Origin of the sequence: Streptomyces sp. S465, assembly GCF_026898115.1 — a bacterium.
In the GTDB taxonomy this organism is placed as follows: Bacteria; Actinomycetota; Actinomycetes; order Streptomycetales; family Streptomycetaceae; genus Streptomyces; species Streptomyces luomodiensis.
On sequence record NZ_CP114036.1, the window covers coordinates 1,426,056 to 1,483,726 of the forward strand.

Below are 57,671 nucleotides of genomic sequence, written 5' to 3' on the forward strand. Positions count from 1 at the left end.
GTGCTGGCGGGGCGGGCGCGCACCCGGCTGCCCCGGCGCCCCGCCGTCTCGATCACGCCCCGTTCGCGCAGCACGCGGTAGGCGGCCGCGACCGTATTGGGATTCACGCCCAGCCGTTCGGCCACCTCCCGCAGGGGCGGCAGCGGTTGGCCCGGCGACAGCTCACCGACGCCGACCGCGCGCTCCACACTGGCCGCGATATCGGCTGCGCGACGACCTGCGATCGGATAATCTCCTAGCACAAACGCTATTTTGCACTAGTGCAATGGAGGACGCAAATGCCCGCCCCGGATGCCACCGCCGCGACCACCGCGCCCGACAACGCCTACACCCCGACCGACCGGACCGTGCCGACCCGCGCCCGCGAACGCGCCTCGTACGACCGGGAGCTGGTGCACGCGATCCTCGACGAGGGCTACGTCTGCCACCTGGGCTTCCTACGTGATGGCGCCCCCGTCGTCCTGCCGACCCTCTACGGCCGGGTCGGGGAGCGGTTGTACGTCCACGGCTCGACGGGGGCGCGCCCGCTGCGCATGGCGAACGGGGCGGGCGCCGAGGAGCCGGGGCTGCCGGTGTGCCTGACCGTCACCCATGTCGACGGACTGGTCCTGGCCCGCTCGGCGTTCCACCACTCCCTCAACTACCGCTCGGTGGTGGTGCACGGCACCGCCCGCCCGGTGACCGACCCGGCCGAGCGCGGCACCGCGCTGGACGCCCTGGTGGACCAGGTGGTGCCGGGCCGGGCCGCCGACTCCCGCCCCGCCAACGCCAAGGAGCTGGCCGCCACCGCCGTGCTGCGCCTGGACCTCGAGGAGGTCTCCGCGAAGATCCGCACCGGCGGGCCCAACGACGACGCCGAGGATCTGGGGCTCCCCCACTGGAGCGGCGTGGTGCCCGTCGCCCGCGGCTACGGCGCGCCGGTCCCCGCCGACGACCTGGCGCCCGACACGCCGGTGCCCGCCTACCTCACCCGGCTCTGACCGGCGCCCCGCCGCCCTCCGTACACGATCCGGAGGGCGGCGGGGCAGCGGGGGACGGCGGGGCGGCGCGAGGCCCGTGGGGCGGCGGGGCGGCGCGAGGCCCGTGGGGCGGTCATCCTCCCGCCGAGACCTCCCGTTCCGCCGGAACCGAGCCCGCCACCGGCTCGGCCGCGGCGGCCTTCGGGGTGGAGGTCTGGGCGATCAGGGCGCCGGCCAGCACCACCACACCGCCGACGAGCTGCGCCACGCCCAGGTGTTCAGCCAGCAGGACCCACGCCAGAACGGTCGCGACGACCGCCTCCAGACAGGCGACCACCCCGGCCACCTGCGGGGAGAGCCGGCGCACCGACAGCACCCCGGTGAGATACGCGACCACCGTCGCCGCCAGCACGATCCAGCCGAGCAGCAGCACGGCGGGAACGCGGGCGTCCGCCAGGTCGGCGCGGCCGGTGAGGACCGACCAGTCCATGCGCCAGGGGCGGCCGACCACGGTCAGCGCCACGGCTCCGATCAGCAGCCCGTACGCGATGACGCCGAGCGGGTCCGCCGCGTCCTGGCCGTCGCTGCCGTGGTCGGAGAGGACGAAGTAGCCGGTCTGGCAGAAGGCCGCGCCGAAGGCCAGCAGCAGTCCGAGGGGGTCGAAGCCCAGTCCGGACCACACCTCCACCACACAGGCGAGCCCGCCGACGGCCAGCACGACACCGGCCGCCGCGGCCCGGCTCACCGGCCGGCGCTGGACGAACCGCACCCACCCCAGCACCAGCGCGGGCGCGAGGTATTCGACGAGCAGGGCGACGCCGACAGGAATCCGGGAGAGCGCCGCGAAATAGCACGCCTGCACCCCCGCGACGGCCAGCAGCCCGAACCCCACCAGCAGTCCGGGGCGGCGGGTGAGCAGCCGGCGGTGGCGCCAGGCCAGGGGCAGCAGGACCAGGGCCGCTCCCGTCACCCGCAGCCAGGTGACCTCGAGCGGCGCCAGCCCCGCCTCGATCAGTGGTTTGGCGGCGACACCCGATCCGCCGAACGCGAGCGCCGACAGCAGGGCGAGTCCCAGGCCGGCGTTCCTTTGCTGTGGGTGGGCTCCGGATACGTGCACCGGGCCATCATGTCAGCTCACGTCACGGACGGGCACGGCAGAGCTGACGGACCGTCAGCATTGCATGTTCGAGTCCCCGGGGCTACGGTGCCCGGCACCGCCGCACCACACACCGCCCAGGACGCGCGGAAGGGACTCCCCCATGGCCGAGGTCAGCGCGCAGACACACATCGAGGCACCGGCCGAGAAGGTCTGGGCCCGGCTGACGGACTTCACCACGTACGGCGAGTGGAACGCCACCCACACCAGCTTTCCGCAGGGCGGCCCGGCCACCTTGGACGTGGCGGCGACCTATCAGGAGAACATGAAACTGATGGGCTTTCCGGCCGAGGTGACCTGGACCGTCGAGGAGTGCGAACCCGCCCGGCTGCTCGTCACCCGGGGCAAGGGCCCGATGGGCGTGAACCTCGCCATGCGCTACTCGCTCACACCGGACGACGGCGGCACGACGGTGCGCGTCGACGGGGAGTTCACGGGGGCGGCGATCTCGCTGATGGCCGGAAAGCTGAAGGACTCGGCGACCAGCGCGCTGGGCGAGTCGCTGCGCAAGCTCGGCACCCTGGTCGATTAGGACCCGCTCGCCGCCGAGATCCGCCAGAAGCGCGCCGCGCACCGCCCCCGCGCGGCCGTACCCCCGTCCGCTCGGGCTCAGCTCTCGCCGCCCCGCTCGGTGCCGCCCTTCTCCTCGTCCTGTTCGGCGAGGATGAGATACAGCCGCTTGCGCGACTCATTGATGACGGAGACGGCCTTCCGCCGCTGCTCCGCGCTGCCGGTGCGCCAGACCTGGGAGAACGCCTCCATCAGCCCGAAGCCCGCCTGGCGGACCTCCTGCATGGCCTCCCAGTCGACACCGCGCCCGGCCTCCTCCCACGGGGCCGCGGGCCCCGCCTCGGCCTCGGCGCGGCCGGGGTCGGTGAGCGCGAACAGCTTCTTGCCACCCTCGCTCTCGCTGCTGATCAGCCCCTCGTCCTCGAGCAGCTGAAGCGTGGGATACACCGAGCCGGGGCTGGGCCGCCAGGCCCCTCCGCTGCGCTCGGCGATCTCCTGGATCATCTCGTAGCCGTGCATCGGGCGGTCCTTCAGCAGGGCCAGGATCGACGCGCGCACATCGCCGCGCCGCGCCCGCCCGCGCACCCCCCGGCCGCCGGGCCCGCCGGGGCCACGCCCACCGGGACCCCGGCCGCCGAACGGGGGCCCACCGAAGGGCGGCCCGCCGAAACCGGGGCCGAACGGGCCGAAGGCCGCTCGCCGCCGCTCACCGTCACCACCCCGGCCATGGTGACCGGGTCCGACATGCTCATGTCCGTGTCCATGGGAACGCATCGTGACGCTCCTTTCTTCTTCGATCCATCACGACAACTCAACGATATATCGGAACCGATCGAAGAACAACCCCAACGACAACCTCAACGACAACCCCTTCGACAACCACGCCGACGATCCCGGTGAGAGCCACGTGCGGGCGATTGGCCATGGCTCCCCCGCCACCCGCCGCCTACGGTCGCGCTATGCGGATACGAATCGTCGACGCCTTCACCGAGCGCCCCTTCGCCGGCAACCCGGCCGGGGTCGTCCTCCTCGACACCGACGCCTTCCCGGACGACGACTGGCTCCAGCGGGTCGCCGCCGAGGTCAATCTCGCCGAAACGGCTTTCGCCCACCCGCTCCCGGAGATCGCGGAGGCCGACTGGGCACTGCGCTGGTTCACCCCGGCCACCGAGGTGGCCCTGTGCGGCCACGCCACGCTGGCCACCGCCCATGTCCTGCGGACGACCACCGGAGCCGCGACCGGCACGGTCCGCTTCGCCACCCTCAGCGGGGTGCTGTCGGCGACGATCGGCGACGACGGCGCGATCACTTTGGACTTCCCCACGGCCGCACTGACCGAGTCGGCCGTGCCCCGGAAAACGGCCGAGGTCGCCACAGCACTCGGCGCCGAGATCGTCTCCGCGTACGAGGCCGGTCCGTACGTCGACGACCTGTTGCTCGAGCTGGCCGACGAGAAGACCGTGCGCGCCCTGACCCCGGACCTCGCCGCGCTGAAGCGGCTCGGCCACCGGGGTGTCATCGTGACCGCGGCCGCCGAGGACCCGGCAGGTGGCTACGACTTCGTCTCGCGGATGTTCGCCCCGGCCGTCGGCATCGACGAGGACCCGGTCACCGGCAGCGCGCACACCGTGCTCGCGCCCTACTGGTCGGCCCGGTTCGGCCGCGACGAGCTGACCGGACTACAGGTGTCCGCGCGCACCGGCCTGGTCCGCACCGCGCTGCGCGGCGACCGTACGCTGCTGACGGGGAGCGCCGTCACCGTGATCGACGGCGAACTGCTGGCCTGAGACCCGCGGGCCGGGCGGACGGCGGGTCAGGCCGTGGGCAGCCAGTCCACCCGGCCCGCCAGCAGGGCGTAGCCGACGAAGGCCACGATGTCGATCAGCGAGTGGGCGGCGACCAGCGGCCCGACCCGCCCCCAGCGGCGGTAGAGCAGCACGAAGATCACGCCCATCGCCAGATTGCCGAAGAAGCCGCCGATCCCCTGGTAGAGGTGGTACGAGCCGCGCAGCACCGAGCTGGCCAGCAGCGCGGCCATCGGGGTCCAGCCCAACTGCCCGAGCCTGCGCAGCAGATAGCCGACCACGATCACCTCCTCCAGCACCGCGTTCTGCACGGCGGAGGCGATCAGCACGGGGATCTTCCACCACACGTCGGGCAGCGACTCGGGCACCACCGTGAGGTTGCCCCCGGCCGCCCGCGCCCCCAGGTACAGCAGCAGCCCGGTGCCGCCTATCCCGGCCGCGATCGCGGCGCCCCACGCCAGGTCGAAGCGCGGCCGGGCGCGGTCGAAGCCGATCACCCGCAGCCCGGCGCCCTCGCGCAGCAGCAGATGGGCGACGAGCGCGACCGGCACCAGCGCGGTCGCGATCCCGAACAGCTGCCAGGCCAGGTCCAGCCAGGGCCGTCCCGGCGCCGCCGAGGAGTTGAGCGTGGCCGCCTGGTCCTTCAGCCCGCCCGGTCTGGTCACCGAGCCGATGAAGCTGATCAGCGCGGAGAGCGCGTTCGCGCCCAGGGACAGCGCCAGCACGAGCAGCGTCTCATTGCGCAGCGTCCGCCGCGAGAGCCCGTCCTCGACCAGGGCGTCCGCGCCCCGCGCCTGTGACCGCACTCCTGTCCCCACTTCCGTTGGTCCGCCTCATCGGTGCACCCGCCCCGCTCACCGGACAATACGGGGTCGTGCTCCGGGATGCGGCGGTCACCCGGAGAGATCGGTGGGCCAGGTGTGCACCGGTGCGTCGGTGCGCATCAGGGCGCAGTAGCGGCGGGTCATGGCCGCGAGCGCGGCGTCCCGGTCGAGCCCGCCGTCCAGCGCCCGGTGGTAGGCGGCCGCCTGCCAGGACGCGCCGTTGACCCGCAGCTTGCAGCGCTCCTCGATCACCCCGAGGTAGCGGTCGCGGTCGGCCGGCTCCACACCCCACCCGTCGAGCCCGGAGGCGGCCAGCGGCAGCAGCTCCTCGCGGACCAGCCGTACGGCCGAGGTTCGCGCCAGCGAGGCCGACCGGCCGGATTTGGGCCATTGCAGGACCGCGTCGATGCCGTGCCGGCAGGCGGCGTCGAAGTTGGCGGCGGCGGCCGCGAACGGCAGCCGGCTCCACACCGGGCGGGGCTCCTCGGCCAGCGCCCTGACCAGTCCGTAGTAGAAGGCGGCGTTGGCGATGACATCGGTGACGGTGGGTCCGGCCGGCAGCACGCGGTTCTCCACGCGCAGATGCGGCACGCCGTCCACCACGTCGTAGACGGGCCGGTTCCAGCGGTAGATGGTGCCGTTGTGCAGCGCCAGTTCCTGGAGTTCGGGCACTCCGCCGGCGTCCAGCACCCGCAGCGGGTCCTCGTCCTGGCCGCCGGAGAGCAGGGGCGGGAAGTAGCGCAGATTCTCCTCGAACAGCTCGTAGGCGGACCCGATCCAGCGCTCGCCGAACCAGGTGCGCGGCCGCACCCCCTGGGCGGCGATCTCCGGCGGGCGCACATCGGTGGCCTGGAGGAACAGCGGCGGCCGGGATTCCCGCCACACCTCATGGCCGAAGACGAAGGGAGAGTTGGCGCCGACCGCGATCTGCACGGCGGCCACCGCCTGCGCCGCGTTCCACGCGTCCGCGAAGCGTCCCGGGGTGACCTGGAGATGGAGCTGGACGGAGGTGCAGGCCGCCTCGGGGGCGATGGAGGCGCTGGCGTAGCCGAATCGCTCCCGGCCCTCGATGTCGATGAGGAAATCCTCGCCGCGGGCGGCCAGCATCTGCTCGTTGAGGAGTTTGTAACGGTCGTCATAGGAGAGGTTCGCGGATCCCAGGTCGCTCGCGGTGAGGGTGGGAAGAATTCCGATCATCACGATCTCGGCGGACACTTCCCGCGCCTTGCGATCGGCATATGACAAAGCGGTTCGGAGCTCTTCCGACAGCTGGTCGAGAACGCTTCCGCGCAAACGGTGGGGCACGATGTTTACTTCAAGATTGCACTGCCCGAGTTCGGTCTGGAAATCATGACTCCCGATGCGCTCCAGAACCTCCGCGTTCATCATCCTCGGCAGCCCGTCGGGCCCGGCCAGATTCAGCTCGATCTCCAGCCCCATCAGATTCTGCGGGCGGTCGAAGCGCTTGTCGGCCAGGAGTCGGCCCAGCCCGTCGAGGCACTGCCGCAACCGGACGCGCTGCCGCCGCCGCCCGGACGGGTCGAACTCACCGGCTATGAGCTTCTCCCCCATCGAAGCGTCCCTCCTCGAGTGGATCATCGGTGCCAGCCGCGTGTACACCACGCACGATGATGCCCACCAATGTGATCGATAACGCCCCGCGATCCCCACCCAGCCGGTAGGCTCTCAGGAACTGTGCATTGCGCCGGAGAAATGGACCAGCGAGATCCAGCCTACCGCGCGGGCCACAAAATGCCAGGTCATATCAGTTCATCTGGCACAGAATCGGGGAAAATCCCCGCCCTTCCGGGGTCCGGATAACCTCTTGTCGGGAATATCGGCCACAGCTAGATGAAACACAACGGGAACACTTGTCGTATAAACTCGGCTAACGAGGCAGAGAGATAACGCCCGAACGGTTTGTTCCGGCTCCCCTCTGACCCGTGTTCCACCGACAGCGCCGCCCAAACCCGGCCCGCTATCGCTTCACCGTGTCTCCCAAGCGAGAGGCAGACCCACCATGCCGCTGCATGTTCCCCAGGCCCCCGCGGCCGCCCTGCGCAGCGTCCTCACGGCCCTTGACTCCCCCACCGCCGTCCGCGAGGCCCGCACCCCCGCACTCTCCACGCTCACCGGCCCCTTCGAACCCGAACTCCCGCTCCCCGTCCACGTCCTGGACGACATCACCACCCCCGACGGCCCGCCACGCACCCGGCTCACCGGCTGGCGCTTCCTGATCCGCGACGGCGACCGCACAGTGGCCGCCGCCGAGGCGATGCTCACCGCCGACGGCTGGGCCTTCTCCCACTTCTCCGAGGGCCCCTACGTCCGCTCGGCCGAACTCGCCCTGCACCAGGCCGAGTCACTGCCCTCGGCGTACCAGCCCCGGCTGCTGTCCATCCCCGAGCTCTACATGGTCACGCTCTGGCTGCACGGCGACCTGACGGCGGACGGCGCCGAAGGCGGCCTGGGCGCCGGGGACCTGCTGGTGCCCCTCGCCCCGGCCCCACCCGGCATCGCGCCCCACCGGGCGCATCGCGCGACCGACCTGCTGCCTGTCCTCACCCACCGGCTGACCCCGGCCCCCTTGCTTGGCTCACCCGCCTGACCTGCGCCGTGAACAGGGCAGGAGCGCCCCGTGACCGCCGGGTCACGGGGCGCTCCGACGCATCCTCGTAACAGTCCGGCAGCGGTGAACCGTCCACGCGGCTGATGCGTCATTATCGAGCGAGACCGGTACCGCGAAATCCCTGCGGAATCCAGCCCGCGGGGCAACACTGGAGCAATCGACCGACTCAACCACGGGGGGCGGCCATGAACGCCGCGACGAGCCGCAGGACATTCACCACTCCGCAGCGAAAGAACCCTGCCATGTGCCAGCACCAACCACCCTGCCCATCAGCCGACTCCGCCGACCGGGAGGCCGCGCATCTGGTGGCGCACCACCCGGAGCAGGGATGGAGCCTGCTGTGCAACGGTGTCCTGCTCTTCGAGGACACCGGTGAGCTGTTGCCGGACGGGCGCGTCATCGCACCGTGCCGACCGCTGGGTTCCGAGCACGTCGTCACCGCGGCCTGACGGCCGTCTCGACGGCACGTACGCACACCAGGGGCCGGCCCGGCGCATCGCCGAACCGGCCCCACTGACGCACGCGTCATCGCCCCGCCGGGGGATGCCCCTCAGCCCTCGTAGGACTCCAGGGGCGGGCAGGAGCAGACGAGGTTGCGGTCCCCGTAGGCCCCGTCGATCCGCCGCACCGGCGGCCAGTACTTGCCGGCCGCCGACACCCCGGCCGGGAAGACCGCTTCCTCCCGGGAGTAGGGGTGGTTCCACTCCCCGGTCAGCGACGCCGCCGTATGCGGGGCGTTCCGGAGCGGATTGTCCTCCTTGGTCCACTCGCCCGAGGCGACCTTCTCGATCTCGGCCCGGATGGCGATCATCGCCTGGCAGAACCGGTCCAGCTCCGCCAGGTCCTCGCTCTCCGTCGGCTCGATCATCAGCGTCCCGGCGACCGGGAACGACATGGTCGGGGCGTGGAAGCCGTAGTCGATCAGGCGCTTGGCCACATCGTCGACGGTCACCCCGGTGGCCTTCGTCAGCGGGCGCAGATCCACGATGCACTCATGCGCCACCAGCCCGCCGGGACCGGTGTAGAGCACCGGGTAGTGCGGTTCGAGCCGCTTGGCGATGTAGTTGGCGCCGAGCACCGCGACCTGGGTCGCGTGCCGCAGCCCCTCGGCGCCCATCAGCCGGATGTACGCCCAGGAGATCGGCAGGATGCCCGCCGAGCCCCACGGCGCGGCCGAGACGGGGCCGACGCCGGTGGCCGGGCCGGCGGCGGGCTGTAGCGGATGGTTGGGGAGGTAGGGCGCCAGGTGCTCGCGCACCGCGACCGGTCCGACGCCGGGGCCGCCCCCGCCGTGCGGGATGCAGAAGGTCTTGTGCAGGTTCAGATGCGAGACATCGCCGCCGAACCGGCCCGGCTCGGCGAGCCCGACCAGCGCGTTGAGGTTGGCGCCGTCCACGTAGACCTGGCCGCCCGCGTCGTGCACGGCGGCGCAGATCTCGGTGATGTGCTCCTCGAACACCCCGTGGGTGGACGGGTAGGTGACCATCAGCACGGCCAGTTCCGCACCGTGCTTCTCGATCTTGGCCCGCAGATCGTCGGCGTCGATCTCGCCGTCCTCGCCGGTTTTCACCACGACGACCTTCATCCCGGCCATCACGGCGCTGGCGGCGTTGGTGCCGTGCGCTGAGGACGGGATCAGGCAGATGGTGCGCTGGGTGTCCCCATTGGCCCGGTGGTAGGCGCGCACCGCCAGCAGTCCGGCCAGCTCGCCCTGCGATCCGGCGTTCGGCTGGAGGGAGACCTTGTCGTATCCGGTGACCTCGGCCAGCCGCTCCTCCAGCTCACGGACCAGGGTCAGATAGCCCCGGGCCTGCTCGGCCGGTGCGAAGGGGTGCAGCGCGCCGAACTCGGGCCAGGTGATCGGCTCCATCTCGGTGGTGGCGTTGAGCTTCATGGTGCAGGAGCCGAGCGGGATCATGCCCCGGTCCAGGGCGTAGTCCCGGTCGGCCAGGCCCCGCAGATAGCGCAGCATCGCGGTTTCGGAGCGGTGCTGGTGGAAGACCGGATGGGTCAGATAGCCGTCCCGGCGCAGCAGGGCCGCGGGCAGCGCGTCGGACGCCGAGGCGTCCAGTTCGTCGATGTCGGGGAGCCCCGGGGCGTCGTCGCCTCCGCCGTCCGTCCCGAAGGCGCACCATACGGCGGACAGCTGCGCCCGCCCGGTGGTCTCGTCACAGGCGATGCCGACGTGGTCGGCGTCGGTCAGCCGCAGATTGACCCCGGCCTCACGGGCCGCGGCCACGACCTCGGCGGCCCGGCCCGGCACCCGTGCGGTGAGGGTGTCGAAGAACGCCTCGTGCACCACCTCGACCCCGCGGGCCCGCAGCCCCTCGGCGAGCACGGAGGCGTAGCGGTGGGTGCGACGGGCGATCGCCGCGAGCCCCTCCGGGCCGTGGTAGACGGCGTACATCCCGGCCATCACGGCCAGCAGCACCTGCGCGGTGCAGATGTTGCTGGTGGCCTTCTCCCGGCGGATGTGCTGCTCCCGGGTCTGCAGCGCCAGCCGGTACGCCTTGTCGCCGTCGGCGTCCACGGAGACCCCGACCAGGCGGCCGGGAAGGTTACGGGCGTAGGTGTCGCGCACCGCCATGAAGCCGGCGTGCGGTCCGCCGAAGCCCATCGGGACGCCGAACCGCTGGCTGCTGCCGACCGCGATGTCCGCGCCCAGCTCGCCGGGCGAGGTGAGCAGGGTGAGCGCGAGCAGATCGGCGGCGACGGTGACGACGGCGCCGAGCTCATGGGCGCGCTCGATGACCGGGCGCGGATCGCGCACCGCGCCGGAGGCACCCGGGTACTGCACCAGCACGCCGAAGACCCCGCGCTCGGCGATCTCGTCCGGGATGCCCTCGGCCAGGTCGGCGACGACCACCTCGACACCGGTCGGCTCGGCGCGGGTCCGGATGACCGCGATGGTCTGCGGCAGACAGTCGGCGTCGACCAGGAACACACCCTCCTTGCCCTTGCCGACGCGCCGTGACAGCGCCATGGCCTCGGCGGCCGCGGTGGCCTCGTCCAGCAGCGAGGCACCGGCGGTGGGCAGCCCGGTCAGATCGGCGACGACGGTCTGGAAGTTGAGCAGGGCCTCCAGCCGGCCCTGGGAGATCTCCGGCTGGTAGGGCGTGTACGCGGTGTACCAGGCGGGGTTCTCCAGCACATTGCGCAGGATCACCGGCGGGGTGAAGGTGCCGTAGTAGCCGAGGCCGATCATCGACGGCAGCACCTGGTTGCGGTCGGCGAGTCCACGCAGCTCGGCGAGGACCTCCGGCTCGCTGCGGGCCGGGGGCAGGGCACCCAGCGCCTCGGCGCTCTTTATCACGTCCGGTACGGCGGCCTCGGTGAGCTCGTCCAACGAGCCGAAACCGACCTGGGCGAGCATCTTGGCCTGCGCCTCGCCGTCGGGGCCGATATGGCGCTGCTCGAACGGAGTACCGCGTTCCAGGTCGGAGAGAGCGATGCGATTGGCGGTCATCTGCGGGGGCCTCCTGGTCTGTGACGACCGGCGAGGGGCACCACGGCGTAGGTGCCCGGACGGCCTCCCCCTCTGTCATCTCAACCTGAGAGCTTCACCGGCCCACATACCGCCTGACCGGTTTTCACCGTCGGTGAGGAGGGGTTCCGGAGCTCTGCTCGCCCGTGGCCCACCCTGCTTTCCAGAGTGACCTCACCCGCACGGTACGTGTGCCTGAGAGATTCCGGGGAGGGTTTGCTCCTTCGGCGCCTCCGACAGCGTCGGCGGAGGACTCTCCCGCACGGGGTCTGCAGCCACAGTCAGCGTACCAGCGGTTCTGCCACGGGCGCGGGTCACGGGCGTTCGAGTGGCCGAGTGCGACGATGTGTCCTTTGGTAGGTAGCAACGGCCACTTGCCACCTGTGGGAGAGAGCGTGCAGACCGATATCGACCCGCGGACCCTGATCGGCCGCAAGGCATTCGACCGCGAGGGCGCCAAGATCGGCACCGTGGACGAGGTCTATCTCGACGACGCGACCGGCGAGCCCGAATGGGCGGCGGTACGCACCGGACTGTTCAGCCGGGACGTCTTCGTGCCGCTCGAACCGAGCGAGGTCGTCGGCGAAACCCTGCGGGTGCCGTACGACCGGGCGCTGATCAAGGACGCCCCGGACTTCGGCGTCGGCCGTCATCTCTCCCCCGAGCAGGAGCTACAGCTCTACCACCACTACGGCCTGGACGTCACCGGCTGACCCCACCCTCGCCGGCGCCCGCCACGGGGCCCGGACCCGCCGAGCCGGCCCCACCATGCCCCAGACCGGAGACGCCCCCACCCCGGCCCGCGACCTCGTCCGGGCCCACGGACCCGGCCGGACCACCGGCCCCAGACCCGGCAGTCTCGTCCCGGCCCGCAGCCTTCCCAGGGTCTGCGGGCTTTCCCCGGCCCACGACCTCCGCCGGACCCAAGGTCCCGCCCCGGCCCCAGCCCGCCACCTCGTCCGGACCTACAGACCCGACCGGACCGCTGCCCCCAGGACCGACGCCCCTGCCCCGGCCCGCAGCCTCCCCCAGTTCAGCGGATCCGACCGGGCCCATGCCCTGGTCCAGACCGCCGCTCCCAAAACCGACAGCCTCCTCCCGGCCCGCGACCTCCGCCGCATCCACGGACCCGCCCCGATCCGGGACCTCCTCCCGGCCCGCAGCGTCCGCCGCCTCCCCGACCCCGTCTCGGCCCGCGACCTCCGCCGGCCCCAAGGTCCCGCCCCGGCCCACGCCCTCCGCCGCATCCACGGACCCGCCCCGGCCCGCGATCTCGTCCGGGCCCACGGCGGCCTCGGCCGGGTGTTGGAGTGGCAGTGGGTCGGCCGGCTCCAGCGCCGGGTCGTCCACGGCGAACGTCCGTACCCGCCCCGGCCGCGACCACGGCTCCTCGAAGCGCACGGTCACCCGGCCCACTCCGCTCCCCTGCACCCAGCCCGCGCCGTACTCGGCGTGCCGCACATCGGAGCCCGGTAGCCAGCGCCGTGGCTTCCCGGCGCCCTCATGGGCCTCTCCCGCGCCCGCTTCCACGGGCTCCGGTATCTCGGGACCCGGTCCGCGCCGCGCGTCCTCCAGCGCCTCGTGAGCGGCCTGGGCAGCTTGCGCGGCCTGCGCGAAGAGGTCCTCCTGGGTGTAGTCCGCCAGACCGCTGACCCCCACCCCCAGCAGCCGCACCCCCGCCGTGGTGTCCACCCCGTCGATCAGCCGCGCCGCGGCCTCCCGCACCACGCCCGGATCGTCGGTCGGCCCGCGCAGGGTCTCCGAACGGGTCAGCGTGGAGAAGTCGTACCGCCGTACCTTGATCACGACCGTCCGGCCCGAGCGGCCCGCCTCGCGCAGCCGCCGCACACAGCGGTCGGCGAGCCGGGCGATCTCCAGCTGCACCCGGGTGCGGTCGGTGAGGTCGACGTCGAAGGTGTCCTCCACCGAGATGGACTTGGCGTCCCGCTCGGCGACGACGGGCCGCTCGTCCCGGCCGTTGGCCATCAGGAACAGCGATGCGCCGTGGGCCCGGCCCAGCAGCCGCACCAGCTCGGCCTCGCCCGCCTCCCGCGTCTCGGCCACGGTGTGGATCCCGGCCCGGCGCAGCGCCTCGGCCGTGGCGGGGCCAACGCCCGGAAGCGTCCGCACCGACATGGGGCCGAGCAGATCGCGCTCCGTCCCCGGCTCGATGACCGTCAGACCATCGGGCTTGGCCTGCTCCGAAGCGATCTTGGCGAGCATCTTCGATCCGGCGAGCCCCACCGACCCGGTCAGCCCGGTGACCGCCCTGATGTCGGTCCGCAGCCGCTCCCCCACAGCGCGCGCCGCCTTCGCGGTGGGCTCGGTGCCGCCCGCCTCCAGGTCCACGAACGCCTCGTCCAGGCTCAGCGGCTCCACCAGCGGCGAGAGAGTGTGCAGCAGGGCCATGACCTGATCGCTCACCTGCCGGTAGAGGGTGAAGCGGGGGGTGAGGAACGCCGCGTTCGGACACAGGCGGCGGGCCTGGGCCATCGCCATGGCCGAGTGCACCCCGAACACCCGGGCCTCGTAGGAGGCCGTGGCCACCACGCCACGCGGCCCGAGGCCGCCCACGACCACCGGCTTACCGCGCAGGCTGGGTTTGGCCGCCTGCTCCGCCGAGGCGTAGAAGGCGTCCATGTCCAGATGGAGAATCGTCGGCGTACCCCTCACATCTACCGATGCTGCCGCACACCACTGACAATGGGCGCCCGGGACACCTCCCAGGGGTAGCTGAGGGAGAACCGAACCTCGAAAAAACCGGGCCTCGAAAGGAGAAGCTCAGCCGACCCGGTTGCGGCGCGCCGCGAGCTCGTCGGCGGGGTTGGGCCGGATCAGCGTCTCGCCGGTGTCCACCCGCTCGCCGTGCAGCTGGGACAGCGCGCTCTCCACATCCCGCCAGACGACGCCCACGGCGATCCCGAAGACGCCCTGGCCGCCTTGGAGGAGGTCCACGACCTCGTCCGGGGAGGTGCACTCATAGACGGTCGCGCCGTCACTCATCAGCGTCATCTGGGCCAGGTCGTCGAGCTCCCGGGCGCGCAGGTGCGCCACCGCCGCCCGGATGTTCTGCAGCGACACGCCGGTGTCCAGCAGACGCTTCACGATCTTGAGGACGACCACGTCCCGGAAGCTGTAGAGCCGCTGGCTGCCCGAGCCATAGGCGGGGCGCACGCTCGGCTCGACCAGCCCGGTGCGGGCCCAGTAGTCCAGCTGGCGGTACGTGATGCCCGCGGCCGCGCATGCGGTGGGGCCGCGGTATCCGATCCGCTCCGTCCCCCCCGCGGCGGGCTCACGCGGCGGTGCGGCCTGTGCCGCGACCCGAGCCTTCAGTGCCGGATCGGCCGATGCGCTCCCCTGGAGCGCGTACGGACCTCCGGCCGCCGTGCCGTCGCCGGTGCTTCTCACGCCGACCTCCGTCCTCGACCTGCCATCTTGAAGGTAGGCAGTCACCCGGGGTGCGTCAACGATCGCCACACTCGGCACGCCGAGTGATAATCACCCTAAGGGTGGTTTCCCGTGTCCCTCGTCCGGGAAAGGCTACTCGAATGCGCGAGCGAGGACCGGCAGACCGCTCACTGGCTGCTGGTTCCGAAGTCCTCGGGCGAGATCTGGTCGAGGAACTCGCGGAACTTCTCCACCTCGTCCTCCTGCTCGTCCGGGATCGCGATACCCGCATCGTCCAGCACGCCGTCGCTGCCGTAGATCGGCGTTCCGGTGCGCAGCGCGAGCGCTATGGCGTCGGACGGCCGGGCGCTGACCTCCACGCCGCTGGCGAACACCAGCTCCGCGTAGAAGACGCCCTCCCGCAGATCCGTGATGCGAACCTCCGTGAGCTGCTGTCCGACTGCTTCGAGTACGTCTTTGAAAAGGTCATGGGTCAGCGGGCGCGCCGGAGCCATGCCCTGCTGAGCGAAGGCGATCGCGGTCGCCTCACCTGGTCCGATCCAGATGGGGAGGTAGCGGTCGCCTCCCACTTCACGCAGGAGCACGATCGGTTGGTTGGAGGGCATTTCCACCCGGACACCCACGACGTCGAGCTCGTTCACACAGCAACCCTAGGACGTGCCCGGCCGGTTTGGATAGTCGGGGCCCGGTCGGTCATCGCTCCTGGGCCCCCAAAGCCGACCGCACCAGGGCCTCGTGCAGCCGTACGGAGAGCGTGGCGAGCTCTCGCGCACTGGCCTCCGCATGCGCTCTGGTCTGCGGGTTTCTATGCAACCGCAGCGGGGCGACCACCTGCTCGACCATTCCGGCCTCGCGCTCGGCGGAAGCTTTCATGATTCTCAGGTGACGTGGTTCCAGGCCGAAACGACCGAGCTCGGCGATGAGCCGGGCGACAGTCACCGCCTCGATGTCGTACCCGCCGTCCGCGGTCGCCACGAGCAGCCCGTACGACTCCCATTCGGCCAGCTCCGCCTCGCTGACCTGGGCCGTTGCCAGCAGCTCGGCACGGCCCACCCGGGCGGCCGTGGGGCCGTCCGGAGCGGTCCCGGCGCCGCTGTCGAGCGGTCCGGGTTGCCGCGCCCCCTGCGAAACGGCAGGAAGCTGCAACGGTTCACCCCGCTCCAGGGCGTCCAGATGCTCCCGGATGACCTTGAGCGGCAGGTAGTGGTCACGCTGCATCCGGAGGATATGGCCGAGCCGCGCCACGTCCTGGCGGCTGAACTTGCGGTAGCCGGACGGCGTGCGCCGCGGCTCCACCAGACCCTCCGACTCCAAGAAGCGGATCTTGGAGATGGTGACCTCGGGGAACTCGTCCCGCAACAGATTCAGCACGGTGCCGATGCTCATCGACCGGCTGCCCGTGGTGGCGGTGCCGGTCCCGGCACCGCCCGACGGTGTCTGAAGCATGGACCTCCCCTGTACGGGTCAGATGCCGACGCCCCGCTGGCTCGGGTAGAAGACCAGCCGGTACTTACCGATCTGCACCTCGTCGCCGCTGGCCAGGACCACCGGCGCGTCGATCTGCTCCCGGTTGAGGTACGTGCCGTTGAGGCTGCCGACGTCCGCGACGGTGAAGCCGCCGTCCTGGCCGCGCCGGAACTCCACATGGCGGCGGGAGACCGTCACATCGTCCAGGAAGATGTCGCTCTGCGGGTGGCGGCCCGCCGTGGTGACATCACTGTCCAGCAGGAAGCGGCTGCCCGAGTTCGGTCCGCGGCGGACCACCAGCAGCGCCGATCCCATCGGCAGCGCCTCGACGGCGGCCTGCGCCTCCGGACTGAGCGACGGCAGCGGCGTCTGCCCGGTCACCTCGGAGTCGTACGCCTCGAGACCCGAGATCGAAATGGTGGAGGTGGTCTCCGAGGCACGCTCGGAGGCCGCGCCGCCCCGCAGCGGGGCACCGCAGTTGGAACAGAACCGGCTGGCCTCCGCGTTCCGGTGGCCGCACCGCTGACATACCGGCAAGCCGAACCCTCCACCACTGTGAGCGGCCGATGGCTCCTGGAAACCTATGGGGCCGGCCGCGGAGGGGTCAACGGACGGCGCGCCCTGCGCGCCGACCTGGTCCCGGAACAGCGGGCGCTCCTCGGTTCCCCCTCCACTCTCCTCCGCGGCACGCGAGGCGCGGTGGCGAGCGGTGCTGCTGCCGCCGTCCTGGCGGGCACTCTTGCCGAACAACTTCCCGAACAACTTCACGGGCGATTCCCCTTGACTGAAACAGACCCGCCCGTGGGGCAGGACAAACCCTCGATGCACACACCAGACGGCCCGGACATCCTCACAACGTCCGTGACCACCAGACAGTTTCCACCACGCGCGGATCTTCTGGTGCGTTGACCCCCCGCGTCCACATGGTCTCCCCGAGAGACCCTCATTTCGAACCGCCTCACCGTGATGACGACCGAGCGTAGTCAGGCCGCTTCGCCGATCGCAAGGCATCCACAACGATCTTCTTCTCCCGCTGCACGGACACAGTGGCCTGCTCCTTCTCCAGGCTCTGCACCACCCCACCGGGAATGTTCAGCGCCGGCTCCAGATCTTCCGGCTTGCCGATCACCTTCACAACGTACGGTTGCGTCACTTTCCGTCCATCGACCCGCACCGCACCTCCGCTGTCAGAGAAGTAGGTGCCGGCGACCACTCGCACATCGCCGATCTGGATCGCCTCGGCGCCGGCCGCGCGCAGTTCCTGGACCGTATCGAGCAGCATGTCCGACTCCACGGAGCCCGAGGGGTCGTCGATGGTGATCGTGATGCCGGGACCCTGTGCGGCCACCGTACCGGCGAGCACGCCCAGCTGCTGTTCCTTCTGGAGCGTCTGCTTGCGGGCCTCCTCGGCCTGGTCCGAGCTGTTCTCCAGCTCGGTCCGCTGGTTCTCCAGACGGCGCTTCTCGTCCTGGAGCCGCTGGGTGCGGGAGTCCAGCTCGTCGAGGATGCGGACCAGGTCCTCCTGGCGGGCGCCGCGCAGCACGCTGTTCTCGTTGGTCGAGCGCACCTGGATGGCGAGGCCCAGGCCGAGGCCGAAGAGCAGCAGGGCGACGATCAGCTGCGCGCGGGTCAGCCGCGGCGGCCACACGCCCTTCATCAGCCGCTGGCGGCCGGTGAGGGCCTCCTGTGGCCCCTGGTCGGCCTCGGGACCGGGAGCGGCCCCCGCGGGCTCTCCGGGCCCCCTCCTGGGCTCCTCGGCGGACCCGGCGCCCGCCCCCCGGGGGCCCTGCGGCCCGGTGGCCGCGGGCGCGCCCGCTGTGATGCGCCGGCCCTGGGCCTGGGGCGGCAGGGCCTCGGGCAGCACGGCCTTGGGCAGGGGCGTCCTGAGGGCGAGGTCCTTGAGGCCGCCGGGGCCGGGGGCGGCGGGCCTGCCGGGTTTCCGCGGTGCGCCGCGCCCGGACGTCTCCGGCCGTCGCGGCTGTCCGGACGTCCGCTGGGACTCCCCGGCCTCTCCGGCCTTTTCGGCGTGTCCCGGCTTTTCGGTCTTTTCGGCCTTCTCGGCCCGTCGCGGCGGTTCGGCCGGCTGCCGCGGCCTCTCGGCCCGCGGTCGATTTTCGGCCGACCGCGGCTTCCCAGCCCGCACCGTCTCGACCTGTGCCGTCTCGACCTGTGCCGTCTCGGCCCGCGCCGTCTCGGCCCGCGGTTTCTCGGTCTGCGGTCTCTCGGCCTGCGGCTTCCCTGCCTGCGGTTCCTCGGGACGTCCGGGCTTCTCCGGGGTGTCGTCGGTCGTCATCGGCCTCACGCCCGGAACACATGGCGGCGGATCGCGGCCGCGTTGGAGAAGATCCGGATACCGAGCACGACCACGACTCCCGTCGACAGCTGGGCACCGACGCCGAGCTTGTCACCGAGGAAGACGATCAGTGCGGCCACCACCACATTGGACAGGAACGATACGACGAAGACCTTGTCGTCGAAGATTCCGTCCAGCATCGCCCGGAAGCCGCCGAAGACCGCGTCGAGTGCCGCCACGACGGCGATCGGCAGATAGGGCTCGACCACCGTCGGCACCACGGGTCGGACCACAAGTCCCACCACGACTCCCACGACGAGCCCCAATACGGCGATCACGATGTGCCCTTCCCTGTGTCGGCGTCACCCTTGCCGGAGCCACCGGCTATCGGTTCCGCGGTACGTACGATCAGACTCGGCGCGGCCGGAAGCCGGAGCGAGTCCTGGGCGGAGATGCTCGTGCGGATGTCATAGTTCTGCTGCAACACATGCAGGTACTGTCCGTCCGCACTGTCCTGGAAAGCGGTGCTCAGCCGCTGCCCGTCCCCCACCGCGAGCACCGTATACGGCGGTGCCAGCGGCTTGTTGTCGACCAGTATGGCGTCTCCCGCGGCCCTGATCGCCGAGAGCGCCGTCAGCCGCTGCCCGTTGATCGAGATGGCCTCCGCGCCCGACTCCCACAGACCGTTGACGACGCGCTGCATATCGTGGTCGCGCACCCGCCCGGTGTCGGAGAAGTCGGCGCTCCCCCGTGGTCCCCCGCCGCTGCTGGTCGCCTCCTTGGCGTCGTTGACCACCAACTTCACCCCGGGCCCCGTCACCTCGTCGGCCCCCGAGAGCAGTGCCACCAGATCGGCCTTGGCCCCGCCGTCCTTCTCCAGTGCCTGCCGCTGCTTCTCCCCGACCTCGCCGCGGAGCTTGTCCACGCTCTTGGCGAGCTTGTCCGCGTTCGAGTTCCCCGTCTCGATGCGGTCGATCAGTTCTTCCCGCTCCTTGGCCAGCGTCGGCGCCGATATCCGGGCCTCGGCGGCGCCGATGGTGATGACGACCGCGACCAGGACGAGACCGAGCGCCAGCCCCAGTTTGGCCCGCACGGTGCGCGGCAGCCCCGAGCGCCCGGTCTCCCCGCGCCGCGCGGCGGCCTCCGCGTAACCGTCGTCGAGGCTGTGGTCCATCACATTGGTCAGCAGCGACATGGACGCGTCCAGACGCGGGCGCGGGCGCGGCGAGGCTGTGCTCCGAACGGGGGGCTGCTGCGACATGCCGCACATCGTCGCACGTCGGGGCCGCCGCCACCCAATGGCCCCTCCGGCGTGCCGAATCCGGGGGCGGGGGACGGCGCCCCGACGCGCTCAGACGTGCGCGAACGCCCGCGGCGTCAGCGCCCCGCGCTGTCCACGACGGTCGACCATTCGTCCAGCAGAGCCTGCGCGGACGCGTCGTCCGGGCCCTCCGCCCACAGGTGGGTGACGGCCTCGGCCGGGTCGGGCAGCACCATGACCCACCGCCCGTCGGTCTCCACGACCCGCACCCCGTCGGTGGTGTCCACGTCGCGGTCGCCCGCGGCCTCCACCACATGCCGCATGACCAGACCCTTGACCGCCCACGGGGTGGCCAGATCGCGTCGCTGGACATGCGCCCGCGGAATGCGCGCATCGATCTGACTCAGCGTCAGCTGAGTGCGCGCCACCAGCCCGATCAGCCGGACGAAGGCGGCCGTACCGTCGAAGACACTGCTGAACTCGGGGATGATGAACCCGCCGCGCCCGTCACCGCCGAAGACGGTGGACTCCGACCGGGCGACCCGGGTCAGATCGTCCGCCGCGGTGGTCGTCCACTCCACCTGTGTGCCGTGGTACGCCGCGACCTGCTCGGCGATACGGGTGGTGGTCACCGGTAGCGCCACCCGCCCGCTGCGCCGCTCCGCGGCCACCAGGTCGAGCATTACCAGCAGCGCCCGGTCGTCCTCCACGATGCGGCCCCGCTCGTCGACGAGCGAGAACCGCTCACCGACCGGGTCGAACCGCACCCCGAAGGCCGCACGCGCCGAGGCGACGATCTCGCCGAGCCGGGCCAGCCCCGACCGCCGGGCGTCGGCGGTCTCGGTCGGCCGCGATTCGTCCAGTCCGGGGTTGATCGTCAGCGCGTCCACCCCGAGCCGGCCCAGCAGGCTCGGGAGCACCAGCCCGGCGCTTCCGTTGGCGGCGTCCACGACGACCTTGAGGCCCGACTCGGCGATACCGCTGATATCCACGGCGCGCAGCAGCGAGCCCGTGTACGAGTCGAAGACGCTCGACGGGAAGCTGAGGTCACCGATCTCGCCCGGGAAGGCCCGCCGGTACTCCTGGCGCGCGTACACCCGGTCCAGCTTCCGCTGGCGGGCCGCGGACAGATCGGCGCCCCGCTCGTCGAAGAACATGATGTCCACCGAGTCGGGCACCCCGGGCGAGGTCCGGATCATGAAGCCGCCGGCGCTGCCGCGCGCGGTCTGCTGCCGGGCCACCGGCAGCGGTACGTTCTCCAGATCCCGTACGTCGATGGCGCTGGTCTGGAGGGCGGAGATCATGGCCCGTTTGAGCGCCCGCGCGCCCCTGGAGTGGTCACGCGCCGTGGTGACCGTGGAACCCTTCTTGAGGGTCGTCGCATACGCCCCCGCGAGCCGCACCGCGAGCTCCGGGGTGATCTCGACGTTGAGGATGCCGGAGACACCGCGGGCGCCGAACAGATGCGCCTGCCCCCGGGACTCCCAGATCACCGAGGTATTGACGAACGCGCCCGCCTCGATGGTCTTGAACGGATAGACCCGGACATTGCCCTGGACGATCGATTCCTCACCGATCAGACACTCATCGCCGATGACCGCACCGTCCTCGATCCGGGCGGCGCGCATGATGTCGGTGTTCTTGCCGATGACGCAGCCGCGCAGATTGCTCTGCTGGCCGACGTACACGTTGTCGTGCACGACCGCCTTGTGCAGGAAGGCTCCGCTCTTCACGACGACATTGGAGCCGACGACGGTGTGCTCACGGATTTCAGCACCGGCCTCGACCTTGGCGTAGTCGCCGATGTAGAGCGGACCGCGGAGCACGGCCTCCGAGTGCACGTCCGCCCCTTCGGCAACCCATACGCCGGGCGAGATCTCGAAGCCGTCGAGTTCGACGTCGACCTTGCCCTCAAGGACGTCCGCCTGGGCCTTCACATAGCTCTCATGCGTGCCGACGTCCTCCCAGTAGCCCTCGGCGACATAACCGAAGATGGGCTTGCCTTCCTTCATCAGCTGGGGGAAGACATCTCCGGACCAGTCGACCGGAACATCGGCCTCGACATAGTCGAACACCTCCGGCTCCATGACGTAGATGCCGGTGTTGACCGTATCGGAGAAGACCTGGCCCCAGGTGGGCTTCTCCAGGAAGCGCTCGACCTTTCCGGCCTCGTCGACGATGGTGATACCGAACTCGAGGGGATTGGGGACGCGCGTCAGACAGACGGTGACAAGGGCACCCTTTTCCTTATGGAAATTGATCAGATCCGTGAGGTCGAAATCCGTCAGGGCATCGCCCGAGATCACCAGGAAAGTGTCGTCCTTGAGTGCCTCTTCCGCGTTCTTGACGCTGCCGGCGGTGCCGAGTGGCTTCTCCTCGTTGGCGTACGTGAGCTCCATGCCGAGCTCCTCGCCGTCACCGAAGTAGTTCTTGACCAGGGACGCGAGGAACTGAACAGTCACCACGGTCTCACTGAGACCATGCCGCTTCAGCAGCCGCAGCACATGCTCCATGATCGGCCGGTTGGCCACGGGCAGCAGCGGTTTGGGCATGGTCGAGGTCATCGGGCGCAGACGAGTTCCCTCGCCCCCTGCCATCACGACGGCCTTCATGTCGGAAGCGTCCTCCTTGAAGAGACGACGGTCATGCCGACCGCGCACGCCCGATGGCCCTTACAGCTACCGCGCTACGGGCCCCGGCCTCTATAACGCCGCTTCGGCGAGCTCAGTCGGCCGCGGTGTCCGCCCTGACAAGTCGGCGGACCTGAACCACGTAGAGGACTCCTGCCCACCAATAGAGTGTTGTACCCCATCCGGCGAACGCCCATCCGAAAATCGCGGCGGTCGTGTGAAGCAGGCCACTTCCCTCACTCAGAAGGAGCAAGGGGAAGGCGTACATCAGGTTGAAGGTGGCCGCCTTGCCGAGGAAGTTCACCTGGGGCGGTGGATAGCCGTGCCGCCGGAGGATGCCCACCATCACAAGCAGCACCAGCTCGCGCGCGAGAAGGACCGCGGTCAGCCAGAGGGGCAGGATCTCGCGCCAGGTGAGACCGACGAGAGTCGACAAAATGTAGAGGCGGTCGGCCGCCGGGTCCAGAAGCCGGCCAAGACTGCTGATCTGGTTCCAGCGCCGGGCCAGCTTCCCGTCGAGATAGTCGCTGACCCCGCTGAGCGCCAGTACCAGCAGCGCCCAGCCGTCGCTGTTGGGCCCGCCGAACTCGGGCCGAAGGATCAGCCATAGGAAAAGCGGCACACCGACGAGGCGCGCAGCGCTGAGGATGTTCGGGATGGTGAGCACACGATCCGTCTGGACCCGTGTCTCCTGTACCTCCACCCGGGAGCCTCCCGTGAGAAACAGGCCGATGATGCCCCATGACTCTACCGGTAGGGCCACATGGGCCCCGCACCGGGGCGTACCGGGCAGGACACGAAAAAGACCCCGATGGGAAATCAACTTCCCATCGGGGTCTTTTCAAGAATTGTTCGGCGGCGTCCTACTCTCCCACAGGGTCCCCCCTGCAGTACCATCGGCGCTGAAAGGCTTAGCTTCCGGGTTCGGAATGTAACCGGGCGTTTCCCTAACGCTATGACCACCGAAACACTATGAAGATAAAACCGGAAACAACACGGTTCATTACTTCAGAACCAACACAGTGGACGCGAGCAACTGAGGACAAGCCCTCGGCCTATTAGTACCAGTCAACTCCACCGGTCACCCGGCTTCCATATCTGGCCTATCAACCCAGTCGTCTACTGGGAGCCTTAACCCCTCAAGGAGGTGGGAGCCCTCATCTCGAAGCAGGCTTCCCGCTTAGATGCTTTCAGCGGTTATCCCTCCCGAACGTAGCCAACCAGCCATGCCCTTGGCAGAACAACTGGCACACCAGAGGTTCGTCCGTCCCGGTCCTCTCGTACTAGGGACAGCCCTTCTCAAGACTCCTACGCGCACAGCGGATAGGGACCGAACTGTCTCACGACGTTCTAAACCCAGCTCGCGTACCGCTTTAATGGGCGAACAGCCCAACCCTTGGGACCGACTCCAGCCCCAGGATGCGACGAGCCGACATCGAGGTGCCAAACCATCCCGTCGATATGGACTCTTGGGGAAGATCAGCCTGTTATCCCCGGGGTACCTTTTATCCGTTGAGCGACGGCGCTTCCACAAGCCACCGCCGGATCACTAGTCCCGACTTTCGTCCCTGCTCGACCCGTCGGTCTCACAGTCAAGCTCCCTTGTGCACTTACACTCAACACCTGATTGCCAACCAGGCTGAGGGAACCTTTGGGCGCCTCCGTTACCCTTTAGGAGGCAACCGCCCCAGTTAAACTACCCACCAGACACTGTCCCTGATCCGGATCACGGACCCAGGTTAGACATCCAGCACGACCAGAGTGGTATTTCAACAACGACTCCACCACAACTGGCGTTGCGGCTTCACAGTCTCCCACCTATCCTACACAAGCCGAACCGAACACCAATATCAAGCTGTAGTAAAGGTCCCGGGGTCTTTCCGTCCTGCTGCGCGAAACGAGCATCTTTACTCGTAGTGCAATTTCACCGGGCCTATGGTTGAGACAGTCGAGAAGTCGTTACGCCATTCGTGCAGGTCGGAACTTACCCGACAAGGAATTTCGCTACCTTAGGATGGTTATAGTTACCACCGCCGTTTACTGGCGCTTAAGTTCTCAGCTTCGCGGAGTCGAAACCCCACTAACCGGTCCCCTTAACGTTCCAGCACCGGGCAGGCGTCAGTCCGTATACATCGCCTTACGGCTTCGCACGGACCTGTGTTTTTAGTAAACAGTCGCTTCTCGCTGGTCTCTGCGGCCACCACCAGCTCCGAGTGCAAAACCCATCACCAGCAATGGCCCCCCTTCTCCCGAAGTTACGGGGGCATTTTGCCGAGTTCCTTAACCATAGTTCACCCGAACGCCTCGGTATTCTCTACCTGACCACCTGAGTCGGTTTAGGGTACGGGCCGCCATGAAACTCGCTAGAGGCTTTTCTCGACAGCATAGGATCATCCACTTCACCACAATCGGCTCGGCATCAGGTCTCAGACATAAGCAAGACGGATTTACCTACCTTGCGTCCTACACCCTTACCCCGGGACAACCACCGCCCGGGCTGGACTACCTTCCTGCGTCACCCCATCACTCACCTACTACAGGTCTGGACCGTCGGCTCCACCACTCCCCTTCACCCGAAGGATCCAGGGCGGCTTCACGGACTTAGCATCGCCTGGTTCAGCGTTGGCGCTTCAAAGCGGGTACCGGAATATCAACCGGTTGTCCATCGACTACGCCTGTCGGCCTCGCCTTAGGTCCCGACTTACCCTGGGCAGATCAGCTTGACCCAGGAACCCTTAGTCAATCGGCGCACACGTTTCCCACGTGTGAATCGCTACTCATGCCTGCATTCTCACTCGTGAACCATCCACAACTCGCTTACACGGCTGCTTCACCCGGCACACGACGCTCCCCTACCCATCACAGCCCCCGTTAGGGGTACATACTGCAATGACACGACTTCGGCGGTACGCTTGAGCCCCGCTACATTGTCGGCGCGGAATCACTTGACCAGTGAGCTATTACGCACTCTTTCAAGGATGGCTGCTTCTAAGCCAACCTCCTGGTTGTCTCTGCGACTCCACATCCTTTCCCACTTAGCGTACGCTTAGGGGCCTTAGTCGATGCTCTGGGCTGTTTCCCTCTCGACCATGGAGCTTATCCCCCACAGTCTCACTGCCGCGCTCTCACTTACCGGCATTCGGAGTTTGGCTAAGGTCAGTAACCCGGTAGGGCCCATCGCCTATCCAGTGCTCTACCTCCGGCAAGAAACACACGACGCTGCACCTAAATGCATTTCGGGGAGAACCAGCTATCACGGAGTTTGATTGGCCTTTCACCCCTAACCACAGGTCATCCCCCAGGTTTTCAACCCTGGTGGGTTCGGTCCTCCACGAAGTCTTACCTCCGCTTCAACCTGCCCATGGCTAGATCACTCCGCTTCGGGTCTTGAGCGTGCTACTCAAACGCCCTCTTCGGACTCGCTTTCGCTACGGCTCCCCCACACGGGTTAACCTCGCAACACACCGCAAACTCGCAGGCTCATTCTTCAAAAGGCACGCAGTCACGACGCAGAGACAAGTCTCTGCGCGACGCTCCCACGGCTTGTAGGCACACGGTTTCAGGTACTATTTCACTCCGCTCCCGCGGTACTTTTCACCATTCCCTCACGGTACTATCCGCTATCGGTCACCAGGGAATATTTAGGCTTAGCGGGTGGTCCCGCCAGATTCACACGGGATTTCTCGGGCCCCGTGCTACTTGGGAAACAAGCAAGCAAGTTGCTGACATTTCAGCTACGGGGGTCTTACCCTCTACGCCGGGCCTTTCGCATGCCCTTCGCCTATATCAACAATTTCTGACTCACCCAGCCGCCGGCAGACGACTGAAGCTCGCTCCCACAACCCCGCATGCGCAACCCCTGCCGGGTATCACACACATACGGTTTAGCCTCATCCAGTTTCGCTCGCCACTACTCCCGGAATCACGGTTGTTTTCTCTTCCTGCGGGTACTGAGATGTTTCACTTCCCCGCGTTCCCTCCACATACCCTATGTGTTCAGGTATGGGTGACAGCCCATGACGACTGCCGGGTTTCCCCATTCGGACACCCCCGGATCACAGCTCGGTTGACAGCTCCCCGGGGCCTATCGCGGCCTCCCACGTCCTTCATCGGTTCCTGGTGCCAAGGCATCCACCGTGCGCCCTTAAAAACTTGGCCACAGATGCTCGCGTCCACTGTGCAGTTCTCAAACAACGACCCGTACCCCGTCACCCACACTCACGTGCAGTCACCAGGACCGGCCGAAGGAACAAGCGAAACCCTCTTCGCCCGTACCCTCAGACACCCAACAGCGTGCCCGACCCGACCGCACCCGATCATCCCGTTCCACACCCCCGAAGAGGCAGTACTGAAGACACCAGGCCAACGGCCGTGCCGAATAGTCAACGTTCCACCCATGAGCAACCGTGCGAGACATTCGCTCGCAGTCGGCTATGTGCTCCTTAGAAAGGAGGTGATCCAGCCGCACCTTCCGGTACGGCTACCTTGTTACGACTTCGTCCCAATCGCCAGTCCCACCTTCGACGGCTCCCCCCACAAGGGTTGGGCCACCGGCTTCGGGTGTTACCGACTTTCGTGACGTGACGGGCGGTGTGTACAAGGCCCGGGAACGTATTCACCGCAGCAATGCTGATCTGCGATTACTAGCGACTCCGACTTCATGGGGTCGAGTTGCAGACCCCAATCCGAACTGAGACCGGCTTTTTGAGATTCGCTCCACCTCACGGCTTCGCAGCTCATTGTACCGGCCATTGTAGCACGTGTGCAGCCCAAGACATAAGGGGCATGATGACTTGACGTCGTCCCCACCTTCCTCCGAGTTGACCCCGGCAGTCTCCTGTGAGTCCCCATCACCCCGAAAGGCATGCTGGCAACACAGAACAAGGGTTGCGCTCGTTGCGGGACTTAACCCAACATCTCACGACACGAGCTGACGACAGCCATGCACCACCTGTACACCGACCACAAGGGGGCACCCATCTCTGAGTGTTTCCGATGTATGTCAAGCCTTGGTAAGGTTCTTCGCGTTGCGTCGAATTAAGCCACATGCTCCGCCGCTTGTGCGGGCCCCCGTCAATTCCTTTGAGTTTTAGCCTTGCGGCCGTACTCCCCAGGCGGGGAACTTAATGCGTTAGCTGCGGCACGGACAACGTGGAATGTCGCCCACACCTAGTTCCCAACGTTTACGGCGTGGACTACCAGGGTATCTAATCCTGTTCGCTCCCCACGCTTTCGCTCCTCAGCGTCAGTATCGGCCCAGAGATCCGCCTTCGCCACCGGTGTTCCTCCTGATATCTGCGCATTTCACCGCTACACCAGGAATTCCGATCTCCCCTACCGAACTCTAGCCTGCCCGTATCGAATGCAGACCCGGAGTTAAGCCCCGGGCTTTCACATCCGACGCGACAAGCCGCCTACGAGCTCTTTACGCCCAATAATTCCGGACAACGCTTGCGCCCTACGTATTACCGCGGCTGCTGGCACGTAGTTAGCCGGCGCTTCTTCTGCAGGTACCGTCACTTGCGCTTCTTCCCTGCTGAAAGAGGTTTACAACCCGAAGGCCGTCATCCCTCACGCGGCGTCGCTGCATCAGGCTTGCGCCCATTGTGCAATATTCCCCACTGCTGCCTCCCGTAGGAGTCTGGGCCGTGTCTCAGTCCCAGTGTGGCCGGTCGCCCTCTCAGGCCGGCTACCCGTCGTCGCCTTGGTAGGCCATCACCCCACCAACAAGCTGATAGGCCGCGGGCTCATCCTGCACCGCCGGAGCTTTCCACCACCAGACCATGCGGTCAGCGGTCATATCCGGTATTAGACCCCGTTTCCAGGGCTTGTCCCAGAGTGCAGGGCAGATTGCCCACGTGTTACTCACCCGTTCGCCACTAATCCCCGGCCGAAACCGGTTCATCGTTCGACTTGCATGTGTTAAGCACGCCGCCAGCGTTCGTCCTGAGCCAGGATCAAACTCTCCGTGAATGCTTCCGGGATATCCCGGCAAACACTGCACGAGAGCGGAACAGAACCGGAGGAATAATCCAGTCCCGTTCACAGCGTCCTCGCTGTGTTTTTCAAAGGAACCTCGTCCGAGAAGGACGGGGTTATCAACATATCTGGCGTTGACTTTTGGCACACTGTTGAGTTCTCAAGGAACGGACGCTTCCTTCGAAACCCTTTCACCGGTTTCTCCGGGCGCTTCCCTTCGGTGTTTCACACGCTATCAGACCTTTTCCCGCTCTCCGAACCGGTGTCCTTCGCAAGGCATGCGAAAGCGAACCCGAGATTTGGATCACGTAGCTGATGGCGCCGCCCTGAACCTGGATGTGCACGCGGCTGACCGTGGTGCTTCATCCGGTGGGCAGGGGCACGACAGTACAGCGCCCCGCGCCGCCGTGGCAAATCGATTCCGTGCCCCAGCGTCCTCTCCGGTCTGCGTCGCGCGTACGGAATCCGTAGTTCCTATGACTTACTCTTCTGGGCAGTGCGCTGTCCGGGACAGGCGGTGACGGCGCGTGATGATTCTTCACCCCGGGAGGCTCCCCATGACCACCGTGACCTCGCCGGTCGCCGGCCGCGTGATCGGACTCCAAGCGGTTCCCGATCCGGTGTTCTCCGGCGCCATGGTCGGTCCGGGTACGGCGATCGACCCGGTGCTCGAGCCCTTTGTCGCCGTGGCTCCGGTCGACGGCGTCGTCGTCTCCCTGCACCCTCATGCGTTCGTGGTCGTGGACGGGGAGGGGCACGGCGTGCTCACCCACCTCGGCATCGACACGGTGCAGCTGAACGGCGAGGGCTTCGAGGTGCTCATCAACAAGGGGGACACCGTCAAGCGCGGCGACGCGATCGTGCGCTGGGACCCGGCCACCGCCGTGGCCGCGGGCAAGTCGCCGATCTGCCCGATCGTGGCGCTCGAGGCCACGGCCGACTCCCTCACCGACGTCAAGGAGGACGTCGATGTGAAGCCGGGCGACGCGCTCTTCAACTGGTGAGCCGGCGTGCGCCCGGTGACCGGCGGGGACCGGAGCGGGCGGCGCACCGCAGGAACGACATCCACCAATGGCGGGGTTCCGCCGTATCGACCGGGGACGGGTGACATGGAGACAACGCTGCGAGGCGTCGGCGTGAGCCACGGGGTGGCCATCGGCGAGGTGCGCCATATGGGAACGGCGGTCCTGGAGCCGCCGGCGAAGCAGATTCCGGCCGATGAGGCGCCGCGTGAGCAGGGGCGGGCGCGCCAGGCCGTGGAGGCCGTGGCGGCCGATCTGATCGCGCGCGGCAATCTGGCGGGCGGTGAGGCCCAGGCCGTGCTCGAGGCGCAGGCCATGATGGCGCAGGACCCGGAGCTGATCGCCGATGTCGAGCGGCGCATCGCCGTGGGCAGCACCGCCGAGCGCGCGGTGTACGACGCCTTCGCCGCGTACCGCGCGCTGCTCGCCGGGGCCGGGGACTATCTGGCGGGGCGGGTGGCCGACCTCGACGATGTGCGGAACCGGATCGTGGCGCGGCTGCTGGGCGTGCCGATGCCGGGGGTGCCGGACAGTGATGAGCCGTATGTGCTGATCGCGCGGGATCTCGCACCCGCCGACACCGCGCTGCTCGACCCGACGCTGGTGCTGGGGTTCGTGACCGAGGAGGGCGGGCCGACGAGCCACAGCGCGATCCTCGCCCGTGCCCTGGGGGTGCCGGCCGTGGTCGCGTTGCCCGGTGCCGGGGATCTGGTCGAGGGAACCCTGATCGCCGTGGACGGCAGCACGGGTGAGATCTTCGTGTCGCCGAGCGAGGAGAAGCGGGCCGAGCTGACGCGGGCCGCCGAGGAGCGCCGGGCCGCGCTGGCCGCCTCCTCCGGTCCGGGTGCGACGTCGGACGGGCACAAGGTGCCGCTGCTGGCGAACGTCGGCGGGCCGGCCGATGTGCCGGCGGCGGTCGAGGCGGGCGCCGAGGGTGTGGGGCTGTTCCGGACCGAGTTCCTCTTCCTCGACGACAGCACCAAGGCGCCGTCGGAGGAGAAGCAGGTCGCGGCGTACCGGCAGGTGCTGGAGGCGTTCCCCGAGGGCCGGGTGGTGGTGCGGGTCCTGGACGCGGGGGCGGACAAGCCGCTGGACTTCCTCACCCCGGCCGATGAGCCCAACCCGGCGCTGGGCGTACGCGGTCTGCGGACCTTGCTGGACCACCCCGAGGTGCTGCGGACGCAGCTCGCGGCGCTGGCCAAGGCGTCCGAGGGACTGCCGGTCTATCTCGAGGTCATGGCCCCGATGGTGGCCGACCGGCTGGACGCCAAGGCGTTCGCGGACGCGTGCCGTGAGGCGGGGCTGCGGGCCAAGTTCGGCGCGATGGTGGAGATTCCGTCCGCGGCGCTGCGGGCGCGCTCGATCCTTCAGGAGGTCGAGTTCCTGTCGCTGGGCACCAACGACCTGGCGCAGTACACGTTCGCGGCCGACCGTCAGGTCGGTGCGGTCTCGCGGTTGCAGGACCCGTGGCAGCCCGCGCTGCTCGACCTGGTGGCGGCTTCGGCGGAGGCCGCGCAGGCCGAGGGCAAGAGCTGTGGGGTCTGTGGTGAGGCCGCTTCCGACCCGCTGCTGGCGTGTGTACTGACCGGTCTGGGTGTCACCAGCCTCTCCATGGGTGCCGCGTCCATTCCGTATGTGCGCGCGACGCTGGCCAAGCACACGCTCGCGCAGTGCGAGCGGGCCGCCTCCGCGGCGCGTGCGGCGGACACCGCCGAGGATGCCCGCCGGGCGGCGCAGGCGGTGCTGTCCGGCGAATGAGCCGGTGAGCTGCCGATGGGCTCTCGGTGCGCATCGGTGAGCTGTCGGTGAAGGCGTCCCGCCGCGTGGCGGGACGCCTTCGGTCATTCCGGGCGGCTGAGCGGGAGGCCCGCCCGGTATTCGACGCCGTGCTCCGGGGGGATGGGTTCGCCGGTCTCCGCGTCGGTGCAGTACGCGGTGAACACCTCCGCCTCGCTCAGCGGGCGGAGCCAGCCGTCGTGCAGCGCCCAGCCGCGGACCGCTTCCGGGGTGTCCGCCACGATGGTGCGCAGCACCAGGCCGCCAGCGCTGCGCAGGGCGAAACCGCAGGCCAGGACGGTGCGGAAGACCAGCGCCGAGGACTCGGCGAGCTTCGGCGGGCCCGCTTCCCGGGCGTCGGCGTGGAGCACGGCGACCAGCGAGGTGCCATCCGCCGGAACGCTGCACACCAGGTGGTGGACGCCGGGCCCGGCCGCCTCGACGACCGCGCGCAGCGCGGCCCCGGCGCGGTCGAACGCGGCACGGGCGGTGTCGTCGTCCCGGCAGTCCCCGCGGTGGGCGGTGCGGGAAAGCAGCGCCGAGGCGTACTCCCAGGTGGCCTGCTCCTCCGCGACGCCGATGAGCCGTGGGACCAGGCGGTCGATCGGCTGGCCCGCATAGGTGACGGTGCCGCCCGCGGCGGCCAGCTCCGCCGTATAGCGGGTGCGGCTCGCGGGGGTGTCCGGGTCGAGCCGGGTGTCCGCGCAGAACTCCTCGTAGGCGACGGGGTCGAAGAGGGCGACGGTGATGTGGACGCCCTTGGCCGCGAGCGCCTTCAGCAGCCCCTCCATCTGCCGCAGATACGCTCCGTGGTCGTCGAAGGCGAACGACGGATAGCGCCGCATGGCCGTGAAGTCCCGCTCGTCGGCCAGCAGGGCCACGGTGCTGGGCACCTCTCTGCGCAGCGCGCGCCGGGCGGTCGGCCTTCTCGTGCCGCTCTCCCTCTTGGTGCCGGCCTTCCCGTGCTTGCTCCGGTGCCCGCCCGGCCGGTTCCGGTGCCGGTCGCTGTGTCCGGTGTGCGCCATGACTCCCCCTCAGCGCGGATGTTCAGTGCTCACTCACCGTAACCGGGGCCACTGACAACGCTCCGTCACCGCGGTCCCGTACCAGGTGGCGCTGGGCGCCGCACATCGCGGCGAGCCCGGCGCCGAGGCCGAGCCAGCCGAGGGGGCCCGCCGCGATCGCCGCGGTCACCGCGAGTGGTCCCGCGCTGCGCTGCACGGCCTGGGCCAGGCCGTGCACGCCGAGGTAGGCGCCCTGTGCGGTGGACGGGGCGAGGGCGACGGACAGCTCCCAGGAGATCGTGGCGTGCAGCATCTCCGCGACGGTGAAGGCGGTCGCGGCCAGCAGCAGCGTGACGGCCGCGAGCCAGGGCGCGCCGGCCGTCGAGACGGCCAGCGCGGCCCCGCCGAGGAGGAAGGCGCCCGCCAGCGGCCACAGCGAGGTGCGTGCGGTGCGCGGGGTGGCTCCGAAGCGGGCGAACGGGACCTGGAAGAGGACCACGAGCACGTTGTTGAGGACGAGCAGCAGGGGGACCAGCTGGTGCGGTGCGCTGGTGGCGGTCACGCTCCACAGGGGCAGGCCGACCTTGAAGACGGAATCGTCGAGGAAGAGGACGGCCTCGCTGGCGGTGTAGGCGAGATAGCGGCGGTCGCGCCAGGGGTTGGGGGCGGCGGTCTTCTCGGCGGCGGGGGCGGGTTCGCTGGGGCTCGGGGCGGACTCGGCCGCGATGCGGGAGGCCGAGGGCGGTTCGGCACAGCCGAGGGTGAGCAGCGCGGAGGCGAGGAAGGAGAGCGCGTCGCCGATGAGGAGCCAGCGGTAGACGGTGATGGTGCCGCCGGTGAGCGCCGCGGCCGCGATCAGACCGCCGACGCCCCAGCCGATGTTGACGGCGGTGCGGTTGATGGCCTGGTAGCGGGCGCGGTCGGGGCCCGCGACGCGGGTCGCGTACAACTTGGTCAGCACCGAGGCCGCGCGGTCGCCGAGGCTGCCCACCGAGGCGATGGCGAGCAGCAGCCGGAGATCGGTGGTGGTGAGCAGGGCGAGTGAGGCGGCGGCGCGCGCCAGTTGCACGGTGATCAGGAGCGGGCGCAGCGGGATGCGGTCGGCGAGGAGGCCGCCGAGGGGCGGGCCGGCGATGCCCACGCCTCCGGACACGGCGAGCAGCAGGCCGATCTCGGCGGTGCCGAGTCCGGCGGCGTAGGTGAAGTAGAGGGCGGCGGTCGCGCCCCACAGGCCCGAGCCGATCCGGTCGACGAAGCCGACGATCAGCATGCGGCGGCCGTCCCGGCCGCCGGGGATGCGCTCGATGAGTGCGGTGCGCCGTGCGGACGTGCCCACCCTGGTCCCCCTTGACAGCAATTTTGTATTGATACAGAGTGTTTTCTGTGGCGACACAATATGAGATCAACGGTGCGTCGGCCAAGGGGATTGCCGCGTCCGTCGAACAGGGCGTGGTGGACGGTGCGTTGGCGCCCGGCACCGCGCTGCCCCCGGTGCGCCGGCTGGCCGAGCGGCTGGGCATCAGCCCCGGCACCGTCGCGACCGCCTACAAGGAGCTGCGGCGGCGCGGGATCGTGGTGACGCACGGGCGGGGCGGCACGGTGGTCGCCCCGACGCCGGCGGTCGCCTCGCGCCGCCCGCCGCCGGTGCCGGAAGGGGTGCGCGATCTGGCGAGCGGTCAGCCCGATCCGGCCTTCCTCCCCGCGCTGCTGCCGGCCGCCCGGCTGTCCCCCGGGGTCCGGTCGCACCGCGCCCGGCCCCGGCTGGCCGGTCTGGAGGAGCTGGCCCGCGCCTGGTACGAGCGCGACGGCGTACCGGCCGAGCACCTCACCTTCGCCCACGGCGCACTGGACTGCGTGGCCCGGCTGCTGTCGGTCGAGCTCCGGCCGGGCGACGCGGTGGCGATGGAGGACCCCGGCTACCACCATCTCCTCGACCTCGTCCCGGCGCTGGGGCTGCGCAGTGTGCCGGTGGCCGTGGACGACGAGGGCATCCGGCCGGACGCGCTACGGACGGCGCTGCGGTCCGGGGCCCGTGCGCTGGTCCACAGCCCCCGCGGGCAGAACCCTTACGGCGGCTGGTTCTCGGCGCGGCGCCGGGAGGCGCTGCTGGCGGTGCTGGGCGAGGTGCCCGAGGTGCTGGTGATCGAGGACGACCACGCCGCGGACATCGCCGGGGTGCCGCTGCACAGCCTCACCACGGGCGGCCTCGCCCGCTGGGCGCAGGTGCGCACGGTCTCCAAGCACCTGGGCACGGACCTGCGGTGGGGGGCGCTCGCCTGCGACCGTACGACGCTGGCGCGCCATGACGGCCGGATGCTGCTGACCTCGGGCTGGGTCAGCCATGTGCTCCAGGAGACGGTCGCCCGGCTGATGACCGATCCGCAGACCCAGGCCCTGGTCGCCGGGGCGCGGGCCGCCTACGCCAGGCGGCGTGCGGTCCTGCTGGCCGCGCTGTCGGCCCGGGGGATCGCGGCGCACGGGGCGAGCGGGATGAATCTGTGGGTGCCGGTCCGGGACGAGGCGGCGGTGGTCAACGGGCTGCGGACGCGCGGGTGGTGGGTGGCGGCCGGGGCGAGGTTCCGGCTGGCGTCCGGGCCGGGGGTGCGGATCACGGCGGCGGCGCTGGCGGAGGGGGACGCGGAGGCGTTGGCGGAGGATCTGGCGGGGGTGCTCGGGGATACGCAGGCGACGTATGGGGGGTAGGCGGGTCCTCCCCCGCCCCGCCCCTCCCCGGCCCGGGACAGCACTCCTAGGCGGTCCCGTCGCCCTTCTTCCGGGCCAGGCTCTCGTAGAAGCGCAGCAGTTCCACGTCGTCCACCGAGCCCGGGTTGACCGCCTTGTCCAGGGAGGTGCCCTGAAGGAGGCGCTTGACCGGGACCTCGATGCGCTTGCCGGTGAGGGTGTGCGGTACGCCGGGGACCTCGATGACCTCGTCGGGGACATGGCGTGGGGAGAGCTGGGTGCGGATGGTGGTCTTGATGCGGGCCAGGAGCTCCTCGTTGAGCGTGGCGCCCGGGGCCAGGTGGACGAAGAGGGGCATCCAGTAGCCGCCGTCGGGCTGTTCGACGCCGATGACGAGGGATTCGCGGATCTCCGGGAGCCGTTCGACGGCCTCGTAGATGTCGGCGGAGCCCATCCGTACGCCCTGCCGGTTGAGGGTGGAGTCGGAGCGGCCGTGGATGACCACGGTGCCGCGTGAGGTCAGGGTGATCCAGTCGCCGTGGCGCCACGCGCCGGGGAACATCTCGAAGTAGCTGTCGCGGTAGCGGGTGCCGTCGGGGTCGTTCCAGAAGCGGACCGGCATCGACGGCATGGGCCGGGTCACGATCAGCTCGCCGACCTCGTCGACCACCGGTTCGCCCAGCGGGTCCCACGCCTGGAGGTCGGTGCCCAGGGCGGGGGCCTGGAGTTCGCCGACGTAGACGGGGAGGGTGGGCACGGCGCCCGCGAAGCAGCTGCACACATCGGTGCCGCCGCTGACGGAGGCGATCCACATGTCCTCGGACACCTCGTCGTGGATCCAGCGGAAGCCGTCGGGCGGCAGCGGGGAGCCGGTGGTGGCGACGCACTTCACCCGGGAGAGGTCGAAGTCGCGGCCCGGGTGGACATCGGCCTTGCGGCAGGCCATGACATAGGCGGCGGAGGTGCCGTAGAGCGTGGTCCCGGTGCGTTCGGCGACGCGCCACTGGGCGGCGGTGTCCGGATAGCCGGGGCTGCCGTCGTAGAGGACGACGGTCGCGCCCACCAGCAGGCCGGACACCAGGAAGTTCCACATCATCCAGCCGGTGGAGGTGTACCAGAAGAAGCGGTCGCCGGGTGTGAGGTCGCAGTGCAGGCCGAGCTGCTTGAGGTGCTCCACCAGGATGCCGCCCTGGGACTGCACGATCGCCTTGGGCAGCCCGGTGGTGCCCGAGGAGTACAGCACCCACAGCGGATGGTCGAAGGGCAGTGGCTCGAACACCGGGTCCGCCGGTTCGCGGACGATGTCGTCCCAGGCCAGCGTGGACTCGGGAGCGGGGGTGCCCAGCAGCGGGATGTGCACGACGGCGCGCAGGGTGGGCAGCTCGGCGCGCAGTTCGGCCACGGTGGCGGTGCGGTCGTGGGTCTTCCCGCCGTAGCGGTAGCCGTCGACGGTGAACAGCACCACCGGTTCGACCTGCTGGAAGCGGTCCAGGACGCTGCGGGCGCCGAAGTCGGGGGCGCAGGAGGTCCATACGGCGCCGACGGCGGCGGTGGCCAGGAGGGCGACGGTGGCCTGGGGGATGTTGGGGACGTAGCCGCTGACCCGGTCGCCGGGGCGGACGCCGAGGCGGCGCAGCTCGGCGGCGACGGCGCCCACCTGGCCACGCAGTTCGGCCCAGCTGATCGGGCGTGGCTCATGGGTCTCGTCGACGTGGAGCAGCGCGGGGGTGTCGGCGCGGTCGGGGTCCTCGGCGGCGCGCAGGGCGTGCTCGGCGTAGTTGAGGGTGGCGCCGGGGAACCAGCGGGCGCCGGGCATGGCGGCGTCGGCGAGCACCCGTTCGTACGGGGTGGTGAAGCGCACCTCGAACCATTCGGCGACCGCCTGCCAGAAGGTCTCCAGCTCCTCCACCGACCAGCGGTGCAGTGCGGCGTAGTCCGCGGCCGGGCCGTCCGGGCCGGGCGCGGGTGCGCCGTGGCGCTCGGCCGCCCAGGCGTGGAAGGCGGTCAGCCGGGACCGGGCGATCCGGTCCGCGCCGGGCTGCCACAGGGGCTGTGGCCGGTGGTCGGGGTGCGCTGTGGTGGTCATGGGTGTCGGCTCCCGGGCTGTCCGCGCCGGCCGCGTCCGCGGGGCGCAGCCGGCTCATGTGCGTCCGCACAGGACGATGCCATGTGATCGACTCCCGCACCAGGGGCGCCACCCCACATCACAGGCCGGCTTCATATGAGCGGACCACGGGTGAACGGCAGTTGAACCATATCCCCACCCAGTGCTGTCAATGGCAGGCTGAGCAGTATGAATGCGCGTGACCTGGTGCGGTCGGAGAAGCTGGTGCGGTCGATGAGGGTGATCTGCACGGCGCAGGGGCTGCGGTCACTGCGCTCGGCGTGGCGGCGGCGGCGTTCCGACGCGGTGGGGCTGGCTCGCCGGGGCACCGAGCTGGCCCGGGTGCCGGGTGAGGTGGAGGGGGCCGAGCCGGAGCCGGGGGGCGGGGTGGTGCGGTTCGCCCGCTCCTCGCTGCGGGTGCGGGTGACCACGGGCGGCGCGGTGTTCTGCGGCTGGGACGGGGCCGAGCCGGAGCCGTCGTACGCGCTGGCCGGGCCCTGCCCGGAGGCGGACGAGCGGGCGGAGCTGGAGCCGGACACCGGCGGCGGCTGGCGGGTGGTGTCCGAGCGGGTCACGGTGGCGGTGTCGGGGAACGGCACGGTGGAGGTGCGCACTCCGGGCGGGGTGGTGCTGCGGCGGGACCTGCCGCCGCGCTGGTGGGAGCCGGCCGGGGTGCCGAGCGCCCCGGCCCCCGATGACCGGGGGGTGCGCGGGGAGGGCGCCCGCTGGCTGCAGCGGTCCGAAGTGGCGGCGGACGCGCGGTTCTTCGGGCTGGGCGGGCGGGCGTCGGGGCCCCGGCTGCGGGACGGGGTGTACCGGCTGTGGAACACCGATCCGGGCGGCAGCTTCGGGCCGGGGGACGATCCGCTGTATCTGACCATGCCGGTGCAGCTGGTGGTGGCCGACGCGGGCACCCATCTGGTGTTCCACGACAACTCCTGGGACGGGGCGGTCACCCTGCGGGAGGGCGAGGAGGGCGCGGGCTCGGGCCATGACCGGCCCGGCTGGTGCCGGACGCGGATGGAGGGCGGCCCGCTGCGCTACTGGGTGATCGTGGGCACCCCGGCGCGGGTGCTGCACGGCTGGACGGCGCTGACCGGCGCCCCGGCGGTCCCGCCGCGCTGGGCGCTGGGCCATCACCACGCGCGCTGGGGGTTCGGCGACGCGGCGGAGGTCCGGCGGGTGGTGGCGGGCTACCGGGAGCGGGGTCTGCCGCTGTCCGCGCTGCACCTGGACATCGACCATCTGGCCGGGCACCGGGTGTTCACGGTGGACGCGGCGCGCTTTCCGGACCTGCCGGGGCTCGCCGCCGAACTGCTCGAGGACGGGGTGCGGCTGGTGTCGATCGTCGACCCGGCGGTGAAGGCGGAGCCGGGCAACGCGGTGTACGAGAGCGGGGCGGCGGAGGACGTGTTCGTGCGCGACACCCGGGGCCGCGAGGTGCGCGGGGTGGTGTGGCCGGGCGAGTCGGTGTTCCCCGACTTCACCGATCCGCGGGTGCGCAAGTGGTGGGGCGGGCTGTACGCGGAGCGGCTGGCGCAGGGCTTCTCCGGGGTGTGGCACGACATGAACGAGCCGGTGTCGTTCGCCGCCTTCGGGGAGACCACGCTGCCGCGCTCGGCCCGGCACGCCCTGGAGGGCCGGGGCGGCGACCACCGGGAGGCGCACAACGTCTACGGGCTGGCGATGGCGCGGGCCGGCTACGAGGCGCTGTGCGAGCTGCGCCCCGACGAGCGGCCGTTTCTCTTCTCGCGCTCGGGATGGGCGGGGTTGCAGCGGTACGGGGGCAGCTGGTCCGGCGATGTGGCGACGGACTGGGCGGGGCTGCGGGCCTCGCTGTCGCTGGTGATCGGGCTGGGCCTGTCGGGGGTGCCGTACTCGGGCCCCGACATCGGCGGGTTCACCGGCCATCCCTCGCCGGAGCTGTATCTGCGCTGGTTCCAGCTGGGCGCGTATCTGCCGCTGTTCCGCACCCATTCGGCGATCTCGGCGGGGCGGCGGGAGCCGTGGGAGTTCGGGCCGCGGGTGCTGGAGCACGCGGCGGCGGCGCTGCGGACACGGCAGCGGCTGCTGCCGTACTTCATGACGCTCGCCCAGCTGGCGGCGCGCACCGGCGCCCCGTATGTGCGGCCCGTGTGGTGGCGGACGCCCAAGGACCGGGCGCTGCGGGACTGCGAGGACGCCTTCTTGCTGGGGGACGCGCTGCTGGTGGCGCCGGTGCTGGAGGAGGGCGTGCGCCGGCGGCCGGTGCGGCTGCCGCGCGGCCGCTGGTACGACACGGCGACCGGCCGGGCGTACGACGGCCCCGGCCAGGTGGTGCTGGACGCCCCGCTGTCGGGCATCCCGGTGCTGGCGCGGGCCGGTGCGGTGGTGCCGGTGGCGGGGCCGGACGGCGGGGTGGAGCTGGAGGTGTGGACACCGTGCCAGGGCCGCAGGGGCGCGGGGGCGGGCACGCTGGCCGTGCCGGCGGGCGACGGCTGGGAGAAGCCGGAGCTGCTGCGGTTCATCACCCGGCTGCGGGACGGTGCGGTGACGGTCGAGCGGGAGGGCGGCGGCGAGGTGGGGTATCCGGTGCGGATACGGGGTGAGGCGCCTTCGGGGGAGACCAGGCGGCCGCGTCGCAGGAGCTGACGGGGCGGGGGCGGGGCGGGGTTCGCCGGAAGGGGGTTGTCTCCGCCTTCGGTGGGCTGGTTATGTGCTGACCATGCCAAGACTCGCCGTCGCGCTGCGCGCGCTCGCCCTGCCCGTCGCCGCTCTGCTGGCCGTCTCCCCCGCCGCCCCGGCGCGGGCGGAGCCGGAGCCGAAGGCCCCCGAGGAGTTCGTGGCCCTCAGCGACGTCGATCCGACCATCCGTCAGGAGATCCGCTACTTCACCCCGCACAACTTCACCGGTCATCCGGTGGACGGCTACCGCCGGCCGATGTGCGTCCTGACCCGCCCGGCCGCCGAGGCGCTGCACCGGGCGCAGCGCCGGCTGCTGCGGCGCGGCTACACCCTGAAGGTGTACGACTGCTACCGGCCGCAGCGTGCGGTGAACGACTTCGTGGCGTGGGCCAAGGACCTCGACGACCAGCGGATGAAGGGCGAGTTCTATCCGGAAGTCGACAAGTCCCGGCTGTTCGAGGACGGCTATATCGCCGAGAAGTCGGGGCACAGCCGGGGCAGTACGGTGGATCTGACGATCGTACGGCTCCCGGCCCTGCCCACCCGCCCCTATGTGCCGGGCGAGGAGCTGGTGCCGTGCTACGCGGCCAAGGCGGACCGCTTCCCGGACAACTCCGTGGACATGGGCACCGGGTACGACTGCTTCGACACGCTCTCGCACACGCTCGATCCGCGGATCACGGGTGCGCAGCGGGCCAACCGGCTGCTGCTCAAGGGCACTCTGGAGGATCTCGGCTTCGTCAATCTGGCCGAGGAGTGGTGGCACTACACGTACCAGCCGGAGCCGTTCCCGGACACCTACTTCGACTTCCCCGTCGCGCGCCGCTCGCTGACCGGCTGACGCCGCACGGCCGTCCAGCCGCACGACCGTCCGCCGCGCGGCCGTCCAGTCTCACAGCCGGCCGCCCGCGGTGTCCGAGGACAGCCGCTGGGCGATGTACACGGGCACCACGGACAGCAGGACGAGCAGCGCGGCGACGACGTTGACGACGGGGGCCTGGTGGGGGCGGGCCAGGTTCTCGTAGATCCAGATGGGCAGGGTGCGGGTGCCGGGCCCGGCGGTGAAGGTCGTGACGACGATCTCGTCGAAGGAGAGCGCGAAGGCCAGCAGCCCGCCCGCGAAGAGCGCCGAGCGCATGGCGGGGAAGGTGACGTACCGGAAGGTCTGCCAGGGGCGCGCCCCGAGGTCCGCGGACGCCTCGGCCAGCGAGGGCGCGAGCCGGCTCAGCCGGGCGCCGATGTTGTTGAAGACGATCACGACGCAGAAGGTGGCGTGTCCGACGACCACCGTGAACAGGCCGAAGCCGATGCCGATCGGGTCCAGGACGGTGCGGAAGGCGGCGTTGAGGGCGATACCGCTGACGATGCCGGGCAGCGCGATCGGCAGGACGAGCAGGAAGGAGACGGTCCGCCGCCCGAAGAAGCGGTGCCGGTGGACGGCGTACGCGGCCAGGGTGCCCAGGACCAGGGCGATCGCGGTGGCGGCGAGCCCGGCCCTGACCGAGGTGAGCAGGGCCTGGCGGGCGCCGTCGCTGTGCAGCGCGGCCCGCCACCACCGGCCGGTGAGGCCGCTGGGCGGCCAGCCGAAGGAGCGGTCGGCGTTGACGGAGTTGAGCAGCACCAGCAGCAGGGGGACGTAGACGAGGGCGAGCCCGGCCGCGGTGACACAGCCGAGGACCACTTTGGCGGTGCGCGACAGCCGCATGCGCCCACCTCCTAGAGCGAGTCGAGGGCGCCCGCACGACGTACGGCGGCCAGATAGCAGACGATGAGGACGACGGGGACGGCGGAGAGCGCGGCGGCCATCGGCAGATCCAGAGTGACCTGCGAGGCGATGACATTGCCCAGCAGCTGGGTCTTGCCGCCGACGATCTGCACGGTGAGGTAGTCGCCCAGGCTGAGCGAGAAGGTGAAGACGGACCCGGCGAGCACGGCGGGGCGCACGGCGGGCAGGACGACGGAGCGCAGGGTGCGCCAGGCGCCGGCGCCGAGGTCGGCGGACGCCTCCAGGACGCGCCCGGGGAGCCGTTCCAGGGCCGCGTACACCGGCAGGATCATGTAGGGCAGCCAGAGGTAGCCGAGCACGATGACGGCGGCGGTGGTGCCGTAGCCGGGCCCGTGCAGCCCGAGCGGGGCGAGGGCGGCGTTCACGACGCCGTCCTCGCCCAGCATGACCCGCCAGGCGTACGCCTTGACCAGATAGCCGGCCCACAGCGGGGTGACCACGGCGACCAGCAGCGGCCGCCGCCAGCGCCGGCCGGCGACCCGCGCCATGAAGAAGGCCATGGGCAGGGCGAGGAGGGCGTCGATGACGGTGACGGCGGCCGCGATGGACAGGGTGCGCAGGGCGATGGTGCGGTAGACGGGGGTGGTCAGCAGCTCGTGGAAGTTGTCGGTGTTCCAGGTGTGGACGACATCGGAGGTGAAGGAGTCGGTGGCCCAGAAGGCCGACAGCAGCAGGACGGCGAGTGAGCCCAGATAGGCCAGGGTCAGCCAGAGCAGGGGCGGGGCGAGGAGCGCGGTCAGGCGCAGCCGCGAGCCGGAAGCGGGCGCGGCCGGCATCTCAGCCCTTGACCTCCGTCCAGGCCCTGGTCCACTGGGCGTAGTCGGTGCAGTCGGTGTCCTTGCGGCCGTCCAGGCACTGTTTGATGGGCGTGGTCCAGAAGTGGACGCGCTTGAAGTACTTCTCGTCGTCCGCGTGGTAGATCGCGCAGTGGTCGGGGTCGGAGGTCTCGGCGCAGGCCTTACGGTTGGCCGGGGCCTCGCCGAAGTACTCGGCGACCTGGGCGTTGACCTTGGGCGACACGATCCAGTCGAGCCACCGGTAGGCGCAGTTGGGGTGGTCGGCCTTCGAGGAGACCATCCAGGTGTCGGACCAGCCGGTGGCGCCCTCCTTGGGGAGCACCGCCTTCACCGGGGCCTTCTCGTCCTTGGTGAGGTTGGCGATGACCTGCCAGGTGGTGCCGATGACGCTGTCGCCGCCCTTGAAGGCGGTGATCTCCTTCTGGTAGTCGCTCCAGTACTCCCCCACCGCCTTGTGCTGCTTCTTCAGCAGGGCGACGGCGGCGTCGAGCTGCTTCTGGTCGAGCGCGTAGGGGTTCTCGATGCCGAGCGAGGGCTTGGCACGCATCAGATAGAGCGCGGCGTCGGCGATGTAGATGGGCGAGTCGTAGGCGGTGACATGCCCGTGGTACCGGGCGGAGTCGTCGAAGACGGCGCGCCAGGAGTCGGGGGCGGGGGTGACCTTGTCGGTGCGGTACATCAGGAGGTTGGCGCCCCGGCCGTGCGGGATGCCGTACATCCGGCCGTCCCTGGAGTTGAACGGCTGCTGTTTGAGCGCCGGGAAGATGTCCTTGTAGTGGGGCACCAGTGCGGTGTTGACGGGGGCCGCGTCGCCGGAGGCGATGAGGCGCAAGGTGGCGTCACCGGAGGCGGAGACCGTGTCGTACTGACCGGTCTTCATCAGCGAGACCATCTCGTCGGAGGTGCCGGCCGTCTTGGTGTTCACCTTGCAGCCGGTCTTCTTCTCGAACGGGTGGACCCAGTCGACCTTCGGGTCGTTGGAGCCGTCCTCGGCGTAGCCGGCCCAGGCGATGATGTTGACCTCGCCTTCGCCCTTGCCGAGTTTCTCGGGCGCGTGGCCGCCCTTGCCGTCATCGTCGCCGGAGCCGCACCCGGCGGCGGCCGCGGTCAGCAGCAGCGCGCAGACCGCGGCCACGGACCTCCCCGCAGACATCTTCCGTTTCCGCATCCGGTCCTCCTCGTCCCGCTTGGCACTTGAGGCCCGGCCAGTATCGGGCGGCCGGTATGCCGCCGCCAGGGTGCCGTCGGCAATGACAAGGTCAACTCGGGTCAGCCGGGTACGGGGAAGGCGTCCCGATCGTCCCAGGAAAGCCGGATCTCGCCGCCCGGACGGGCGGATTGGGGCAGTCCGGTGAGGTTCTGGCGGTGCACGGTGAGGCGGTCGCCGTGGGGAAGCGCGATGGTGAAGCGGGTGTGCGCCCCGGCGTGCATGACATCGGTGACGCGCCCCGTGACGGTCCGCCGGCCGTCGACGGGCGGCTCGGCAGGATCGGCGGGACCGGCGGGCAGCTCGGCGGACGGTTCGGCGGGATCGGTGAGCCGGATCCGCTCGGGCCGGATGGAGTAGGTGCCGGGGCGGCCCACGACACGGACCGCGGCCTCGCCGCGCAGCAGGTTGGTGATGCCGACGAAGCCCGCGACGAAGGCGGTGGCGGGGTGCTCGTACACCTCGACCGGCGGACCGGTCTGCTCGATACGGCCGTCACGGACCACGGCCAGCCGGTCGCTCATGGTCAGCGCCTCCTCCTGGTCGTGGGTGACCAGCAGGAAGGTGATGCCGGTGGTGCGCTGCAACTCCTTGAGTTCGGTCTGCATCTCCTGCCGGAGCCCCCGGTCCAGGGCGCCGAGCGGTTCGTCGAGGAGCAGCACGGCGGGCCGGTCGACGAGGGCGCGGGCCAGGGCGACGCGCTGGCGCTGGCCGCCGGAGAGTTCGGCGGGGCGGCGGGCGGCGAAGCCGTCCAGCCGTACGGTGGTCAGCGCCTCGCGGGCACGGGCGATCCGCTCGGCCTTGCGGACGCCGCGTACGGTCAGCGCGTAGGCCACGTTCTGTTCGACGCTCATGTGCGGGAAGAGGGCGTAGTCCTGGAAGACGGTGTGCACATCGCGGCGGTTGGGGGGCGTCGCGGTGACATCGCGCCCGGCGAGTTCGATCCGGCCGCCGGTGGCCTGTTCGAAGCCCGCGATCAGGCGCAGCAGGGTGGTCTTCCCCGAGCCGGAGGGGCCGAGCAGGGAGAAGAACTCGCCTTCGTGGACGGTGAGGTCGACGGCGTCCACCGCGCGCACCGTGCCGAAGTCCTTGGTGACGGCATGGAGCCGGACGGCCGTGCGCGTCGTCGTGGTCCGGGTCCGCGTCCTGGTCTCCGTCTCCGCCACCGACCGCTCCCCTCGCCTTGGGCCGATCAGGTCCGTGATCGCGGTCACTGTACCGGGGTTACGCGCGGGTGGACCCCCGTGCTCCACACCTGACGCGCCGTCAGCCACAGCCGGTTCGGGGGGTGCCGGCGCTGGGTGGGGCTGTTCGGGCGTGGCCGGAATACCGTTGCCGTCCATCGCCTTGACGCCCCCTGACCACCGGTGAACACTGCTGCGATATCAGTCGGCGTCGCCGCGCGCAGGCCTTCCCGACGCTCACCCCCCATGGGCGATTCCGCCGCATCCGCACGCTCGAAACGACCCAGCACGGAGGACCGGGGCCGACCGCCCCGGGCGAGGTCAGAGGAGCCGCCATGAGCAATGGGGACATCGTCACCGGTGAGGTCATCGGCACCGCGATACTGATTCTCTTCGGGGCGGGCGTCTGCGCCGCCGTCACCCTGAACCACTCCAAGGCCAAGTCGGCCGGGTGGATCGTCATCGCCTTCGGGTGGGGCTTCGGCGTCATGGCCGGTGCCTACACCGCGGCGCCGCTGTCCGGCGCCCACCTCAATCCGGCGGTGACCGTGGGCGTCGCCGTCGACACCGGCGACTGGGACAAGGTGCCGCTCTACCTCCTCGGACAGCTGATCGGCGCGGTGATCGGCGCGGTGCTGTGCTGGGCGCTGTACTACGCGCAGTTCGCCGCCAACGCCGATGAGCGGAACGCCCTTCCCACGCTCGGCATCTTCTCCACCGTCCCGGAGATCCGGAACCCGGTGGCCAATCTCCTCACCGAGATCATCGCGACGGTCGCGCTGGTGCTGCCGCTGCTCGCGTTCGGCAGGGTCGACGGCATCGGGATCGGCCCGGTCGACGGCGGCGGCAGCGGTAGCGGCGACGGCACCGTGATCTACGGCTCGGGTCTGTCCGTCCTGCTCGTCGCCTTCCTGGTGGTCGGCATCGGCCTCTCCCTGGGCGGGCCCACCGGCTACGCCATCAACCCGGCGCGCGACCTCGGGCCACGCCTCGCCCACGCCCTGCTGCCCATCCCCCACAAGGGCACCTCGGACTGGGGGTACGCCTGGATACCGGTGGTGGGCCCGCTGATCGGGGCCGTCCTGGCGGGGCTCGTCTTCAACGCAGCCTTCTGACCGAAGGAGACGCCATGCCGCATCCGACGGACACCTACGTCGCCGCGATCGACCAGGGCACCACCTCCAGCCGCTGCATCATCTTCGACCGGAACGGCGCGATGGTCGCCGTCGACCAGCGCGAGCACCGTCAGATCTTCCCCAGACCCGGCTGGGTCGAGCACGACGCCACCGAGATCTGGGCCAAGGTGCGGGCCGTGGTGGCCGGGGCGCTCGCCACGGCGGGGCTGCGGGCCGACCAGCTGACCGCGCTGGGCATCACCAACCAGCGCGAGACGACGGTCCTGTGGGACCGCCGCACCGGAAAACCGGTGCACAACGCGATCGTCTGGCAGGACACCCGCACCTCGGGACTGTGCGCCGAACTCGGCGGCGAGGTGGGGCCAGACCGCTTCCGGGACACCACCGGACTGCCCCTGGCCGGCTATTTCTCCGGTCCCAAGGCCGCCTGGCTGCTGGCCCACGTCCCCGGGCTGCGCCGCCGCGCCGAACGCGGCGAGATCGCCTTCGGCACCATCGACTCCTGGCTGATCTGGAACCTCACCGGCGGCACCGACGGCGGAGTGCACGTCACCGATGTGACCAACGCCGGACGCACCCTGCTGATGGATCTGCGGACCCTCCAGTGGGACACCTCGATCCTGTCCGCCATGGGTCTTCCCGAGGCGATGCTCCCGGAGATCCGCTCCTCCGCCGAGGTGTACGGCACGGCGGTCGGGCAGCTGGCGGGCGTGCCGGTGGCCGCCGCGCTCGGCGATCAGCAGGCCGCCGTCTTCGGCCAGACCTGCTACGGCGTCGGCGAGGCCAAGAACACCTACGGCACCGGCAGCTTCCTGCTGCTGAACACCGGCGACCGCCCGGTGCCGTCCACGAGCGGGCTGCTGACCACGATGGGCTACCGGCTCGGCGGCGAGCGGCCGGTCTACTGCCTGGAGGGGTCGATCGCGATCACCGGCGCGCTGGTGCAGTGGTTCCGCGACCAGCTGGGGATCATCCGTTCCGCCGACGAGATCGAACCGCTCGCCGCGAGCGTCGCCGACAACGGCGGGGCGTACATCGTCCCGGCCTTCTCGGGCCTGTTCGCCCCGTACTGGCGCCCGGACGCCCGCGGTGTGGTCACCGGCCTCACCCGCTATGTCACCAAGGCGCACCTGGCCCGTGCCGTCCTGGAGGCGACCAGCTGGCAGACGCGCGAGGTGGTCGACGCGATGTACCGGGACTCCGGGGTGCGGATCAGCTCGCTGAAGGTGGACGGCGGCATGACCGCCAACGGGCTGCTGATGCAGCATCAGGCCGATGTGCTCGGCGTTCCGGTGATCCGCCCGGTGGTCACCGAGACCACCTGTCTGGGCGCGGCGTACGCGGCCGGGCTCGCCACCGGTGTGTGGCAGGACCTCGACGAGCTGCGGGCCCACTGGAAGCGGGACACCGAGTGGACCCCGCGGATGGCGGAGGAGGAGCGGGCTCGCGAATACGGCAACTGGCGGCGGGCGGTGGAGCGCAGCTTCGGCTGGCACGGCCCCGACCAGGGGGCACAGGACACCCAGGGCTCGTGAGGCGGGCGCGGCGTTCCGGTGCCGCACGCGACGGCGGCCCGTACCCCGGACGGCGGGGTACGGGCCGTGCCGTGCCGCTCAGCGCCCGGCCGTGGAGGCCAGCATCGCGTGCTCCACCACCGAGATCAGCACGTGCTTGGCCGATTCGCGCTCCCGGGCGTCGCACAGGACGACCGGGGTGCCGGGGTCGAGGTCCAGCGCGTCGCGCACCGAGTCCTCCGGATAGCGCTCGGCCCCCTCGAAGCAGTTGACGGCCACGGTGAAGGCGATGTGCCGGCGCTCGAAGTAGTCGATGGCGGCGAAGCAGTCCTCCAGGCGGCGGGTGTCGGCCAGCACCACCGCGCCCAGCGCGCCGGTGGCCAGCTCGTCCCACAGGAACCAGAAGCGGTCCTGGCCCGGTGTGCCGAAGAGATAGAGGACCAGGTCCTCGCGGAGCGTGATGCGTCCGAAGTCCATGGCCACGGTGGTGGTCGTCTTGGACTCCACCCCCGCGATGTCATCGACCGGCCGGCCCGCCTCGGTGAGCAGCTCCTCGGTGCGCAGCGGTTTGATCTCGCTGACCGCGCCCACCAGGGTCGTCTTGCCCGCTCCGAACCCGCCCGCCACCAATATCTTCAGTGTGACCGGTTCGACGATGTGCGGGCGGCCCGGGTCAGAGTGCCCGTAGACCATTGATCACCTCGCGCAGAATACTCTCGTCCGGCAGTTCCGCCGGAGGTACGGGCCGGGACACTCGGACGAGTGCGGCGTGGAGCAGATCGCCGATGAGCACACGGACGACGCCGATCGGAAGGTCGAGCTCGGCCGCCAGTTCGGCGACGGACTGCGGACTGTCCCGGCTCAGCTCGACGATGTCGATGTGCTCCGGGGACAACGTCTGATCGGCGACGGTCCGGTGGGTGACGCTGTCGGCGACGACGACCGCGATCAGGTCCAGCTTTTCCTCCGCGGCGCTGCGGGTGCGTCCCCGCGTCATCGCATAGGGTCTGACCACCGGTCCGGCCGCGTCGTCGAACCATCGGGTGGCGCTCTCCCCGTCTCCGCTCATCTCCCCCGGCCTCCGTCACCCACTGGATCGCGGAGCGGAGCCCAGATGCACGCCCACCCGCTTGACCAGCAGCGTCATCTCGTATGCTATCTGGCCCACATCGGAGTCGGCATCGGCCAGGACGGCCAGACAGCTGCCGTCGCCCGCCGCGGTGACGAACAGGAAGGCGTCGTCGAGTTCGACGATGGTCTGACGGACCCGGCCGACCTCGAAGTGGCGGCCGACGCCCTTGGCGAGGCTGTGGAAACCGGAGGCCACGGCGGCCAGGTGTTCACCGTCCTCCCGGGACAGATCGCGGGAGCCGCCGGTGGGCAGGCCGTCCCCGGAGAGCACCAGCGCCTTGCGGATGCTGCCCACTCGTCCGACCAGTTCGTCGAGCAGCCAGTTCAGTTCGCCCGACGCGTTGGGCGAGTCGTTGCGTGCTGCGGCATTCGATGCGGTCATCGACCGTCCCCCTCAGGTGTCGTTCCCTGACTTACGTCCGCACCGCCGGATCCGGTGGCCGACTGCCCCCGACCGCGCTGCCATCCCCGTTGCAGTGCGGCCATGGTGGCCCTCGCCTGCTCGGCATCGCGCTCGGGATCGGTCTCGGCAGGAGGTCGGTCCGCCTCCTCCGAAGGTGCGGGGTCGTTCTTCAACTGCGGGGCCAGGCTGGCCTGCCGTACCCGCTTGGGGAGACCGGAGGCCGCCCGCTGGGTGGGCACCGGACGCTGTTCCGGCCCCCCTCCCGCGCGCCGCGGGCCCCGCGGACCCTGGGCCTGGTCCCGGCCCTGAGCCCGCGCCTGGTCCCGGCCCTGGCCGTCGGGACGCTCGGCCCAGGACGGCTGCCCCGGGCCCTGCGGACGGGCGTGCCGTCCGCCGGATGTGCCCTCGACCGGCCGGCCGTGGTCGGCGACCAGGACCGGCGGGACGCGGCGGGGCAGCGGCGCGGGGCCGCCGCCCGGTGCGGGAACCGGGCCGTCCGCGGCCTGCTGGTGCTGCTCCACGGTGGACGGCACCGGCCCGGTGCGCCCGGACCGACGGCCCTTCAGGCCGCGCGCCCGGAAGATTCCGCCCACTTCCTCGTCCTCGTCGGGGTCGTCGTGGCCCTCGTGCGCCGAGGACACCGGAGCTGCCGTCAGGGACGCCGCCGGTGCGGCCGGGGCGGACTCTACGACGGGCCCGAGCCGGACGTCGCCCACACCGCGCCGCGGGGTGTCGATATAACGGCCGCCGGTGTCGGGGTCGTCGGTGTCCCTCCGGACGTCTTCCTCGGTGAGCAGGGTGGCGGGGATGAGCACGATGGCCGTGGTGCCGCCGTACGGCGAGGGCTGGAGCGAGACCCGCACTCCCTGCCGCTGGGCGAGCCGGCTGACCACGAACAGTCCGAGCCGGTCGGTGTCGGACAGCTGGAACTCGGGGGTCTCGGCGAGCCGGAGATTGGCCTCCAGCAGCGCGTCGGGCGTCATACCGAGGCCGCGGTCGTGGATCTCCAGCGTGAAGCCCTTGGCGACCCGCTCACCGTGCACATGGACGGCGGTGTGCGGCGGTGAGAAGACGGTGGCGTTCTCCAGCAGTTCGGCGACGAGGTGGGTGAGGTCGCCGACGGCCGGGCCGACCACCGCGATCCGCGGCAGCCGGCGGACCTCGATCCGCTCGTAGTCCTCCACCTCGGCGACGGCGGCCCGCACCACGTCCATCAGCTGGATCGGCTTGCGCCACTGCCGGGAGGGGGCCGCGCCGGAGAGGATAACCAGGCCCTCGGCGTGCCGCCGCATACGGGTGGTCATATGGTCCAGGCGGAACAGGTCGGCCAGCTCGTCGGTGTCCTCGGTGCGCCGCTCCATGGTGTCGAGGAGGGTGAGCTGACGGTGCAGCAGCACCTGGCTGCGGCGGGCGAGGTTGACGAAGACGTCGGAGACGCCCTGGCGGAGCTCGGCCTGTTTGACCGCGGCCTCGACGGCGGCCCGCTGGAGGGTGTTGAGAGCCTGGCCCACCTGGCCCATCTCATCGGGGCCGTAGTCCAGCCGGGGCGCCTCGGTCTCCACGTCGACCTGCTCGCCCGCGCCGAGGCGGCGCATCACGCTCGGCAGCCGGACGCTGGCGACCTCCTGGGCGTCCTTGCGCAGCCGGGACAGGTCGCGGACCAGGCTGCGGCCGATCCGGAACGAGACGAAGACGGAGACGACGAGGGCCACCAGGCCGAGGATTCCGGCGATGCCCGCCTTGAGCATCACGGCGTCGGCCACCGGGTCGATGCGCTTCTGGAGCCGGTCGGTGGCCTCTTCGCCGAGCCGGTCGTAGTCGTTGAGGACGGGGTGGGCCGCGGCCTCCCAGTGCTCCTGGTCCAGGGCCCGGATGGCGGTGTCGGGGTCCATCGCGGAGAAGAGCTTGCCCTCGGCCACGCGCAGGGCGGCGGGGGCGGCGTTGGTGCGCCGGTAGTCGGCGAAGATCTTCTGCTCGGAGTCCGGCAGGATCGGCAGATTGACCTCGTAGAGCAGGGTGCGCTCGGCGACCAGGTCGGACATCGCCTTGAGGTCCGCCATCGTCATCCTGCGCGCCGTCAGCGCCGAGGCGAACAGCGCGTCCTCGCGGGAGAGCGCCTCCCGGGCGCGGATCATGGCGACCAGCGCACGGCCCTGTTTGTCGAGATCGGTGTCGGGCACCGCGTGCAGGGAGCTGCGGAAGGTGTAACAGAGATCGACAAGCTTGTTGTAATACTCATATGCTTGCGCGGACGAGATCCCCTCGTCCTCGACCTTGCGCCGCAGACTGTCCAGACCGTCGGCGGCCTTGAGGATGTTGTCGAGCTGTTCCTCGGAGTCGCCGTTCATCTTGCCGTGTATATCGCCGTCCGACTCGGCGGCCCGTAGTTTGTCGATGGCCTGGTCGGTCTTGCGTTGCAGGGAGTGGAGCACGGGCAGGGCGTCCGACTGCCGCGGATCGGCGAGCAGGATGAGTGTCTGCCGGCGTTCGTCCTGTACGGCGTGCACCGCGACCTCGGCCGGCTGACCGGCCTTGTCGATGATGTCGGAGGCGTTCAGCAGTTGCATCGCCTCCCGACCGGTGATCACCGTGGCGAAGGCCCAGATCGCCGTCAGTGACACGAGCGGCACCAGCAACAGCGCCACGATCTTCCTGCGGATGGACTTACCGCGAAAGCGCATGGCCTCCCCAACGTCGACCCCGAATCCGGGGGGCGGTGTTCCGAGTTCCGACAACGAGCGGCGTGAGCCTACTACTGCCAGTTGTACGTATCGAAGGCTTGTCCACTTGATGCAGGGAGTTCCTTACACTCCGTGATCATGAGTTGTCGGGTGATTCCCCGACTTACCCCCCGGCCGCTCGGTGCTCTTCCGCCGGTTCTTGTCCGCCGCCGCACGGCCGCGGTTGGCTGGTTTTCCCCTCCCCGGGGGAACCCCCGGTCGGTGCCATTCGTGATCCAGAGGGGCACACTGGGGGGAACATACAAACCCAAGTCCCGTTATCTGACGCGGTGGCACCGGGGGCAGCCGCGGGAAGGGGTGGGAGCGTCATGGACGCGATGGACAAGGATCGCGACATCCCGGCGCACGGGACCCGGCCGCTGTGGACCGAGGAGCCGGCGCGCAGGCGGCGGCTGCCCGATCCGGTGCGTGCGGCGGCCGTGCGGGCGGTCATCATCGTCGCCGTGACGCTGGTCCTGACGATGGTCGCGACGCTGTGCACGCTGGCGGGCTCATGGTCCGCCCTGCCCGCCGTGCTCGCCACGGTGGCGAGCGTGGTGGTGGCGACCTGGGGTGTGCTGGACGTGTGGGTGACCCGGCAGGTCTGGCGCCAGCGTTACGGGGTGGTGTCCCGGCCCAGCAGCACCGCCCGGGAGGTGCGCCGGCAGCGCCGGCGGGCCGGTGAGACGGAAGCGGTCACCTCCCGGCCGGCTGCGGAGCGCGGGCCAGCTCGCGGCGCAGCCGCGTGAAGGGCCGGGGCCGGTCGATGCCGAGGGCGGCGGTGGGCATCCCGTCACGTTCGTAGACGGCGAGGAAGCCGCCGCCGTCGGCCGGGTCCCCCTCGAGGACGCGGACCGTGTCGCCGGGCGCCCGCCGCCCGGCGTACTGGATGCGCGCGCCGTACTGGTCGGACCAGAAGCAGGGGAGCGCCTCGAAGGGTTCGACGGTGGACCCGGCGAGCAGATTGCGGGCGGCAACGGCGCCTTGCAGCATCCCGCTGGTCCAGTGCTCGGCCCGCACGGTGCGCGCGGTGCCCGGCTCGGCCAGCCGGGCCACGTCCCCGACGGCCACCACGTTGGGCAGCGCGGTGACACAGCCCTGGTCGCAGCGCACCCCGTCGTCCAGCGCCAGACCGGAGCCTTCCAGCCACCCGGTGGCCGGACGCACCCCGACGCCGACGACCACCACATCGGCGGGCAGCACCCGTCCATCGGCCAGCTCCACACCGGTGACCCGGCCGCCGCCGCGCAGACCGGCGACGCCGGCGCCGCACAGCAGGGTGACCCCGCCCCGCGCGTGCAGCGCGGCGCACACCCGGGCCATCTCCTCGCCCAGTTGGGGCACCAGCGGCAGCGGCGCGGCCTCCACGACGGTGACGTCGAGCCCGAGGGCGGCGCAGGAGGAGGCGACCTCGGCGCCGATGAAGCCCGCACCGATCACGACCACCTGTGCGGCACCCGCGCGCAGCGCGGCGCGGAGCCGGATGGCGTCGTCGAGGGTGCGCAGGGTGTGCACTCCGGCCGGGTGCGGGAAGGGCAGCGTTCTGGGTGTGGCCCCGGTGGCGATGACGACGCCGTCGGTGCGCAGCGTGCGGCCGCCCGCGAGGCGGACCTCCCCGGCCGCGGTGTCCAGTGCCTCGGCCCGGACGCCGAGCAGCCACTCGGCGTCCAGTTCGGCCTCCTCCTCGGGGTCGGTCAGGGCGAGGCGGCCCGGCCCCTCGCCCGGGTCGCCGTCCCCGGTCGGGAACTCCCCGGTCAGGAACTCCTTGGACAGCGGCGGGCGGTCGTAGGGACGGTGGCGCTCCTCCCCGACGATCACCAGCCGCCCGTCGTATCCCTGGGAGCGCAGGCCCCGCGCCGCGTGCAGCCCCGCGAGGGAGGCCCCGACCACGGTGACCGTGGCGACCGTCGTCATGCCACGGCTTCTTCCGGTGCCGTGCGCGCGGGCTCGCCGGGAACGGTGTGCGCCGCGGGGTGGACATACAGCATTCCGTCCACGACCGTGACTGCGTGGGTCCGTACGGGCTGACGCGCGGGCAGGCAGGTCGGCTCGCCGGAGCGCAGATCGAACAGCGCGGCGTGCAGCGGGCATTCGACGTAACAGCCCTCCAGCCACCCTTCGGACAGGGAGGCGTCCTGGTGGCTACAGGTGTCATCGATGGCGTAGTACGCGCCGTCGGTGTGGAACACCGCGATCGCCGCGGTGGCGTCGCCGGCCTCGACCCGCACCGACTCACCTTCCGGCAGGTCCTCGATACGGCAGACGGGAATCATTGGCCCCCCTCACGTTGATCGGTATCATGCGTTGTGGATAGTGCACTGAAATGCGTGATGCGCAACAGAATCCAGATCGCGAAGGCAGCCGTCAAGAGTTCCCCGGACCGAGGGGCCCCACGCGAAGCCGCCGGATGGTGAGATCAGAACCATGACGAACACGACCGAGGAACGGGCCGAGGAGAAGCGGGGGGCCGCCGGGGCAGTGCAGTCGGTGGACAGGGCGGTCAGCGTCCTGGAGATCCTCGCCAGGCTCGGCGAGGCCGGAGTGACCGAGATCGCCGACGAGTTGGGGGTCCACAAGTCGACCGCCTTCAGGCTGCTCGGCGTGCTGGAGAACCGCGGACTGGTCGGGCAGGAGCGGGACCGGGGGAAGTACTACCTCGGCGCCGGGGTGCTCAGACTCGCGGGCGCCGCCGCCATCCGCCTGGACATCTCGCAGGAGGGCGCACCGGTGTGCCGGGCGCTGGCCGACGAGACCGGCGAGACGGCCAACATCGCCGTACTGGACGGGGACGCGGCGGTCAACATCATGCAGGCGCGCGGCGCCGCGGCGGTGACCGCCTTCAACTGGCTGGGGCGGCGCACCGCGCTGCACGCCACCGCGAGCGGCAAGGTGCTGCTCGCACATCTGCCGGGCGAACGCCGGGAGCGCCTGGTGACGCGGAAGCTGCCGCGCTTCACCGAGCACACCATCACCACCTCCGCCGAGCTGCGGCAGCAGCTGGAGACGGCGGCCGAGCGCGGTTTCGCCTACTCCTGCGAGGAGTTGGAGATCGGGCTGAACGCGGTGGCGGCGCCGGTGCGCGGCCACGACGGCGCGGTCCTGGGCGCGATCGGCGTCTCGGGCCCGGCGTACCGGATGGCGCGGAGCCGGCTGCCCGATCTGGCCGAGTACGCCATGAAGACCGCCGAGGAGCTGTCCCGCCGGATGGGCTTCCCCGGCTGACCACCGCACCACCCCACCCACCCGACGAGGGGGCCGGAGCCGTCCGGCCCCCTCGTCGCCGTTTCGGACGGCTGTGCGGCGGCCGGGTGACCGATACGAAACCCCCAGTCAGCGCGGCTTTACAGGCGGTTTACGCGCACCCCTTGACCGCATGGGGCGGCGACTTTCAGGATGTCTCTCATCGCGCAACACACCGCGCTATGCGCAACTGGGGGGTAACCGGCGGCCGTTGGCGCGGCCTCCGCCCCGCCCTCCTCCATCACGGCACTCATGCCGGCTCCCGTGCACCGTCCCCGCGCTCGCAGGAGAACAGAGGAGTGAGCCATGCCGCAAGAAGCCCGCGCCGTCGTCGCGGTCAAAAAGGGCGCCCCCGTGGAGGTGCTGTCCGTCCTCGTGCCCGACCCCGGCCCCGGTGAGGTGCTGGTGGGCGTTCAGGCGTGCGGGGTGTGCCACACCGACCTGCACTACCGGGACGGCGCGATCGGTGACGCGTTCCCGTATCTGCTCGGGCATGAGGCGGCCGGCATCGTCGAGGCCGTGGGCCCCGGCGTCACCGGGCTCGCCCTCGGTGACTACGTGGTCCTGGCCTGGCGGGCGCCGTGCGGCGGCTGCCGCTCCTGCCGCCGGGGCCGCCCGTGGTACTGCTTCGACAGCCTGAACGCCGCCCAGCCGATGACGCTCACCGACGGCACCCCGCTCAACGCGGCCCTGGGCATCGGCGCGTTCACCGAGAAGACGCTGGTCGCGGCGGGACAGGCGGTGAAGATCGACCCCTCGGCCCGCCCCGAGGCGGCGGGTCTGATCGGCTGCGGGGTGATGGCCGGTTACGGCGCGGCCGTGCACACCGGCGGGGTGTCCAACGGCGACACGGTCGCGGTCATCGGCTGCGGCGGCGTCGGCAACGCCGCGATCGCCGGGGCCGCGCTGTCCGGGGCGCGCCGGGTGATCGCCGTGGACATCGACGACGCCAAGCTGGACGCGGCGACCCGCTTCGGCGCCACCGACACCGTCAACTCCCGGGGTACGGACCCGGTCGAGGCGGTGCGGGAGCTGACCGGGGGCTTCGGCGCGAACGTGGTCATCGACGCGGTGGGCCGCCCCGAGACCTACCTCCAGGGCTTCTACATGCGCGATCTGGCCGGGGTGCTGGTGCAGGTCGGGGTGCCGGACCCGGAGATGCGCGTCGATCTGCCACTGATCGATCTGTTCTCGCGGGGCGGGGCGCTCAAGTCGTCCTGGTACGGCGACTGCCTGCCCAGCCGTGACTTCCCGGTCCTGGTCGACCTCCACCTCAGCCGCAAGCTCGATCTGGAGGCGTTCATCAGCGAGACGATCACGCTGGACGGGGTCGAGGCCGCGTTCGCCAGGATGCGGCGCGGCGAGGTGCTGCGGTCGGTGGTGGTGTTGCTGTGAGGGAGCACTACGGCGCTGTGGCCCGTGATGCCCGTGTCGTGATCGTCGGTGCCGGGATCGTCGGCTGTTCCCTCGCCGATGAGCTGACCGTCCGTGGCTGGAGCGATGTCACCGTCCTGGAGCAGGGCCCGCTGTTCGCCCCCGGCGGCTCCACCTCGCACGCCCCCGGCCTGGTCTTCCAGACCAGCCCCTCCAAGACCCTCACCGACTTCGCCCGGTACACCGTGGAGAAGTTCTCCGCCCTCGAGGTGGAGGGGCGCTCCTGCTTCAACCCGGTGGGCGGTCTGGAGATCGCCACCAGCCAGGAGCGCTGGGCCGATCTGCACCGCAAGGCCGGTCTGGCCACCTCCTGGGGCGTACGGGGCGAGCTGCTCGGCCCGGCCCGGTGCGCCGAGCTGTGGCCGCTGCTGGACCCGGACCGGATCCTCGGCGGCTTCCACACCCCGGACGACGGGCTCGCCCGTGCGCTGCCGGCGTGCCGCGCCCAAAGCGAGCGGGCCGCCGCCCGCGGCGCCCGTTTCCTGGACCGGCACACCGTCACCGCCATCGAGCGGGAGGGCGGCCGGGTCACCGCCGTCGTCACCGACCGGGGCACCTTCCCCGCCGACGTCGTGGTCTCCGCGGCCGGGTTCTGGGGCCCGCTGATCGGCGCGATGGCCGGGGTCCCCGTTCCGCTACAGCCGCTGGCCCACCAGTACGCCCTGACCGCGCCGCTGCCCGAACTCGCGGGGGCCAACGGCCCCCGCACCGAGGCGAGCCGGCCGATCCTGCGCTTCCAGGACCGCGACCTCTACTACCGCGAGCACACCGACCGGATCGGCATCGGCAGCTACGCCCACCGCCCGCTCCCCGTCGACCCGGCACGGCTGCCCGCGTACGACGACGCCCCGGTGATGCCGTCCTCGCTGCCGTTCACCGCGGAGGACTTCGCCCCCAGCTGGGAGGAGAGTGTCGGGCTGCTCCCGGCGCTCGGCGCGAGCCGGGTGGAGGAGGGCTTCAACGGGGTCTTCTCCTTCACCCCCGACGGTATGCCGGTCCTCGGCGAGTCCCGCGAGGTGCGCGGCTTCTGGCTGGCCGAGGCGGTGTGGGTGACCCACTCCGCCGGGGTGGCCCGTGCGGTGGCCGAGTGGATGACGGACGGGCGGCCGGGCATGGACGTCCATGCCTGCGATCTGTACCGCTTCGAGGAGGTCCAGCGGTCCCCCGCCTATGTCGCCGAGCGGGGACAGCGGAACTTCATCGAGGTCTACGACATCATCCATCCGCTGCAACCCATGGAGCAGCCCCGTCCGCTGCGGGTCAGCCCCTTCCACGTCCGGCAGCGGGAGCTGGGCGGCTACTTCCTGGAGGCGGCGGGCTGGGAGCGGCCGCACTGGTACGAGGCGAACGCCCCGCTCGCCGAGGCCCTCGACCTGCCCCCGCGCGACCCCTGGTCGGCCCGCTACTGGTCGCCGATCGCCGCCGCCGAGGCCAGGGCCACCCGGGAGCGGGTCGCGCTGTA

At 70.5% G+C, this 57,671-nt stretch carries 46 protein-coding genes, 3 rRNA genes and 2 riboswitches (2 of these 51 cut by a window edge); of the genes, 17 read left to right on the forward strand and 32 right to left on the reverse strand.

All coding sequences use genetic code 11. The annotated features are described in order from the left end of the window. Window positions 1-242, reverse strand: partial view of an aminotransferase class I/II-fold pyridoxal phosphate-dependent enzyme gene (locus tag N6H00_RS06055; RefSeq protein ID WP_268970528.1) — the 5' end (the start) only. The gene continues 1,087 nt to the left of window position 1, outside the view; only the first 242 of its 1,329 coding nucleotides appear in the window; it begins with the start codon at window positions 240-242; its stop codon lies off the left edge, out of view. A 36-nt stretch (window positions 243-278) separates the two neighbouring features. Between N6H00_RS06055 and N6H00_RS06060 the strand changes: the two genes are divergently transcribed. Beyond that, a complete protein-coding gene (locus N6H00_RS06060) occupies window positions 279-980 on the forward strand; it encodes a pyridoxamine 5'-phosphate oxidase family protein (protein ID WP_268970529.1) in 702 nt (233 codons plus the stop codon). A gap of 112 nt (window positions 981-1,092) precedes the next feature. Here the strand turns inward: N6H00_RS06060 and N6H00_RS06065 are convergent, their stop codons facing one another. Next, window positions 1,093-2,076, reverse strand: a complete 984-nt coding sequence (locus tag N6H00_RS06065) for an EamA family transporter (protein ID WP_268970530.1) — start codon at window positions 2,074-2,076, stop codon at window positions 1,093-1,095. 142 nt (window positions 2,077-2,218) lie between these two features. Between N6H00_RS06065 and N6H00_RS06070 the strand changes: the two genes are divergently transcribed. Continuing rightward, window positions 2,219-2,647 (forward strand): type II toxin-antitoxin system Rv0910 family toxin, encoded by a 429-nt coding sequence (locus N6H00_RS06070; RefSeq protein WP_268970531.1) that lies wholly within the window; start codon window positions 2,219-2,221, stop codon window positions 2,645-2,647. 77 nt (window positions 2,648-2,724) lie between these two features. Here N6H00_RS06070 and N6H00_RS06075 read toward each other — a convergent pair whose 3' ends face one another. After that, window positions 2,725-3,399 (reverse strand): PadR family transcriptional regulator, encoded by a 675-nt coding sequence (locus N6H00_RS06075; protein WP_268970532.1) that lies wholly within the window; start codon window positions 3,397-3,399, stop codon window positions 2,725-2,727. 185 nt (window positions 3,400-3,584) lie between these two features. Between N6H00_RS06075 and N6H00_RS06080 the strand changes: the two genes are divergently transcribed. Then, complete coding sequence (locus N6H00_RS06080) at window positions 3,585-4,412, forward strand: PhzF family phenazine biosynthesis protein (protein WP_268970533.1); 828 nt, start codon at window positions 3,585-3,587, stop codon at window positions 4,410-4,412. Window positions 4,413-4,438: 26 nt separating this feature from the next. On the opposite strand, the gene N6H00_RS06085 is transcribed toward N6H00_RS06080, so the two are convergent. After that, window positions 4,439-5,248, reverse strand: a complete 810-nt coding sequence (locus tag N6H00_RS06085; protein ID WP_268970534.1) for a CPBP family intramembrane glutamic endopeptidase — start codon at window positions 5,246-5,248, stop codon at window positions 4,439-4,441. Window positions 5,249-5,323: 75 nt separating this feature from the next. After that, complete coding sequence (locus N6H00_RS06090) at window positions 5,324-6,826, reverse strand: glutamate--cysteine ligase (RefSeq protein ID WP_268970535.1); 1,503 nt, start codon at window positions 6,824-6,826, stop codon at window positions 5,324-5,326. A gap of 448 nt (window positions 6,827-7,274) precedes the next feature. On the opposite strand from N6H00_RS06090, the gene N6H00_RS06095 reads away from it, so the two are divergent. Continuing rightward, window positions 7,275-7,862, forward strand: coding sequence for a hypothetical protein (locus N6H00_RS06095; RefSeq protein ID WP_268970536.1), 588 nt, complete (start codon window positions 7,275-7,277; stop codon window positions 7,860-7,862). Window positions 7,863-8,125: 263 nt separating this feature from the next. Beyond that, a complete protein-coding gene (locus tag N6H00_RS06100; RefSeq protein ID WP_037964925.1) occupies window positions 8,126-8,332 on the forward strand; it encodes a DUF5999 family protein in 207 nt (68 codons plus the stop codon). A gap of 101 nt (window positions 8,333-8,433) precedes the next feature. Here the strand turns inward: N6H00_RS06100 and gcvP are convergent, their stop codons facing one another. After that, entirely contained in the window at window positions 8,434-11,349 is a 2,916-nt protein-coding gene (gene gcvP / locus N6H00_RS06105) for an aminomethyl-transferring glycine dehydrogenase (RefSeq protein ID WP_268970538.1), read from the reverse strand. A gap of 65 nt (window positions 11,350-11,414) precedes the next feature. After that, a riboswitch (glycine riboswitch) is annotated at window positions 11,415-11,539 on the reverse strand. A gap of 1 nt (window position 11,540) precedes the next feature. Further along, window positions 11,541-11,638: riboswitch (glycine riboswitch) on the reverse strand. Window positions 11,639-11,750: 112 nt separating this feature from the next. Here gcvP and N6H00_RS06110 point away from each other — a divergent pair. Beyond that, a complete protein-coding gene (locus N6H00_RS06110) occupies window positions 11,751-12,080 on the forward strand; it encodes a PRC-barrel domain-containing protein (RefSeq protein WP_268976853.1) in 330 nt (109 codons plus the stop codon). Here the strand turns inward: N6H00_RS06110 and N6H00_RS06115 are convergent. The 13 genes from N6H00_RS06115 to N6H00_RS06175 all read right to left on the reverse strand — a co-directional run bounded on the left by N6H00_RS06115 (window position 12,070) and on the right by N6H00_RS06175 (window position 28,399). Beyond that, entirely contained in the window at window positions 12,070-14,040 is a 1,971-nt protein-coding gene (locus N6H00_RS06115) for a DNA polymerase IV (protein ID WP_268970539.1), read from the reverse strand. The genes N6H00_RS06110 and N6H00_RS06115 overlap by 11 nt on opposite strands. A 108-nt stretch (window positions 14,041-14,148) precedes the next feature. Continuing rightward, window positions 14,149-14,775, reverse strand: coding sequence for a MerR family transcriptional regulator (locus N6H00_RS06120; protein WP_268970540.1), 627 nt, complete (start codon window positions 14,773-14,775; stop codon window positions 14,149-14,151). 167 nt (window positions 14,776-14,942) lie between these two features. Beyond that, the gene (locus tag N6H00_RS06125; protein WP_014058684.1) at window positions 14,943-15,416 is read right to left on the reverse strand and encodes a bifunctional nuclease family protein; all 474 of its coding nucleotides are present in this window, start codon (window positions 15,414-15,416) and stop codon (window positions 14,943-14,945) included. Between the two features lie 52 nt (window positions 15,417-15,468). Then, a complete protein-coding gene (gene ftsR, locus N6H00_RS06130; protein ID WP_268970543.1) occupies window positions 15,469-16,221 on the reverse strand; it encodes a transcriptional regulator FtsR in 753 nt (250 codons plus the stop codon). Window positions 16,222-16,239: 18 nt separating this feature from the next. Beyond that, a complete protein-coding gene (locus N6H00_RS06135; protein ID WP_268970544.1) occupies window positions 16,240-17,070 on the reverse strand; it encodes an FHA domain-containing protein in 831 nt (276 codons plus the stop codon). Window positions 17,071-17,200: 130 nt separating this feature from the next. Further along, window positions 17,201-18,106, reverse strand: coding sequence for a DUF881 domain-containing protein (locus N6H00_RS06140; RefSeq protein ID WP_268976854.1), 906 nt, complete (start codon window positions 18,104-18,106; stop codon window positions 17,201-17,203). 434 nt (window positions 18,107-18,540) lie between these two features. Then, window positions 18,541-18,873 (reverse strand): small basic family protein, encoded by a 333-nt coding sequence (locus N6H00_RS06145; protein WP_065966735.1) that lies wholly within the window; start codon window positions 18,871-18,873, stop codon window positions 18,541-18,543. After that, on the reverse strand, window positions 18,870-19,796 hold the full coding sequence (locus N6H00_RS06150; protein WP_268970545.1) for a DUF881 domain-containing protein: 927 nt from the start codon (window positions 19,794-19,796) through the stop codon (window positions 18,870-18,872). Before N6H00_RS06150 ends, N6H00_RS06145 begins: the two co-directional genes overlap by 4 nt. Window positions 19,797-19,912: 116 nt before the next feature. Beyond that, window positions 19,913-22,408: a mannose-1-phosphate guanyltransferase gene (locus N6H00_RS06155; RefSeq protein WP_268970546.1), complete on the reverse strand. Its 2,496-nt coding sequence runs from the start codon at window positions 22,406-22,408 to the stop codon at window positions 19,913-19,915. A gap of 112 nt (window positions 22,409-22,520) precedes the next feature. Next, window positions 22,521-23,129: a CDP-alcohol phosphatidyltransferase family protein gene (locus N6H00_RS06160; protein WP_268970547.1), complete on the reverse strand. Its 609-nt coding sequence runs from the start codon at window positions 23,127-23,129 to the stop codon at window positions 22,521-22,523. 147 nt (window positions 23,130-23,276) lie between these two features. Continuing rightward, window positions 23,277-23,393, reverse strand: a 5S ribosomal RNA gene (gene rrf / locus N6H00_RS06165). A 71-nt stretch (window positions 23,394-23,464) separates the two neighbouring features. After that, a 23S ribosomal RNA gene (locus N6H00_RS06170) occupies window positions 23,465-26,584 on the reverse strand. Between the two features lie 288 nt (window positions 26,585-26,872). After that, window positions 26,873-28,399 (reverse strand): 16S ribosomal RNA (locus tag N6H00_RS06175). The 16S, 23S and 5S rRNA genes sit together here, the layout of an rRNA operon. 563 nt (window positions 28,400-28,962) lie before the next feature. Here N6H00_RS06175 and N6H00_RS06180 point away from each other — a divergent pair. Together N6H00_RS06180 and ptsP are read left to right on the forward strand one after the other, a co-directional pair. Then, window positions 28,963-29,409 carry a PTS sugar transporter subunit IIA gene (locus N6H00_RS06180; protein ID WP_268970548.1) on the forward strand — a complete coding sequence of 149 codons (447 nt, stop codon included), beginning with the start codon at window positions 28,963-28,965 and terminating at the stop codon, window positions 29,407-29,409. A gap of 105 nt (window positions 29,410-29,514) precedes the next feature. Continuing rightward, entirely contained in the window at window positions 29,515-31,185 is a 1,671-nt protein-coding gene (ptsP, locus tag N6H00_RS06185; RefSeq protein WP_268970549.1) for a phosphoenolpyruvate--protein phosphotransferase, read from the forward strand. Between the two features lie 83 nt (window positions 31,186-31,268). Here the strand turns inward: ptsP and N6H00_RS06190 are convergent, their stop codons facing one another. Both N6H00_RS06190 and N6H00_RS06195 read right to left on the reverse strand, forming a co-directional pair. Then, window positions 31,269-32,228, reverse strand: a complete 960-nt coding sequence (locus tag N6H00_RS06190) for a hypothetical protein (RefSeq protein WP_268970550.1) — start codon at window positions 32,226-32,228, stop codon at window positions 31,269-31,271. Window positions 32,229-32,250: 22 nt separating this feature from the next. Beyond that, window positions 32,251-33,543: an MFS transporter gene (locus tag N6H00_RS06195; protein ID WP_329618513.1), complete on the reverse strand. Its 1,293-nt coding sequence runs from the start codon at window positions 33,541-33,543 to the stop codon at window positions 32,251-32,253. 47 nt (window positions 33,544-33,590) lie between these two features. Here N6H00_RS06195 and N6H00_RS06200 point away from each other — a divergent pair, with 47 nt between their 5' ends. After that, window positions 33,591-34,910 (forward strand): aminotransferase class I/II-fold pyridoxal phosphate-dependent enzyme, encoded by a 1,320-nt coding sequence (locus N6H00_RS06200; RefSeq protein ID WP_268970551.1) that lies wholly within the window; start codon window positions 33,591-33,593, stop codon window positions 34,908-34,910. A gap of 46 nt (window positions 34,911-34,956) precedes the next feature. Here the strand turns inward: N6H00_RS06200 and N6H00_RS06205 are convergent, their stop codons facing one another. Next, window positions 34,957-36,975: an acetoacetate--CoA ligase gene (locus N6H00_RS06205; RefSeq protein ID WP_268970552.1), complete on the reverse strand. Its 2,019-nt coding sequence runs from the start codon at window positions 36,973-36,975 to the stop codon at window positions 34,957-34,959. 207 nt (window positions 36,976-37,182) lie between these two features. Here N6H00_RS06205 and N6H00_RS06210 point away from each other — a divergent pair, with 207 nt between their 5' ends. Together N6H00_RS06210 and N6H00_RS06215 are read left to right on the forward strand one after the other, a co-directional pair. Next, window positions 37,183-39,624, forward strand: a complete 2,442-nt coding sequence (locus N6H00_RS06210; RefSeq protein ID WP_268970553.1) for a glycoside hydrolase family 31 protein — start codon at window positions 37,183-37,185, stop codon at window positions 39,622-39,624. Window positions 39,625-39,697: 73 nt separating this feature from the next. Then, entirely contained in the window at window positions 39,698-40,498 is an 801-nt protein-coding gene (locus N6H00_RS06215) for a M15 family metallopeptidase (protein WP_268970554.1), read from the forward strand. Between the two features lie 51 nt (window positions 40,499-40,549). Here the strand turns inward: N6H00_RS06215 and N6H00_RS06220 are convergent, their stop codons facing one another. From N6H00_RS06220 to N6H00_RS06235, 4 genes are all read right to left on the reverse strand, one after another. Next, complete coding sequence (locus tag N6H00_RS06220; RefSeq protein ID WP_268970555.1) at window positions 40,550-41,362, reverse strand: ABC transporter permease; 813 nt, start codon at window positions 41,360-41,362, stop codon at window positions 40,550-40,552. Window positions 41,363-41,373: 11 nt separating this feature from the next. Further along, window positions 41,374-42,219, reverse strand: coding sequence for an ABC transporter permease (locus N6H00_RS06225; RefSeq protein ID WP_268970556.1), 846 nt, complete (start codon window positions 42,217-42,219; stop codon window positions 41,374-41,376). Window position 42,220: 1 nt separating this feature from the next. Then, complete coding sequence (locus tag N6H00_RS06230; RefSeq protein ID WP_268970557.1) at window positions 42,221-43,408, reverse strand: ABC transporter substrate-binding protein; 1,188 nt, start codon at window positions 43,406-43,408, stop codon at window positions 42,221-42,223. Window positions 43,409-43,509: 101 nt separating this feature from the next. Then, entirely contained in the window at window positions 43,510-44,613 is a 1,104-nt protein-coding gene (locus tag N6H00_RS06235) for an ABC transporter ATP-binding protein (RefSeq protein ID WP_268970558.1), read from the reverse strand. 353 nt (window positions 44,614-44,966) lie between these two features. Here N6H00_RS06235 and N6H00_RS06240 point away from each other — a divergent pair, with 353 nt between their 5' ends. Then, the gene (locus N6H00_RS06240; protein ID WP_268970559.1) at window positions 44,967-45,746 is read left to right on the forward strand and encodes an MIP/aquaporin family protein; all 780 of its coding nucleotides are present in this window, start codon (window positions 44,967-44,969) and stop codon (window positions 45,744-45,746) included. A 14-nt stretch (window positions 45,747-45,760) separates the two neighbouring features. After that, window positions 45,761-47,302 carry a glycerol kinase GlpK gene (gene glpK, locus N6H00_RS06245; RefSeq protein WP_268970560.1) on the forward strand — a complete coding sequence of 514 codons (1,542 nt, stop codon included), beginning with the start codon at window positions 45,761-45,763 and terminating at the stop codon, window positions 47,300-47,302. Window positions 47,303-47,380: 78 nt separating this feature from the next. Here the strand turns inward: glpK and N6H00_RS06250 are convergent, their stop codons facing one another. Genes N6H00_RS06250 through N6H00_RS06265 form a run of 4 tightly spaced genes read right to left on the reverse strand, consistent with a single transcriptional unit; the run spans window position 47,381 to window position 51,496 of the window. Next, entirely contained in the window at window positions 47,381-47,974 is a 594-nt protein-coding gene (locus N6H00_RS06250; RefSeq protein WP_268970561.1) for a GTP-binding protein, read from the reverse strand. Continuing rightward, window positions 47,955-48,350: a DUF742 domain-containing protein gene (locus N6H00_RS06255; RefSeq protein WP_268970562.1), complete on the reverse strand. Its 396-nt coding sequence runs from the start codon at window positions 48,348-48,350 to the stop codon at window positions 47,955-47,957. The genes N6H00_RS06250 and N6H00_RS06255 overlap by 20 nt, the downstream gene beginning before the upstream one ends. Window positions 48,351-48,365: 15 nt before the next feature. Continuing rightward, window positions 48,366-48,794 carry a roadblock/LC7 domain-containing protein gene (locus tag N6H00_RS06260; RefSeq protein ID WP_268970563.1) on the reverse strand — a complete coding sequence of 143 codons (429 nt, stop codon included), beginning with the start codon at window positions 48,792-48,794 and terminating at the stop codon, window positions 48,366-48,368. Then, a complete protein-coding gene (locus N6H00_RS06265; protein WP_268970564.1) occupies window positions 48,791-51,496 on the reverse strand; it encodes a sensor histidine kinase in 2,706 nt (901 codons plus the stop codon). The genes N6H00_RS06260 and N6H00_RS06265 overlap by 4 nt, the downstream gene beginning before the upstream one ends. A 368-nt stretch (window positions 51,497-51,864) precedes the next feature. On the opposite strand from N6H00_RS06265, the gene N6H00_RS06270 reads away from it, so the two are divergent. Further along, window positions 51,865-52,284, forward strand: a complete 420-nt coding sequence (locus N6H00_RS06270) for a hypothetical protein (RefSeq protein ID WP_268970565.1) — start codon at window positions 51,865-51,867, stop codon at window positions 52,282-52,284. On the opposite strand, the gene N6H00_RS06275 is transcribed toward N6H00_RS06270, so the two are convergent. Continuing rightward, entirely contained in the window at window positions 52,232-53,449 is a 1,218-nt protein-coding gene (locus tag N6H00_RS06275) for an NAD(P)/FAD-dependent oxidoreductase (protein WP_268970566.1), read from the reverse strand. The genes N6H00_RS06270 and N6H00_RS06275 overlap by 53 nt on opposite strands. Next, window positions 53,446-53,808, reverse strand: a complete 363-nt coding sequence (locus N6H00_RS06280; RefSeq protein WP_268970567.1) for a bifunctional 3-phenylpropionate/cinnamic acid dioxygenase ferredoxin subunit — start codon at window positions 53,806-53,808, stop codon at window positions 53,446-53,448. Before N6H00_RS06280 ends, N6H00_RS06275 begins: the two co-directional genes overlap by 4 nt. Before the next feature lie 151 nt (window positions 53,809-53,959). Here N6H00_RS06280 and N6H00_RS06285 point away from each other — a divergent pair, with 151 nt between their 5' ends. The 3 genes from N6H00_RS06285 to N6H00_RS06295 all read left to right on the forward strand — a co-directional run. Then, entirely contained in the window at window positions 53,960-54,757 is a 798-nt protein-coding gene (locus tag N6H00_RS06285; protein WP_268970568.1) for an IclR family transcriptional regulator, read from the forward strand. A gap of 324 nt (window positions 54,758-55,081) precedes the next feature. Continuing rightward, on the forward strand, window positions 55,082-56,170 hold the full coding sequence (locus tag N6H00_RS06290) for an S-(hydroxymethyl)mycothiol dehydrogenase (RefSeq protein WP_268970569.1): 1,089 nt from the start codon (window positions 55,082-55,084) through the stop codon (window positions 56,168-56,170). Beyond that, window positions 56,167-57,671 carry the 5' portion of a GcvT family protein gene (locus N6H00_RS06295; protein WP_268970570.1) on the forward strand. Its footprint extends 961 nt past the window's final position, so the window shows 1,505 of its 2,466 coding nt (coding positions 1-1,505); the start codon lies at window positions 56,167-56,169; the stop codon falls past the right edge of the window. The genes N6H00_RS06290 and N6H00_RS06295 overlap by 4 nt, the downstream gene beginning before the upstream one ends.

Excerpts from the sequence above, each read along its gene's own strand:
- N6H00_RS06230 (WP_268970557.1), bottom strand. The coding sequence starts at position 43,408 with ATGCGGAAACGGAAGATGTCTGCGGGGAGGTCCGTGGCCGCGGTCTGC.
- N6H00_RS06155 (WP_268970546.1), bottom strand. The coding sequence starts at position 22,408 with ATGAAGGCCGTCGTGATGGCAGGGGGCGAGGGAACTCGTCTGCGCCCG.
- ftsR (WP_268970543.1), bottom strand. The coding sequence starts at position 16,221 with ATGCTTCAGACACCGTCGGGCGGTGCCGGGACCGGCACCGCCACCACG.
- N6H00_RS06080 (WP_268970533.1), top strand. The coding sequence starts at position 3,585 with ATGCGGATACGAATCGTCGACGCCTTCACCGAGCGCCCCTTCGCCGGC.
- N6H00_RS06275 (WP_268970566.1), bottom strand. The coding sequence starts at position 53,449 with ATGACGACGGTCGCCACGGTCACCGTGGTCGGGGCCTCCCTCGCGGGG.
- N6H00_RS06180 (WP_268970548.1), top strand. The coding sequence starts at position 28,963 with ATGACCACCGTGACCTCGCCGGTCGCCGGCCGCGTGATCGGACTCCAA.
- N6H00_RS06285 (WP_268970568.1), top strand. The coding sequence starts at position 53,960 with ATGACGAACACGACCGAGGAACGGGCCGAGGAGAAGCGGGGGGCCGCC.
- gcvP (WP_268970538.1), bottom strand. The coding sequence starts at position 11,349 with ATGACCGCCAATCGCATCGCTCTCTCCGACCTGGAACGCGGTACTCCG.
- N6H00_RS06215 (WP_268970554.1), top strand. The coding sequence starts at position 39,698 with ATGCCAAGACTCGCCGTCGCGCTGCGCGCGCTCGCCCTGCCCGTCGCC.
- N6H00_RS06060 (WP_268970529.1), top strand. The coding sequence starts at position 279 with ATGCCCGCCCCGGATGCCACCGCCGCGACCACCGCGCCCGACAACGCC.
- N6H00_RS06205 (WP_268970552.1), bottom strand. The coding sequence starts at position 36,975 with ATGACCACCACAGCGCACCCCGACCACCGGCCACAGCCCCTGTGGCAG.
- N6H00_RS06075 (WP_268970532.1), bottom strand. The coding sequence starts at position 3,399 with ATGCGTTCCCATGGACACGGACATGAGCATGTCGGACCCGGTCACCAT.
- N6H00_RS06150 (WP_268970545.1), bottom strand. The coding sequence starts at position 19,796 with ATGTCGCAGCAGCCCCCCGTTCGGAGCACAGCCTCGCCGCGCCCGCGC.
- N6H00_RS06225 (WP_268970556.1), bottom strand. The coding sequence starts at position 42,219 with ATGCCGGCCGCGCCCGCTTCCGGCTCGCGGCTGCGCCTGACCGCGCTC.
- N6H00_RS06250 (WP_268970561.1), bottom strand. The coding sequence starts at position 47,974 with ATGGTCTACGGGCACTCTGACCCGGGCCGCCCGCACATCGTCGAACCG.
- N6H00_RS06210 (WP_268970553.1), top strand. The coding sequence starts at position 37,183 with ATGAATGCGCGTGACCTGGTGCGGTCGGAGAAGCTGGTGCGGTCGATG.
- N6H00_RS06240 (WP_268970559.1), top strand. The coding sequence starts at position 44,967 with ATGAGCAATGGGGACATCGTCACCGGTGAGGTCATCGGCACCGCGATA.
- N6H00_RS06220 (WP_268970555.1), bottom strand. The coding sequence starts at position 41,362 with ATGCGGCTGTCGCGCACCGCCAAAGTGGTCCTCGGCTGTGTCACCGCG.
- N6H00_RS06095 (WP_268970536.1), top strand. The coding sequence starts at position 7,275 with ATGCCGCTGCATGTTCCCCAGGCCCCCGCGGCCGCCCTGCGCAGCGTC.
- ptsP (WP_268970549.1), top strand. The coding sequence starts at position 29,515 with ATGGAGACAACGCTGCGAGGCGTCGGCGTGAGCCACGGGGTGGCCATC.
- N6H00_RS06280 (WP_268970567.1), bottom strand. The coding sequence starts at position 53,808 with ATGATTCCCGTCTGCCGTATCGAGGACCTGCCGGAAGGTGAGTCGGTG.
- glpK (WP_268970560.1), top strand. The coding sequence starts at position 45,761 with ATGCCGCATCCGACGGACACCTACGTCGCCGCGATCGACCAGGGCACC.
- N6H00_RS06265 (WP_268970564.1), bottom strand. The coding sequence starts at position 51,496 with ATGCGCTTTCGCGGTAAGTCCATCCGCAGGAAGATCGTGGCGCTGTTG.
- N6H00_RS06090 (WP_268970535.1), bottom strand. The coding sequence starts at position 6,826 with ATGGGGGAGAAGCTCATAGCCGGTGAGTTCGACCCGTCCGGGCGGCGG.
- N6H00_RS06070 (WP_268970531.1), top strand. The coding sequence starts at position 2,219 with ATGGCCGAGGTCAGCGCGCAGACACACATCGAGGCACCGGCCGAGAAG.
- N6H00_RS06270 (WP_268970565.1), top strand. The coding sequence starts at position 51,865 with ATGGACGCGATGGACAAGGATCGCGACATCCCGGCGCACGGGACCCGG.
- N6H00_RS06260 (WP_268970563.1), bottom strand. The coding sequence starts at position 48,794 with ATGACCGCATCGAATGCCGCAGCACGCAACGACTCGCCCAACGCGTCG.
- N6H00_RS06255 (WP_268970562.1), bottom strand. The coding sequence starts at position 48,350 with ATGAGCGGAGACGGGGAGAGCGCCACCCGATGGTTCGACGACGCGGCC.
- N6H00_RS06290 (WP_268970569.1), top strand. The coding sequence starts at position 55,082 with ATGCCGCAAGAAGCCCGCGCCGTCGTCGCGGTCAAAAAGGGCGCCCCC.
- N6H00_RS06100 (WP_037964925.1), top strand. The coding sequence starts at position 8,126 with ATGTGCCAGCACCAACCACCCTGCCCATCAGCCGACTCCGCCGACCGG.
- N6H00_RS06190 (WP_268970550.1), bottom strand. The coding sequence starts at position 32,228 with ATGGCGCACACCGGACACAGCGACCGGCACCGGAACCGGCCGGGCGGG.